The organism is Sphingomonas pituitosa NBRC 102491, from assembly GCF_001598435.1.
In the GTDB taxonomy this organism is placed as follows: Bacteria; Pseudomonadota; Alphaproteobacteria; order Sphingomonadales; family Sphingomonadaceae; genus Sphingomonas; species Sphingomonas pituitosa.
Genome location: NZ_BCYY01000026.1, coordinates 1 through 54758, shown reverse-complemented (window position 1 = coordinate 54758; position 54758 = coordinate 1). Strand labels below are relative to the sequence as shown.

Annotated in this window: 56 protein-coding genes (1 of these 56 running past the window's edge); 21 read left to right on the top strand and 35 right to left on the bottom strand. The window is 67.6% G+C overall.

Annotated features, from left to right (window positions below):
- Window positions 1-574, top strand: partial view of an N-formylglutamate amidohydrolase gene (locus SPI01S_RS18290; RefSeq protein ID WP_066726033.1) — the 3' portion only. It extends 272 nt beyond the left edge of the window; the window shows 574 of its 846 coding nt (coding positions 273-846); its start codon lies off the left edge, out of view; it ends in the stop codon at window positions 572-574.
- A 337-nt stretch (window positions 575-911) separates the two neighbouring features.
- On the opposite strand, the gene SPI01S_RS18285 is transcribed toward SPI01S_RS18290, so the two are convergent.
- Window positions 912-1685: a SapC family protein gene (locus SPI01S_RS18285; RefSeq protein ID WP_066726031.1), complete on the bottom strand. Its 774-nt coding sequence runs from the start codon at window positions 1683-1685 to the stop codon at window positions 912-914.
- 53 nt (window positions 1686-1738) lie between these two features.
- The gene (locus SPI01S_RS18280) at window positions 1739-3187 is read right to left on the bottom strand and encodes an FAD-binding oxidoreductase (protein ID WP_066726028.1); all 1449 of its coding nucleotides are present in this window, start codon (window positions 3185-3187) and stop codon (window positions 1739-1741) included.
- A 74-nt stretch (window positions 3188-3261) separates the two neighbouring features.
- Here SPI01S_RS18280 and SPI01S_RS18275 point away from each other — a divergent pair, with 74 nt between their 5' ends.
- From SPI01S_RS18275 to SPI01S_RS18265, 3 genes are all read left to right on the top strand, one after another.
- Complete coding sequence (locus SPI01S_RS18275; RefSeq protein ID WP_066726025.1) at window positions 3262-3711, top strand: hypothetical protein; 450 nt, start codon at window positions 3262-3264, stop codon at window positions 3709-3711.
- 83 nt (window positions 3712-3794) lie between these two features.
- On the top strand, window positions 3795-5285 hold the full coding sequence (locus SPI01S_RS18270) for a DEAD/DEAH box helicase (protein ID WP_066726023.1): 1491 nt from the start codon (window positions 3795-3797) through the stop codon (window positions 5283-5285).
- Between the two features lie 206 nt (window positions 5286-5491).
- Window positions 5492-6499 carry an alpha/beta hydrolase gene (locus tag SPI01S_RS18265; RefSeq protein ID WP_245653662.1) on the top strand — a complete coding sequence of 336 codons (1008 nt, stop codon included), beginning with the start codon at window positions 5492-5494 and terminating at the stop codon, window positions 6497-6499.
- A gap of 129 nt (window positions 6500-6628) precedes the next feature.
- On the opposite strand, the gene SPI01S_RS18260 is transcribed toward SPI01S_RS18265, so the two are convergent.
- The 7 genes from SPI01S_RS18260 to SPI01S_RS18230 form a co-directional block, all read right to left on the bottom strand.
- The gene (locus tag SPI01S_RS18260) at window positions 6629-7264 is read right to left on the bottom strand and encodes a glutathione S-transferase family protein (protein ID WP_066726020.1); all 636 of its coding nucleotides are present in this window, start codon (window positions 7262-7264) and stop codon (window positions 6629-6631) included.
- Between the two features lie 78 nt (window positions 7265-7342).
- Window positions 7343-8206 (bottom strand): dienelactone hydrolase family protein, encoded by an 864-nt coding sequence (locus tag SPI01S_RS18255; RefSeq protein WP_066726016.1) that lies wholly within the window; start codon window positions 8204-8206, stop codon window positions 7343-7345.
- Between the two features lie 468 nt (window positions 8207-8674).
- Window positions 8675-9328 (bottom strand): DUF1013 domain-containing protein, encoded by a 654-nt coding sequence (locus SPI01S_RS18250; protein ID WP_084253575.1) that lies wholly within the window; start codon window positions 9326-9328, stop codon window positions 8675-8677.
- A 119-nt stretch (window positions 9329-9447) separates the two neighbouring features.
- Entirely contained in the window at window positions 9448-10470 is a 1023-nt protein-coding gene (locus tag SPI01S_RS18245; protein ID WP_066726093.1) for a glycosyltransferase family 4 protein, read from the bottom strand.
- 23 nt (window positions 10471-10493) lie between these two features.
- A complete protein-coding gene (locus SPI01S_RS18240) occupies window positions 10494-11372 on the bottom strand; it encodes a UDP-2,3-diacylglucosamine diphosphatase (protein ID WP_066726096.1) in 879 nt (292 codons plus the stop codon).
- Window positions 11373-11532: 160 nt separating this feature from the next.
- Window positions 11533-13221, bottom strand: coding sequence for a flotillin family protein (locus SPI01S_RS18235; RefSeq protein WP_066726010.1), 1689 nt, complete (start codon window positions 13219-13221; stop codon window positions 11533-11535).
- A 5-nt stretch (window positions 13222-13226) separates the two neighbouring features.
- Window positions 13227-13847, bottom strand: coding sequence for a YqiJ family protein (locus SPI01S_RS18230; protein ID WP_245653660.1), 621 nt, complete (start codon window positions 13845-13847; stop codon window positions 13227-13229).
- A gap of 111 nt (window positions 13848-13958) precedes the next feature.
- Here SPI01S_RS18230 and SPI01S_RS23120 point away from each other — a divergent pair, with 111 nt between their 5' ends.
- Both SPI01S_RS23120 and SPI01S_RS18220 read left to right on the top strand, forming a co-directional pair.
- Complete coding sequence (locus SPI01S_RS23120) at window positions 13959-14168, top strand: hypothetical protein (protein WP_066726008.1); 210 nt, start codon at window positions 13959-13961, stop codon at window positions 14166-14168.
- 33 nt (window positions 14169-14201) lie between these two features.
- A complete protein-coding gene (locus SPI01S_RS18220; RefSeq protein WP_066726005.1) occupies window positions 14202-14624 on the top strand; it encodes a hypothetical protein in 423 nt (140 codons plus the stop codon).
- On the opposite strand, the gene SPI01S_RS18215 is transcribed toward SPI01S_RS18220, so the two are convergent.
- Window positions 14625-15635, bottom strand: a complete 1011-nt coding sequence (locus tag SPI01S_RS18215) for an NAD(P)H-quinone oxidoreductase (protein WP_174539129.1) — start codon at window positions 15633-15635, stop codon at window positions 14625-14627. It lies immediately after the preceding gene.
- A 79-nt stretch (window positions 15636-15714) separates the two neighbouring features.
- Between SPI01S_RS18215 and SPI01S_RS21965 the strand changes: the two genes are divergently transcribed.
- The 4 genes from SPI01S_RS21965 (at window position 15715) to SPI01S_RS18200 (ending at window position 19595) form a co-directional block, all read left to right on the top strand.
- Window positions 15715-15912, top strand: a complete 198-nt coding sequence (locus SPI01S_RS21965; protein ID WP_084253569.1) for a DUF1192 domain-containing protein — start codon at window positions 15715-15717, stop codon at window positions 15910-15912.
- A 138-nt stretch (window positions 15913-16050) separates the two neighbouring features.
- Window positions 16051-18369, top strand: coding sequence for an ATP-dependent Clp protease ATP-binding subunit ClpA (clpA, locus tag SPI01S_RS18210; RefSeq protein WP_066726002.1), 2319 nt, complete (start codon window positions 16051-16053; stop codon window positions 18367-18369).
- A 133-nt stretch (window positions 18370-18502) separates the two neighbouring features.
- Window positions 18503-18982 carry a nuclear transport factor 2 family protein gene (locus SPI01S_RS18205; RefSeq protein ID WP_174539128.1) on the top strand — a complete coding sequence of 160 codons (480 nt, stop codon included), beginning with the start codon at window positions 18503-18505 and terminating at the stop codon, window positions 18980-18982.
- A 37-nt stretch (window positions 18983-19019) separates the two neighbouring features.
- Entirely contained in the window at window positions 19020-19595 is a 576-nt protein-coding gene (locus SPI01S_RS18200) for a cysteine hydrolase family protein (protein ID WP_218017625.1), read from the top strand.
- Between the two features lie 26 nt (window positions 19596-19621).
- On the opposite strand, the gene SPI01S_RS18195 is transcribed toward SPI01S_RS18200, so the two are convergent.
- Window positions 19622-19891: a hypothetical protein gene (locus SPI01S_RS18195; RefSeq protein ID WP_066725999.1), complete on the bottom strand. Its 270-nt coding sequence runs from the start codon at window positions 19889-19891 to the stop codon at window positions 19622-19624.
- A 68-nt stretch (window positions 19892-19959) separates the two neighbouring features.
- Window positions 19960-20958, bottom strand: a complete 999-nt coding sequence (galE, locus tag SPI01S_RS18190; RefSeq protein ID WP_066725996.1) for a UDP-glucose 4-epimerase GalE — start codon at window positions 20956-20958, stop codon at window positions 19960-19962.
- Window positions 20959-21026: 68 nt separating this feature from the next.
- On the opposite strand from galE, the gene msrA reads away from it, so the two are divergent.
- Window positions 21027-21572: a peptide-methionine (S)-S-oxide reductase MsrA gene (gene msrA / locus SPI01S_RS18185; RefSeq protein WP_066725993.1), complete on the top strand. Its 546-nt coding sequence runs from the start codon at window positions 21027-21029 to the stop codon at window positions 21570-21572.
- A gap of 480 nt (window positions 21573-22052) precedes the next feature.
- Here msrA and SPI01S_RS18180 read toward each other — a convergent pair whose 3' ends face one another.
- On the bottom strand, window positions 22053-22991 hold the full coding sequence (locus SPI01S_RS18180) for an L-threonylcarbamoyladenylate synthase (RefSeq protein WP_084253559.1): 939 nt from the start codon (window positions 22989-22991) through the stop codon (window positions 22053-22055).
- Between the two features lie 42 nt (window positions 22992-23033).
- Here SPI01S_RS18180 and SPI01S_RS18175 point away from each other — a divergent pair, with 42 nt between their 5' ends.
- The gene (locus tag SPI01S_RS18175; RefSeq protein WP_066725987.1) at window positions 23034-24728 is read left to right on the top strand and encodes an acyl-CoA dehydrogenase family protein; all 1695 of its coding nucleotides are present in this window, start codon (window positions 23034-23036) and stop codon (window positions 24726-24728) included.
- Window positions 24729-24786: 58 nt separating this feature from the next.
- On the opposite strand, the gene SPI01S_RS18170 is transcribed toward SPI01S_RS18175, so the two are convergent.
- Window positions 24787-25647, bottom strand: a complete 861-nt coding sequence (locus SPI01S_RS18170; protein ID WP_245653658.1) for a hypothetical protein — start codon at window positions 25645-25647, stop codon at window positions 24787-24789.
- A 119-nt stretch (window positions 25648-25766) separates the two neighbouring features.
- Between SPI01S_RS18170 and SPI01S_RS18165 the strand changes: the two genes are divergently transcribed.
- Window positions 25767-26438, top strand: coding sequence for a hypothetical protein (locus SPI01S_RS18165; RefSeq protein ID WP_066725982.1), 672 nt, complete (start codon window positions 25767-25769; stop codon window positions 26436-26438).
- An 18-nt stretch (window positions 26439-26456) separates the two neighbouring features.
- Here the strand turns inward: SPI01S_RS18165 and SPI01S_RS18160 are convergent, their stop codons facing one another.
- Genes SPI01S_RS18160 through SPI01S_RS18125 form a run of 8 tightly spaced genes read right to left on the bottom strand, consistent with a single transcriptional unit; the run spans window position 26457 to window position 33086 of the window.
- Complete coding sequence (locus SPI01S_RS18160; protein WP_066725979.1) at window positions 26457-27680, bottom strand: threonine synthase; 1224 nt, start codon at window positions 27678-27680, stop codon at window positions 26457-26459.
- Between the two features lie 43 nt (window positions 27681-27723).
- A complete protein-coding gene (gene adhP / locus SPI01S_RS18155) occupies window positions 27724-28749 on the bottom strand; it encodes an alcohol dehydrogenase AdhP (protein WP_066725976.1) in 1026 nt (341 codons plus the stop codon).
- A gap of 17 nt (window positions 28750-28766) precedes the next feature.
- A complete protein-coding gene (locus tag SPI01S_RS18150; protein ID WP_066725973.1) occupies window positions 28767-30287 on the bottom strand; it encodes an aldehyde dehydrogenase family protein in 1521 nt (506 codons plus the stop codon).
- Window positions 30288-30345: 58 nt separating this feature from the next.
- Complete coding sequence (locus tag SPI01S_RS18145; protein WP_066725970.1) at window positions 30346-30606, bottom strand: hypothetical protein; 261 nt, start codon at window positions 30604-30606, stop codon at window positions 30346-30348.
- Between the two features lie 4 nt (window positions 30607-30610).
- The gene (locus tag SPI01S_RS18140) at window positions 30611-31258 is read right to left on the bottom strand and encodes a hypothetical protein (protein WP_066725967.1); all 648 of its coding nucleotides are present in this window, start codon (window positions 31256-31258) and stop codon (window positions 30611-30613) included.
- A complete protein-coding gene (gene lepB, locus SPI01S_RS18135) occupies window positions 31258-32100 on the bottom strand; it encodes a signal peptidase I (RefSeq protein WP_066725964.1) in 843 nt (280 codons plus the stop codon). Before lepB ends, SPI01S_RS18140 begins: the two co-directional genes overlap by 1 nt.
- Window positions 32101-32104: 4 nt before the next feature.
- Window positions 32105-32467 (bottom strand): GntR family transcriptional regulator, encoded by a 363-nt coding sequence (locus SPI01S_RS18130; RefSeq protein ID WP_066726078.1) that lies wholly within the window; start codon window positions 32465-32467, stop codon window positions 32105-32107.
- Window positions 32468-32504: 37 nt separating this feature from the next.
- Window positions 32505-33086: a nitroreductase family protein gene (locus tag SPI01S_RS18125; RefSeq protein WP_066726075.1), complete on the bottom strand. Its 582-nt coding sequence runs from the start codon at window positions 33084-33086 to the stop codon at window positions 32505-32507.
- Window positions 33087-33213: 127 nt separating this feature from the next.
- Here SPI01S_RS18125 and SPI01S_RS18120 point away from each other — a divergent pair, with 127 nt between their 5' ends.
- Window positions 33214-35007: a peptide MFS transporter gene (locus SPI01S_RS18120; RefSeq protein WP_066726072.1), complete on the top strand. Its 1794-nt coding sequence runs from the start codon at window positions 33214-33216 to the stop codon at window positions 35005-35007.
- Between the two features lie 96 nt (window positions 35008-35103).
- Here SPI01S_RS18120 and SPI01S_RS23290 read toward each other — a convergent pair whose 3' ends face one another.
- From SPI01S_RS23290 to acs, 3 genes are all read right to left on the bottom strand, one after another.
- Entirely contained in the window at window positions 35104-35238 is a 135-nt protein-coding gene (locus SPI01S_RS23290) for a hypothetical protein (RefSeq protein WP_281179451.1), read from the bottom strand.
- 193 nt (window positions 35239-35431) lie between these two features.
- Window positions 35432-37462 carry a M13 family metallopeptidase gene (locus tag SPI01S_RS18115; protein ID WP_066725961.1) on the bottom strand — a complete coding sequence of 677 codons (2031 nt, stop codon included), beginning with the start codon at window positions 37460-37462 and terminating at the stop codon, window positions 35432-35434.
- 135 nt (window positions 37463-37597) lie between these two features.
- On the bottom strand, window positions 37598-39535 hold the full coding sequence (gene acs, locus SPI01S_RS18110; protein ID WP_066725958.1) for an acetate--CoA ligase: 1938 nt from the start codon (window positions 39533-39535) through the stop codon (window positions 37598-37600).
- Window positions 39536-39670: 135 nt separating this feature from the next.
- Here acs and SPI01S_RS18105 point away from each other — a divergent pair, with 135 nt between their 5' ends.
- From SPI01S_RS18105 to SPI01S_RS18090, 4 genes are read left to right on the top strand one after another with little or no spacing between them, the layout of a single operon-like run.
- Window positions 39671-41152 carry an efflux transporter outer membrane subunit gene (locus tag SPI01S_RS18105; protein ID WP_066725955.1) on the top strand — a complete coding sequence of 494 codons (1482 nt, stop codon included), beginning with the start codon at window positions 39671-39673 and terminating at the stop codon, window positions 41150-41152.
- Window positions 41142-42467 carry an efflux RND transporter periplasmic adaptor subunit gene (locus tag SPI01S_RS18100; RefSeq protein ID WP_066725953.1) on the top strand — a complete coding sequence of 442 codons (1326 nt, stop codon included), beginning with the start codon at window positions 41142-41144 and terminating at the stop codon, window positions 42465-42467. Before SPI01S_RS18105 ends, SPI01S_RS18100 begins: the two co-directional genes overlap by 11 nt.
- 1 nt (window position 42468) lies before the next feature.
- Window positions 42469-43179 carry an ABC transporter ATP-binding protein gene (locus SPI01S_RS18095; protein ID WP_066725950.1) on the top strand — a complete coding sequence of 237 codons (711 nt, stop codon included), beginning with the start codon at window positions 42469-42471 and terminating at the stop codon, window positions 43177-43179.
- Window positions 43180-43183: 4 nt separating this feature from the next.
- Complete coding sequence (locus SPI01S_RS18090; protein ID WP_066725948.1) at window positions 43184-44383, top strand: ABC transporter permease; 1200 nt, start codon at window positions 43184-43186, stop codon at window positions 44381-44383.
- Here the strand turns inward: SPI01S_RS18090 and SPI01S_RS18085 are convergent.
- Entirely contained in the window at window positions 44352-44966 is a 615-nt protein-coding gene (locus SPI01S_RS18085) for a nucleotidyltransferase family protein (protein ID WP_066725946.1), read from the bottom strand. The genes SPI01S_RS18090 and SPI01S_RS18085 overlap by 32 nt on opposite strands.
- Window positions 44953-45864, bottom strand: a complete 912-nt coding sequence (locus SPI01S_RS18080) for an XdhC family protein (protein ID WP_066725944.1) — start codon at window positions 45862-45864, stop codon at window positions 44953-44955. The genes SPI01S_RS18085 and SPI01S_RS18080 overlap by 14 nt, the downstream gene beginning before the upstream one ends.
- A 123-nt stretch (window positions 45865-45987) precedes the next feature.
- Here SPI01S_RS18080 and SPI01S_RS18075 point away from each other — a divergent pair, with 123 nt between their 5' ends.
- Together SPI01S_RS18075 and SPI01S_RS18070 are read left to right on the top strand one after the other, a co-directional pair.
- Window positions 45988-46989, top strand: coding sequence for a glycerophosphodiester phosphodiesterase (locus SPI01S_RS18075; RefSeq protein ID WP_066726069.1), 1002 nt, complete (start codon window positions 45988-45990; stop codon window positions 46987-46989).
- A 10-nt stretch (window positions 46990-46999) separates the two neighbouring features.
- Window positions 47000-47224, top strand: a complete 225-nt coding sequence (locus SPI01S_RS18070; RefSeq protein ID WP_066725941.1) for a hypothetical protein — start codon at window positions 47000-47002, stop codon at window positions 47222-47224.
- Between the two features lie 9 nt (window positions 47225-47233).
- On the opposite strand, the gene SPI01S_RS18065 is transcribed toward SPI01S_RS18070, so the two are convergent.
- The 4 genes from SPI01S_RS18065 to SPI01S_RS18050 all read right to left on the bottom strand — a co-directional run bounded on the left by SPI01S_RS18065 (window position 47234) and on the right by SPI01S_RS18050 (window position 50438).
- A complete protein-coding gene (locus SPI01S_RS18065; RefSeq protein WP_245653656.1) occupies window positions 47234-48175 on the bottom strand; it encodes an alpha/beta fold hydrolase in 942 nt (313 codons plus the stop codon).
- Window positions 48172-48381: a helix-turn-helix transcriptional regulator gene (locus SPI01S_RS18060; protein ID WP_064311647.1), complete on the bottom strand. Its 210-nt coding sequence runs from the start codon at window positions 48379-48381 to the stop codon at window positions 48172-48174. Before SPI01S_RS18060 ends, SPI01S_RS18065 begins: the two co-directional genes overlap by 4 nt.
- Entirely contained in the window at window positions 48378-48797 is a 420-nt protein-coding gene (locus tag SPI01S_RS18055; RefSeq protein WP_157084774.1) for a hypothetical protein, read from the bottom strand. Before SPI01S_RS18055 ends, SPI01S_RS18060 begins: the two co-directional genes overlap by 4 nt.
- A 246-nt stretch (window positions 48798-49043) precedes the next feature.
- Window positions 49044-50438 carry a UDP-N-acetylmuramate--L-alanine ligase gene (locus SPI01S_RS18050; RefSeq protein ID WP_066725936.1) on the bottom strand — a complete coding sequence of 465 codons (1395 nt, stop codon included), beginning with the start codon at window positions 50436-50438 and terminating at the stop codon, window positions 49044-49046.
- A 39-nt stretch (window positions 50439-50477) separates the two neighbouring features.
- Between SPI01S_RS18050 and SPI01S_RS18045 the strand changes: the two genes are divergently transcribed.
- Window positions 50478-51296: an LD-carboxypeptidase gene (locus SPI01S_RS18045; RefSeq protein WP_066725933.1), complete on the top strand. Its 819-nt coding sequence runs from the start codon at window positions 50478-50480 to the stop codon at window positions 51294-51296.
- A 10-nt stretch (window positions 51297-51306) separates the two neighbouring features.
- On the opposite strand, the gene SPI01S_RS18040 is transcribed toward SPI01S_RS18045, so the two are convergent.
- From SPI01S_RS18040 to SPI01S_RS18025, 4 genes are all read right to left on the bottom strand, one after another.
- Window positions 51307-52227, bottom strand: coding sequence for a LysR family transcriptional regulator (locus SPI01S_RS18040; protein WP_066725930.1), 921 nt, complete (start codon window positions 52225-52227; stop codon window positions 51307-51309).
- A 195-nt stretch (window positions 52228-52422) separates the two neighbouring features.
- Window positions 52423-53028: an outer membrane protein gene (locus tag SPI01S_RS18035; RefSeq protein ID WP_066725927.1), complete on the bottom strand. Its 606-nt coding sequence runs from the start codon at window positions 53026-53028 to the stop codon at window positions 52423-52425.
- Window positions 53029-53283: 255 nt separating this feature from the next.
- Window positions 53284-54225 (bottom strand): hypothetical protein, encoded by a 942-nt coding sequence (locus tag SPI01S_RS23115; protein ID WP_245653654.1) that lies wholly within the window; start codon window positions 54223-54225, stop codon window positions 53284-53286.
- Window positions 54226-54260: 35 nt separating this feature from the next.
- Window positions 54261-54617, bottom strand: coding sequence for a VOC family protein (locus tag SPI01S_RS18025; protein WP_066725925.1), 357 nt, complete (start codon window positions 54615-54617; stop codon window positions 54261-54263).
- Between the last annotated feature and the right edge of the window lie 141 nt (window positions 54618-54758).

The following is a 54758-nucleotide window of genomic DNA, read 5'->3' as shown; positions in this document are numbered from 1 at the left end:
AGGCGCAAACCTGCTTGGCCGGCCGCTCTCCACCAAGGTGCGCAGCGGCCTGGGGCTGGTGCCACGGCGGGTCGGCACGCTGGGCCAGCTGTGGCGGGGTCGCTTCGCCGGCGAGGATGTGACGGCGCGCATCCTTGCCGATCATCGCCCCTATCATCTGGCGCTGGGCGAAGCGCTGGCAGCGGCACGGGCCCGGTTCGGCATCGCGGTGCTGCTCGACGTGCATTCGATGCCCCCGCTGGGGGCGCCGGAAAGCGCGCCACGGCTGGTAATCGGCGATCGCTTCGGCCGCTCGGCCGCCGCACGGTTCGGTGCGCGGGTAGAGGGCGTGGCCCGGCGCCACGGCGTCGCCATCGCATCGAACGCGCCCTATGCCGGTGGGCACATCCTCGAACGGCACGGCGATCCCCGCCGCGGCGTGCATGCCCTGCAGCTGGAATTCGATCGATCGCTCTATCTGGATGCGGCGCTGGACGAACTCGGTGCGGGCGCGGCGACCATGACGGCGCTGCTCCGCGCGACCATCGACGCCCTGGCCGACGAGGCCCTGCCCGACGCGCTGGCGGCGGAATGAACCGCACATAAAAAACCACCTCGTGGTTACCCACGAGGTGGCCAAGGTTCAGGGAGGAGACACGCCCGAAGGCGCGTCGCACGGCATCGCGAAAGGGGGGACACGAGCCGTACCTAAAAGATATAGAGGGCGGGCGACCGAGTTCAAGGCAACTCATCGCAGAAGTTCATCGATTGAACGGCGAGGCGCTATTTTTCGGGGAAAGCGCGGTCGTGGCGGCGCGGAAGGCGGCTTCGCCAGACAGAGGGGCCAGACAGAGGGGCCAGACAGAGGGGCCAGACAGAAGGGGCCAGACAGAAGGGGGAGCAGCACCGCCGCTCCCCCGGGTCGTGTTCGATCAGCCGACCAGCTGGACTTCGGGCTGCCAGCCCGAACGCATCTGGCGGGCGAACAGCTCGCGCATCTGCGCCAGCGAGAAAAGGTGGGCGTAGATCAGCGGCAGCATGCCGTTCTGGACGATCTTGCGCAGCTGGTCGCCGCGCATCTCGTTCAGCTTGTTCTCGTCGACCATCATGAAGCCGCGATAGACGAAGGGCTGTGCCGCGCCGTCCGGCTGGATCGAGACTTCGCCGTCGATCAGCAGGTTCATGTCCTTCAGCTCGCGCATGAACTGGCTGGTGCGGGCACCGGCGGTCTCGAACTGCTCGTTGAACTGCAGGATGTTCTTGGTGACTTCGCTCGGCTCGCCATTCTCGAACAGGGCCTCGCCCTCCTCGAACTTGCCGATCACGTCCGAGGTCGGATCGAAGCAGAGCGACAGCTCGTCACTCTCCGGGCGCAGGCGGGCGAGCAGGAACGGATAGCGGCGGATATAGGCCGGCACGTAGAAGTTCGGATCGACCAGCTTGCCTTCGGCGTCGAAGAAGGTGTTCACGCCCTCGTTCAGGCCCATCAGCGCCAGCGGCACGGGATCGTCACCGACCGAAAAGACGATCGGCATGAAGCGCTGCACCAGCGGGAATTCCTCGACGGTGACCGGCACGGCGTGCTGGTTGGCAAGGAAAGCCGCGCGATCGGTCGAACGCGTACGGAAATCGGCATGGACCTGGCTCGAAAGCGGCTCGAGCTGATTGTAGAACAAGGGAAGCGACTGCTGCGGCGCGCTGGCCATGAGGATCTCCTGAGAACTTTTTTCGTCGAAAGGCGTTTCAACCGGCCCGCGGTCTATTTGCTGAACGTTTCAGGCGCAAGCGCGACCAGCTTTCCCGGATTGAGAATCAGCTTCGGATCGAGCGCCTTCTTGATCGCGCGCAGCGCGGCCATGCGCGCCGGCGAGGAAAGTCGCGCAAGTTCGTCGCGCTTCATCTGGCCGATGCCGTGCTCGGCGGAGATCGATCCGCCCGCCGCCACCACCATGTCGTGCACCATGCGGGTGATATGCGGCGCGTCCTCCGCATACCAGCGCTCGCGATCGACGCCCCTTGGCGCGCGAACGTGGAAATGGACGTTCCCGTCGCCGAGATGGCCATAGGCGATCGCGTGCGTGCCGGGGAAGCGCGCCTCGGCCGCAGCGCCGCCTTCCACCATGAAGCGCGGCATGTCTTCCACCGGCACCGAAATGTCGTGCTGCACCGCAGGCCCGGCCGAACGCTCGGCCTCCGAAATCGAATGGCGGATGCGCCAGAAGGCTTCCGCCTGCGCCTCGCTGGCGGCGATCACCGCATCCCCGGCGAGCCCCGCCTCGAAAGCGCCGGCCAGCATCCGCTCGAGCACCGTTATGGGCGCCTCCGCGGCCGCGTCGCTCGTCACCGCCTCGATCAGCACGTGCCAGCGATGGCTGCCGGCCAGCGGCAGGCGCGTGCCCGGCACATGCTCCAGCACCAGCGCCACCGTGTCGTCCGGCATGATCTCGAAGCTCTCGACCATGTCGGTCGCCGCCTGCAATCGGCGCAGCAGCGAGAGCGCCTGGGCCGGGCTCTCGACGCCGACCCAGGCCACCGCCCGCGCCGCTGCCGCCGGCACCAGCCGCAGCGTGGCCGCGGTGACGATGCCCAGCGTGCCCTCCGCGCCGATCAGCAGCTGGTTGAGGTCATAGCCGCGATTGTCCTTTTTCAGCGCCGACAGCCCGTCATGCACCGATCCGTCGGGCAGCACCGCCTCGACGCCCGCGATCAGCGCGCGCATCGTACCGAAGCGGAGCACCTGCACGCCCCCCGCATTGGTGGAGACCAGCCCGCCGATCGTGGCACTGCCCCGCGCGCCCAGGTCGAGCGGGAAGCGCCGTCCCGCCGCCTCGGCGGCATCGCGGAAGGTGCCGAGGATCACTCCGGCCTCCGCCACCGCGAGGTTGGCCGCCGCATCCATCGCCCGTATCCGCTGCAGCCGGCGGGTGGAGAGAAGCAAGGCCGACCCGTCCGCGGGCGGGATGGCGCCCCCGACCATGCCGGTATTCCCGCCCTGCGGCACCAGCGCGACGCCCAGATCATTGGCGAGCGCGACCAGCGCGCTGACTTCCTCCGTCGATCCCGGCGACAGCATCGCCGGCGCCGTGCCGTGGTAGCGGCGGCGCCAGTCGGTCAGCCAGGGCGCGATGTCCTGCGGATCGGTCGTGACTGCCTTGGGGCCGAAGCGCTCGGCGGCAAAGGCGGTGATACGCTGCTGCTCGGGTGTCATGATGCTTGCGCACTAGCATGGCGTGCGGCAGTTCATCCACCGTTCAAGCGATGTTCCTACGATCCGATCCCACCATGCCGAATCTGCCGATCGCCGCCGCCGGCCTGGCGCTGATGTTCGTCGCCCCCGCGGCGCGACCGGCGCTGCCCGCGGAAATCGCGCTTGGTTCGGCCGTCCAGCAACATGTGACCATCCATGTGCCGCGCATGACCGTGACGACGACCACCATCGTCGTGCGCGAGGCGCCCTCGGTGGTGGAACGGCGTGCGAAGAACTGCGTCGCGGTCGATCGCATCCAGGGCTTCACCGTCAACGCCGCGGACAGCGTCGACCTGATCCTGGAGGACGGATCGCTGCTCCGCGCCAAGCTGGGCGCCGAATGCCCGGCGCTCGGCTTCTATTCGGGCGCCTATCTGAAGCCGACCAAGGACAGCAAGTTCTGCGCCGGCCGCGATGCCCTCCGATCGCGTTCGGGCCGAACTTGTCCCGTTCAGGCGTTCAAGAACCTGGTTCGCGCACGGTGAAGCTTGACTTTTGCGGCTGAATCCGCAAGCGCGATGCCTTCTGTTAAGGTGCAAATCAACGCGCCCATTATCCGGACAATTGCATGAGCTTTGCCGATCTCGGCCTTTCTGACGAACTCCTCCGCGCGGTGACCGACGCCGGCTATACCGAGCCGACTCCGATCCAGCGCCAGGCGATCCCATCGGTTCTGATGGGGAAGGACCTCATCGGCATCGCCCAGACGGGCACCGGCAAGACCGCCGCCTTCGTGCTGCCGATGATCGACGTGCTCGGCGAAGGGCGCACCCGCGCGCTGATGCCGCGCTCGCTGATCCTCGAGCCCACGCGCGAGCTGGCGGCGCAGGTCGCGGAGAATTTCGAGAAATACGGCCTCAACCACAAGCTCTCGATGGCGCTGCTGATCGGCGGCGTGCAGATGGGCGACCAGGTCAAGGCACTGGAAAAGGGCGTCGACGTCCTGATCGCCACGCCGGGCCGGCTGATGGACCTCTATGGCCGCGGCAAGATCCTGCTCACCGGCTGCAGCCTGCTGGTGATCGACGAGGCGGACCGGATGCTCGACATGGGGTTCATCCCCGACATCGAGGAAATCTGCACCAAGCTGCCCAAGGTGCGCCAGACGCTGCTCTTCTCGGCGACGATGCCGCCGCCGATCAAGAAGCTGGCGGACCGCTTCCTCACCGATCCCAAGACGATCGAAGTGGCGCGCCCCGCCACCGCGAACATCAACATCACCCAGCGCATCGTCCAGGTGCCGGCCACCGCGCATGTGAAGCGCGACGTGCTGCGCCGCCTGCTGCAGCAGGACGAGGTCTCCAACGCGATCATCTTCTGCAACCGCAAGACGACGGTGCGCGACCTCAACAAGAGCCTGAAGAAGCACGGCTTCCGCTCGGCCGAGATTCACGGCGACATGGACCAGTCCGCCCGCATCGCCGAGCTGGACCGGTTCAAGAACGGCGACGTGAACATCCTCGTCGCCTCGGACGTCGCGGCGCGCGGCATCGACGTGAAGGGCGTGAGCCACGTCTTCAACTTCGACGCGCCCTGGCATCCGGACGATTATGTCCACCGCATCGGCCGCACCGGCCGCGGCGGCGCCACCGGCATCGCTTATACGCTGGTGACGCCCGAGGATGCCGAGAACATCGTCGAGATCGAGAAGCTGACCGGTCACAAGATCGAGCGCGTGCCGAGCCCGGTCGCGTCGTCGGACGATGCAGATGCCCCGGCGCCCAAGCGCGAGCGTGGCAAGAAGCGCGAACCCAAGAAGGCGGAGCCGCGCCGCGAGGACGTCGCCGCCGAGGCACCGGCCAAGCCCCGGTCCCGCCGCGCCGCAGCACCGCGCGAGGAGGCCCCTGCAGCGCCCGCACCTCGCGAGGAGAGCCGCGCTCGTCCCCCGCGCGACGACCGCCCCACCCGCAACGAGCGTCCGGTGCGCGACGAGCGCCCCGTGCGCGACGAACGTCCGCTCCGCGACGACCGCCGCCGCCGCCGCGACCAGGACGACGGCCCGGACGAAGGCTGGAACGGTCCGATCCCCGACTTCCTCAACTACACGATCGACGCCTGAGCCGGCGGCGCGGAGACGCGCCGTCGCGTCGGCCTGCCAGCGTCCGCAGCCTTCAGCGCAACATCGGCTGCGCGCGCCCGTAGGTGCCTTAGCTTCCCCGATCGCCCAGCCACTGGTTGCGCGAACGGGGCCGGCAGCTAGTTTTTTGCGTCTGCAGCCCAGCGCACCATGAAGGAAGGCTGGTCTCTCGCAGCGGGAGATAAGGTTTGTCGCGCTTCCGGTTTCTCGTGCCCTTTCTCCTTGCGGTCGGCATGGCAAGCGTGGCCCATGGACAGCGCAGCGGGCCCGATGCCGCCCTGGCGCAATCGGCCCTTCCCAGGAACGAGCGAGCGGGCATCTGGCAACCCGGCACGGATGGAGAGCAGATTCCGCTCTGGCCGGCAGGCACGCCGCTCGCCAAGCCCGATACCGGCGATCGCCCCGAAGGCACCGGGAACGGCACAGGCCTGGTCGGCGGCCGCACATGGCATTGGGCAAGCTATGTCACCCGCCCGACCATGACCCTATATCGGCCGAAGGGGCGCAACCCGGGCACTGCCATGCTGGTCCTGCCGGGCGGCGGGTTCGAAGTCCTTGCGATGGATCTGGAAGGCACCGAAATCTGCGACTGGGCGGTGCAGCAGGGCATGACCTGCGCCGTTCTGAAATACCGGGTGCCGCAGAAGTGGCCGATCAGGCATGGCAAGCAACAGCGACCGAAGATGCTTCTGGCCTTGGAAGACGCCCAGCGTGCCATGGGCCTGTTGCGGGAACAGGCTGCGTCCTACGGGGTCGACCCGCACAAGATCGGCGTGATCGGCTTTTCGGCGGGGGCTTATCTCGCAGCGAACATGAGCAACACCGAAGCGCGCACCTACCCGCTTGCGGATGCGGCGGACCGCCAATCGCCCCTGCCCGATTTCGCGATCGTCGCCTATACTGCGCGCATGCTGGACGACAGCAAGGGCAGGAACAGTCTCGAGCTCAAGCCATGGGTTACCATCAGCCCCAAGGCACCGCCGACGATGATCCTGCATGCCATGAACGACCCGATGGACCCGATCCGCCAGCCAATTGCTTATGCCCTGGCGCTCAGCGACGCCGGCGTACCGGTCGACATGCGGCTTTATGCCAAGGGAGGCCATGCGTTCGGGATGCGGCCGACGGCCGATCCGATCTCCCGCGAATGGCCCGGTGCGGTTGCGCAGTGGCTGCGCAACATCGGCATGCTCTGACTCGGGCGAGATGGTGGGGGGCACCGGCGGAGTTCAAGCTGCGGATAGCCCAGCGAGGACCTGGTCCCCGCCCAGCCCGCACCAGTGCGCCGCTGCACCCGCGCACCGGACAGTGCTCGCCCTGCCCGATCAAGCCGGCTCGGCCGCCTTTTGCGCTTCCGCAACCAGCGCGTCATCCATCGCCCAGGCGCGCTGATAGGCCGCGCGGCTCTGTACCCGTTCGATATAGGCCGCGAACGAGTCGCGCTTCGGCAGCATGCCGAACATCGTCGTCCATCCGATCTGCGAACCCAGATAGACGTCGGCGGCGGTGAAGCGGTCGCCGGTCGCATAGGGACGCGACGACAGCAGTCCGTCGAGCACGTCCACCACGAGGTCGAAATTGCCATAGCCGAACATGCGCGACTGATCGCCCGAATCGAACTTGGCGTAATTGTTGGTCGTCGCCTGCTCCACCGGCCCGGCCGCGTAGAACAGCCAGCGATAATAGTCTGCGCGCTCCTCCGGCAGCGGCGCGAGGCCTGCCTCCGGAAACGCCTCCGCCAGATAGGCGCAGATCGCGGCACATTCGGTGACGACCTTGCCGCCATGGACGATGGCCGGCACCTTCCCCATCGGGTTGATCGCGCGATATGCCTCCCCCTTCATCGTCGAGGCATAGTCGAGCACTTCGACGCTGTACGTCGCGCCCACCTCCTCGAGCATCCACCGCGCGATGCGGCCGCGCGATTGCGGGTTGGTGTAGAGAATCAGTTGGTCCGTCATGGCCCCGTACCCCTGTTGCCCCCGACTCGAACGGCCGAGAACAAGAGGGGAACACGGATCATGCGCCGGGTCAACCGGTCAAAGACCGGCGAAGGTCTTGAGCAATCGATCCCATGCGCGATCGGCCTGTGCCGCATTGTAGACGCGGCTGTCCGGCGGGCACCAGCCGTGCATCGCACCGGCATAGACTTCGATCTCGGCGGGGACCTTGGCGGCCCCGAAGGCCGAGCGCAGCGCGTTCTTGTCGTCCGGTGCACGCGCGTCGTCATTCTCGGCGATGGCGACCAGGTAGCGGCCCTGCAACTGCGGCACCAGCTTGTGCGGGCTGTCCGCCGCATCAGTCACCAGCCCCGCACCATGGAAGCTGCCGCCGGCGCGTACCCGCCCCGGGAGCGCGGCGGCGGTGCGGAAGACGAAGGGGCCGCCCATGCAATAGCCGGTGCTGCCCATGCCGCGCTTGCGATCCACCTCGGGCTGGGCATCGAGGAAGGCGGCGAAGCTCCCGGCGTCGGCGGTGATCGCCGCCGGGGTCAGCGGATCGCGCCAGGGCATGATCATCGCGCGAACCTCGGGCTGGTCGAACGACTGGCCCGGTTTCAGGAACGGCGCCTTGGTCGATCGGTAGAACTGGTTCACCGTCAGCACCGCATAGCCCGATTGCGCCAGCCGATCGGCCATCTGCCGGAAGGCCGGGCGCAGGCCCATGATGTCCGGCCATACCAGCACCGCCGGGTGCTTGCCGCTGGCCGGTGCGACGAAATAGGCATCGGCCGTGCCGTCGGCAGTTTTGATGGTGACGTCGCGGCCCTGCACCGTCGCGGCGTTGGCAGGGCTCGGCAGGATCGCCATGAAGCCGGACGCGGCGGCGGCGGCGGTAAAGCCGCGGCGGGTGAGACCGCCCATCGCCCGGTTGTTCTCGGCTGCGGTATGTTCGTCACACATGGCTATGCTCCTCGTCGGGGTTGTCGCCCTCGACAGGTTCTATTGCAGCACGCTGCTCGGGCAAGGTGCCCTGAGTGCCACCGCCCCGATCGCACATTTCTAAAACGCTTGCTGCAATCCCGTGAGCTACATCGAATTTTAGGTGCTTCTTCATCTCCACGAATATGCGTAGATGTCTACACATCGCTACCAGGGCTGATGAGCGCCGGCGGGAGTTTCGTGGACCGGGGGAAAGCGAAAACTCTATCTGCTCTGACATGTACGCGAAAACGCAACATGTCAGCCTGGCCCGGAGCGATCATTGGGTCGCACGCCGCTTGATCCAGGGGGGGCCTCACACTTTGCAATTGCAAGGGGGAGGGCAATTATATGGATTGAGCGGCGCCCTTTGCTGCAGATCGGATTAGCAGAACGGGCCCCGGCGCTGGTTGCGCCGAGGCCCGCTCGTTTACGCCCGGGAAGGCGATCTCAATGCTTGAACAGGCTTTCCGCCGTGTGCTCGACCGGCGCGGCTTCCTGCGGCTCGGGCACATGGCTTGCGGCATAGCGCTCGGCGCGAAGCTGCTCGATCAGCGCTTCGCGGTCGCCCTCGAGACGGGTATCGGTCGGCGCCTCGATGCCGGCGGCCTTGGCGGCCTTCGCCACCAGCGCGTCCAGCTCGCGCTGCGAGCACAGGCCCAGCGTCACCGGATCCTTCGGCACGATGTTGCCGATGTTCCAGTGGGTACGGTCGCGGATCGCGGCGATGGTGGTGCGGGTGGTGCCGATCAGCTTGCCGATCGCGCCGTCGGACACTTCCGGATGGTGGCGCAGGATCCAGGCAATGCCGTCCGGCTTGTCCTGCCGCTTCGAGACCGGCGTGTAGCGCGGCCCCTTGGTGCGGCGGACCTGCTCGGGGCCCTTCTGCATCTTGAGGACGTAGTTGGGGTTCGCCTGCCCCTTCTCGATCTCGTCCATCGTCAGTTCGTGCGCGCGCACCGGATCGCGGCCGGTGAGCTTGGTCGCGGCGGTATCGTCGGCGATCGCCTGGACTTCCAGGATGTGGAGCCCGCAGAACTCGGCAATCTGCTCGAACGACAGCGACGTATTGTCGACCAGCCAGGAAGCGGTCGCGTGCGGCATCAGCGGCTGGGCCACGGTGGATCTCCGGAACTTGAAACAATAAGGGCCGCCCATCACGGGCGGCCACACATGGTCTTGATGTAGGGGAGCTTGCCCGTGGGAGCAAGCGTTTCCGCGATTCAGGCGGCCGCCTTCTCGCATCCGATCGGCACCAGCGCGGTCAGGAACTGTCGCGCGCTCGCTTCCCAGGTGAAGCTGCGGCCATAGGCGGCGCAGGCGGCGCGATCGAGCGCCAGGGCCTTGTCGATCGCGGCGCCCAGATCCTCGTCCATCGCGCCGCTCTCCGGCGTCAGCACGTCGATCGGCCCGGTGACCGGATAGGCGGCAACCGGGGTCCCGCAGGCCAGCGCCTCGATCATCACCAGCCCGAACGTATCGGTACGGCTGGGAAAGACGAACACGTCCGCGCTTGCATAGGCGCTGGCGAGATCGGCCCCGAACTGCGCGCCGAGGAATACCGTGTCCGGATATTTGGCCTCCAGCATCGCCCGCGCCGGACCGTCGCCCACCACCACCTTGGTGCCCGGCCGGTCGACGCGGAGGAACGCCTCGAGATTCTTCTCCACCGCCACCCGGCCGACATAGAGCATCACCGGCCCGGCCAGCCCCAGCATCTGCGGGTGCGGCGGCAGGCCGGGGTGGAAATGCGCGAGATCGACGCCGCGGCCCCAGTGGCGCACCTGCGGCAGGCCGTGATCGACCAGCGACTGGCGGATCGACGCGGTCGAGGCGAGGATCGTCGCGCTCGGCGTGTGGAACCAGCGGATATAGCGCCAGATCCATTCCGCCGGCACGCCGGAACGGGCCGAGACATAGTCCGGGAACTGGGTGTGATAGGCGGTGGTGAACGGCCGCTTCTGGCGCAGGCACCAGCGCCGCGCCGCCACGCACAGCGGGCCTTCGGTGGCGAGGTGGATCGCATTGGGGGCGAATTCCTCGAGCATGGCGCCGACTGCCGCCACGCTGGTGATCGCCAGCCGGATCTCCGGATAGGTCGGGCAGGGCAGCGAATAGAATTTGTCGGGCGAGACGACCAGCACCTGGTGGCCCTGGCTCTCCAGCACCCGCCGCACCGACTGGAGCGTGCGGACGACGCCGTTGACCTGGGGCTCCCAGGCATCGGTCACGATCGCGATACGCACGGCCTCGGTCCCCCCTGCCGCCGTCACGCCGCCGCCAGTCTGACCTCGGACTCCGGCGGCGACTCGCGCGCTGCCATCTCGTCGGCCCAGTGGAGAATTTCCATGGACCCGTCGTAATGCTCCACCAGCGCGGTGCAACCCTCTACCCAATCGCCGTCGTTATAATATGCGACACCGTCGATCGCGCGGATCTCCGCCTTGTGAATATGTCCGGCGATCACGCCGTCGACACCACGGGCGCCGGCTTCGCGCGCGACGATTTCCTCGAACTTGGAGATGAAGGACACCGCGTTCTTGACCTTCTGCTTGGCGTATTTGCTCAGCGACCAATAGGGCAGCCCCATCCAGCGGCGCACCCGGTTCAGCCAGCGGTTGAGCGTCATCATCATCTCGTAGGCGGCGTCGCCGAGATGGGCGAGCCAGCGGTGGGACATGGTGATCGCGTCGAACTCGTCGCCGTGCAGCACCAGCAGGCGGCGCCCGTCGGCGGTGGTGTGGATGGCCTGCCGCTTGATCTTCACGCCGCCGAAATCGAGCCCGGTGAACTGGCGGAACATCTCGTCATGATTACCGGGAATATAGACGATCTCGGTACCGCGCTTCGCCCGCTTGAGCACGCGCCAGACGATGTCGTTGTGCGTCGCCGGCCAGTAAAGGCGCTTCTTCATCGCCCAGCCGTCGATGATGTCGCCCACAAGATACATGGTGTCGCTGTCGACATGGTCGAGAAAGTCGATCAGCATCTCGGCATTGCAGCCGCGAGTACCGAGATGGACGTCGGAGATCCAGATTGCGCGGTACTGGCGCCGTTCGCCGATCGGTCGCTCCGGAATGGTGGGGGTGGTCGCGTGAAAGTCCGCGAGACCCGCGACATCAAACGAAAGCCTGGTGATCGTGGCCATGCCCAAGTTCCCGTGCAGCTTGCCCATGCAGAGACTCGCCTATGGCGCCACTTTGTTACAAATCGAATCCCTCGGATTTCACGGGACTGTCATAGTGGACGCGCGCTCACCCGCGCGCCGGAACAGACCGGCGGCGATCCCGCCGCCGGTCTGCCATGCCTCACTCCGCTGCTTCGGAGGTGGCGGGCGTCGCAGGCACGCCCGTCGCGGCCCCGGCGACGAGCGAATCCAGCGTACCGCCTTCAAATCCCAGTTCGCGCATCAGCCCATCGATCACCGGCGCCTGCGCGCGATAGCGCAGGGCCGCGGACACGGCCGCATTGGCAAGGTTGCGGTCGCCGCCGCCATCATTGGCGACCACCCCGGCCCCGGCCCCGCCGCCGCCCAGACCATCGACCTGGACGATCCGGATCGAATCGATCGCCTCCATCGGCTTGGCCGCCTCGCGGATCAGCTCGGGCAACACCTTGAGCAGCGCGAGCTTCGCCTGGAGCGAGACCTGGTCCGAGGATAGCAGGTTCGCCGCCTCGTTCACCGCGCGCTGGCCCGCGGCTTCAACCTCGAAGCGGACGCGGTCGGCGTCGGCGCGCAGCTTCGCCGCCTCCGCCTCGCCTTCGGCCGCGAGCCGGGCCGCCTCGGCGCGGTCGGCGGCTGCCGCCTTCTCGGCCTCGGCCTGCGTCTTGATGGCGATGGCCGCCCGCTCCGCCTCCCGCGCGGCGTCGATCAGTTCGATCCGCTTCTGGCGCTCGGCTACCTCCGCATCGCGAGCGGTGCGCACCGATTCCTCCGCGACCACCGCCTCCGCACGTGCCTTGTCGGCGATCGCCTTGGCCTGGCTTTCCTCGCGGCTCTTGTTCTGCACCGCGATCTGCTGTTCCTGCCGGGCAAGCTCCAGCGCCTGCGCTTGGGCGATCTTGGCTTGCTGGATCGCGCGGTCCGCCTCGATCTGCTGCGCATCGACCAGCTTCTTCGCCTCGATCCGCGCCTGATCGGCCTCCTGCTGGCGCACCGATTGTTCGCGCGCCACTTCGGCGGCTTGCGCGGCGCGGCGCATCTCCACCTCCCGCTCCTGCTCCAGCCGGGCGAATTCGGTATCGCGCCCGATCAGGAACGACTGGCGCTGCGCCTCGAGATTCTTGGTCTCGATCTGCACCCGCGTATCCTGCTCGATGTCGTTGCGCGCTTTCTTGCGCAGCTCGATCTGCTCGGTCAGCTTGGTCAGGCCTTCGGCGTCGAACGCGTTGTTGGCGTTGAAATGCTCGATCGACGTCTGGTCCAGCCCGGTGAGCGAAACGCTTTCCAGCTCCAGCCCGTTCATCGCCAGATCGGCGGAGCTGACCTGCTGCACCTTCTGCACGAAGTCGCTGCGCTGCTCGTGCAGCTGCGCCATCGTCATGCCCGCGGCGACCGAACGCAGCGCATCGACGAACTTGCCTTCCACCAGCTCCTTCAGCGCCTCGGGATTCATCGTGCGCAGGCCCAGCGTCTGCGCCGCGGTCGCGATCGACTGGGCGTCCGGCTTCACCCGCACGTAGAACTCGGCCTTCACGTCGATCCGCAGGCGGTCCAGCGTGATCAGCGCATCGGAATTCTTGCGCTCCACGGCGAGGCGCACCGTGTTGAGATTGACCGGCATGGTCTCGTGGAACACCGGCAGCACCAGCGCGCCGCCGTTGATCACCACCTTTTCGCCGCCCGCGCCGGTGCGCACGAAGCCGACCTCCTTCGAGGCGCGCTTGTACAGCTTGGCAAAGGTGATGCCGATCACCAGCAGCGCGACGAGCACCACGCCCGCATAGAGGAGATAGGGCAGCACGGCGGTGCCGCCCTGGGGAACGATGGCTTGCATGGGTTTCACCCCTCCAATCGGGGCAGACGATGGTCGCCCCAGGAAATGGCGCGAAAGCCGTCGCCCTCGCGCCGGATCAGGAGGACGCGTTCGCCCTCCTCGAATTGCTGGCCGGAGCCGTCGGGCTCGACCATGACGTAATGGACCTGGCCGTGCGCATCCTGCGTCCGTGCCCGGGCCGGGGAGCCGGCCGTCGCGCGCCCGATGACGATCTGCGCGGTGGCGCCGACCAGTGTCTCCAGCGACACCGCCGTGCTGTGGTCCCGCGGCAGCACGCGCGCCACGCCACGCGCCGCCAGGGCGGAGACCGGAATCGCCAGCAGTGCCGCCACGGGCACGGCGATCCAGCCGCTCAACATGCCGCCGGCGATATCATGCGCCGATTGCTGCAGCAGCAGGCCGAGCACGCCGAACCCCGCGAGATACAGGATCAGCGAGACCAGGATCGGCACCCGGCCGATGCCCAGCCAGTCCAGCGCGTCGAAGGATATGTCGGCGTCGATGTCGGGCGCCAGCTCGGCCCAATCTCCCCCGATCCCCAGCACCTGCACGACACCGATCAGCAGCATCAGCACGATCGCCGAGACGAACGCCACGCTGCCCGGCGCAGTAATGACTTCGAGCACTTCCCCCTCCCGAACCAGTCGTGAAGCTAGCCCCCTCGCGCGGCGGAATGAAGCGAAATCGGATGCCCGGTGGGGCGGTGCGTCTACAAAGGAGGTGGAGGAAGGATCGTCATGCCGCTCAAGCAGTTGCGCACCATCACGTGCGACATCCTGCAAACGGCCGAGCAGATCCTGCGCGCCGCCGAACCGCCGATCGACCGGCAGCAGCTGGCCGAGCTGCGCAAGAAGGTTGCGCTGGCCCATACCGTCTTCTTCGCCGAGCAGATCGCCTACCCCGCATTTGCCCGACTCATTTCATCGGCAAAACGATCGCCTTGCTGAAACGCCGCTAGAATGGCCTCAGGAAGGACCCTGATGCCATTCACCACGCTGTTCGCCACGACCCAAGACCTTACCGACGCTGCCAAGGCGCTGTACCAGCTCGACACCCGACCGACCGCCGCTGCGCTGGAAAGCGCGCGCACCCGCCTTCTGGACGCCATGCGGCGCCACTGCCTCGCCAAGGATCGCGTGCTGATCGAGATGCTGCGCGAAAGCGAGGATTGCGCGCATCAGGCGATGGCGCGCCGCACGACCGAACAGGATCTGGAATGGCGCCAGCGCATGCTCGACCACTTCGTCGCCTGGCCGCTGCGCAAGATCCACGCCGACCCGCACGGACACCGCGCCGCGGCGCACCGCCTGCTGCGTCTGTGCGAACGCCGCGCCGCGCACCAGGAGCAGCTGTTGCTGCCGATGGCCGAGGAAGCGCTGCAGCAGCGCCCCCTCGCCGCCTGATCAGGCGGGCTGGTCGCCGATCGTCAGCACGATCTTGCCGACATGCTCGCCCGCTTCCATTCGCCGGTGCGCCTCCGGCGCTTCGGCCAGCGGGTAGGTGCGATCGAGGACCGGCTTGAGCTTGCCCTCCGCGACCAGCGGCCACACGTTCCGGCGCAATTCGTCCGCGAGCAGCGACTTGAACTCGACCGAGCGCGGCCGCAGCGTCGATCCGGTCAGCGTCAGCCGGCGGCGCATCACGTCCCAGACGGGAATCGTCGCGGTCGCACCGCCCTGCACCGCGATCGAGACGTGGCGGCCGTCCTCGGCGAGGCACTGGAGGTTGCGCGCGACATAGTCGCCGCCGACCATGTCGATGACGATCTCCACGCCCCTGCCGCCGGTGAACGCCTTCACTTCCTCGACAAAATCCTGCGTCTTGTAGTTGATCGCCAGATCCGCGCCGAGCGCGCGTGCCGCCGCGCATTTCGCATCCGATCCGGCGGTGACTAGGATCGTCAGCCCGAACAGCTTCGCAAGCGCGATCGCCATGGTGCCGATGCCGCTGGTGCCGCCATGAACGAGCACGGTCTCGCCCGGCTGCGCCCAGCCGCGGTCGAACAGGTTCGACCAGACGGTGAATAGCGTCTCGGGCATCGCCGCCGCCTCTACCAGGCTCAGGCCTTCCGGCACGTCGAGGCACTGCCCGGCCGGCGCCACCGCATATTCCGCATAGGCGCCGCCCGCGATCAGCGCACACACCTGCTTGCCGAGCAGCGACTCGTCGGCCCCCTCGCCCAACGCCACCACGGTGCCGGCGATTTCCATGCCCAGGATCGAGGGCGCGCCCGGCGGCGGCGGGTATTTCCCCTGCCGCTGCAGCACTTCCGGCCGGTTCACGCCGGCAGCCGCGACTCGCACCAGCACCTCGCCCGGACCGGGCTGGGGAACGGGGCGCTCGACGGGAACAAGGACTTCTGGGCCGCCCGGCGCATCGGGGTCGATGGCCAGCATCATTTCGGCTGCGATCATTCGGTTCGTCGCTTTTTGGCCTAAGGGGAACTTCGGGGCCTTATTGACATCGCCCCCCTCAGGGTCAACGTTTCCTCGCATGGACGCCGACGAAAATCTTCCGCGTCGATCCGACGATCTCGCGGTGCAGCTGGCAAAGCAGGACCTCGACCCCTTTTCGGTGGCCGAACTGGAAACGCGAATCCAGCTGCTCGAAACCGAGATCGCCAGATGCCGCGAAAAGATTCAACGCGCCGTTCATCATCGTGCAAGCGCTGACGCTCTATTTAAGAGATGAGCGTCAAGGCACCGGAATTCGGGCGATATGCCACGATCCTCCGGTGCGGGGCCGCAGCGCTTGATGCGGGGCCTGCCACTCCCGACATAGGGGAAGACGGGCTCAGCACCCTTTCGGCCCGACTGGAGTTGTATCCGAATGCCTAGTTTCGCCTCCGCTCTCGAAGCCACCCTCCACAAGGCGCTCGAGGCTGCGTCCTCGCGCCGGCACGAATATGCAACGCTCGAGCATCTGCTGCTCGCGCTGATCGACGACGAACATGCGTCGAAGGTAATGGGCGCGTGCGGCGTGGAACTGGGCGAACTGAAAACCACCGTGGCGCACTATCTCGATACCGAGCTGGAAGCGCTGAAGGTGGACAACGCCACCGATCCCTCCCCCACCAGCGGGTTCCAGCGCGTCGTCCAGCGCGCGATCCTGCACGTGCAGTCCTCGGGCCGCGACGAAGTGACCGGCGGCAACGTCCTGGTCGCACTGTTCAGCGAGCGCGAGAGCTACGCCGTCTACTTCCTGCAGCAGCAGGACATGAGCCGCCTCGATGCCGTCAGCTTCATCAGCCACGGCGTCGGCAAGGGCGGTACGACCCCCACCGAGGCGAGCACCCCCAAGGGCGCCGAGGAAGACAAGTCGAACAAGCAGGAGGCGAAGACGGGCAAGGGTGAGAGCGCGCTCAAGCAATTCACCGTCGACCTCAACGAAAAGGCGAAGATCGGCAAGGTCGATCCGCTGATCGGCCGTTCGGCCGAGGTCGATCGCACCGTCCAGATCCTGTGCCGGCGCAGCAAGAACAACCCGCTCTACGTGGGCGATCCCGGCGTGGGCAAGACCGCCATCGCGGAAGGTCTCGCCCGCAAGATCGTCGAGGGCGAAGTGCCCGACGTGCTGAAGGAAGCGGTGATCTACTCGCTCGACATGGGCGCGCTGCTCGCCGGCACCCGCTATCGCGGCGATTTCGAGGAGCGGCTGAAGCAGGTCGTCTCGGAGCTCGAGAAGCTGCCGCACGCGGTGCTGTTCATCGACGAGATCCACACCGTGATCGGCGCAGGCGCGACCAGCGGCGGCGCGATGGATGCGTCGAACTTGCTCAAGCCGGCGCTGTCGGGCGGCTCGATCCGCTGCATCGGCTCGACCACCTACAAGGAATTCCGCAACCACTTCGAGAAGGACCGCGCGCTGCTCCGCCGCTTCCAGAAGATCGACGTCAACGAGCCGTCGGTCGAGGATACGGTGAAGATCCTCGCGGGCCTGCGCTCGGCGTTCGAGCAGCACCATTCGGTGAAGTATACGCCGGACGCGATCAAGTCGGCGGTCGAGCTGTCGGCGCGCTACATCAACGACCGCAAGCTGCCGGACAAGGCGATCGACGTGATCGACGAAGTCGGCGCGATGCAGATGCTGGTGGCGCCGTCCAAGCGCAAGAAGGTCATCACGCCGAAGGAGATCGAGCAGGTCATCGCGACCATGGCGCGGATCCCGGCCAAGACCGTCTCGTCGGACGACACCCGCGTGCTCGCCAATATCGAGCAGGACCTGAAGCGCGTCGTGTTCGGCCAGGACAAGGCGATCGAAGTGCTCTCGTCGGCGATCAAGCTCAGCCGCGCGGGCCTGCGCGATCCGGACAAGCCGATCGGCAACTATCTGTTCTCGGGCCCCACGGGCGTCGGCAAGACCGAGGTGGCGAAGCAGCTTGCGACGCTGCTCGGCATCCCGCTCCAGCGCTTCGACATGTCCGAATATATGGAACGCCACTCGGTCAGCCGGCTGATCGGTGCCCCTCCGGGCTATGTCGGCTATGACCAGGGCGGCCTGCTGACCGACGCGGTCGATCAGAACCCGCATTCGGTGCTGCTGCTCGACGAGATCGAGAAGGCGCATCCGGACCTGTTCAACATCCTTCTGCAGGTGATGGACAACGGCAAGCTGACCGATCACCACGGCAAGACCGTCGACTTCCGCAACACCATCCTCATCATGACCACCAATGCCGGTGCGTCGGACATGGCGAAGGAAAGCGTGGGCTTCGGCGAGCTGAGCCGCGAGGACGTGCAGGAGGAAGCGGTGAAGAACCTCTTCACCCCCGAATTCCGCAACCGCCTCGATGCGATCGTGCCGTTCGGCTATCTGCCGCCGGAAGTCGTCGCCCGCGTGGTCGACAAGTTCGTGCTCCAGCTCGAACTGCAGCTCACCGATCGCGGCGTGCACATCCAGCTCGACGACGAGGCCAAGGCCTGGCTCACCAAGCGCGGCTATGACAAGCTGTACGGCGCCCGCCCGATGGGCCGCCTGATGCAGGAGAAGATCAAGCAGCCGCTCGCCGAGGAGCTGTTGTTCGGCAAGCTCGTCCATGGCGGCGAAGTGAACGTGAAGCTGAAGGACAATGCGCTGGCGTTCGAGATCACGCCGGCCGCACCGAAGAAGCCCAAGAAGGGCAAGAAGGCCGAGCCCGCCGGGGCCTGAGCCTTCCCCCACTCCGGGAAACACCATCGGCCCGGGGGAGCGATCCCCCGGGCCGATCGCGTTGTTGGTGCGCGGAACGACAGGCGCTATGATCCCCGCCGGGCGCGTGTCGGACGTGCAAACGGGGAAGTTCATGACCGCTATCGCGCTGATCGCCACGCTGCTCGCCGCATCGGATCCGTCCGCGGCCGATCCGTTGACGGCGGACATCAGCGCGCTCGATACGAAGGTGTTCGACGCCTATAATCGCTGCGACCTGCCGGCCTTTTCCGGCTATTTCGATCCCAAGGTCGCCTTCTACCACGACAATGGCGGCGTGACCTTCGACCGGGACGTGATGATCGACGGCGTCCGCAAATACATCTGCGGCAAGGTGCGCCGCGAGCGGATTTCGGCGTCGTTCCGCGTCTATCCGATCAAGGATTATGGCGCGATCGAGGAAGGCGAGCACCGCTTCTGCGAACTGGCGACGGGCCGCTGCGAAGGCATCGCCAAGTTCGTGATGGTGTGGGCCAAGCAGGCTGGGCAGTGGCGGATCACCACCGTGCTCAGCTATGGCCACCGCGCAGCGACGCCGGCGGAGCAGCGAGACGCAGGCGGCAAGACGGAATAGCGGTTGCGGCGAAGGGCCGCACGCGTACACTTCGTCCGTGAGCCATGCCATCGACGAAGCGCTGGTCCTGATCGACCTTCAGCGCGCCATGTCCGATCCTGCCCTTCCGCCACGGAACAACGCATCGGCGGAAGCGAACGCCGCGAAGCTGCTCGCCGCGTGGCGGCGCGGCGGCGGACCGATCGTCCATGTACGCCACCTGTCGCTCGATCCGGCCTCCGGTTTCCGGCCGGGGCAGCCGGGCGCCGAATTTCAACCGGCCTTCCTGCCGATGGGCAGGGAGCATGTGGTCGACAAGCACGTCACCGATGCCTTTGCCGGCTCCGGCCTGGAGCGCTATCTCCACCTCCGCTCGATCACCGGCCTCGTCTTCGCCGGGGTCGCGACCAACTATTCGGTGGAGGCTACGGTGCGTTCGGCCGCGTGCCTCGGCTTCGCCGCGACCGTCGTTTCAGATGCCTGCTTCACCTTCGCCCGGCACGATCTGGGCGGTGCGCTGCGATCCGCGGAGGACATCCACCTTGCCTCGCTGAGCAACCTCAACGGCGAATATGCCGCCATCCGGACGACGGAGGCGGTAGTTTCCAGCATCGCGCGGGCAATGCCCGCCTGAGCGGCGCAGCACCTGGCTGCGCCCGATCAGCGCTGCTGCCGACCGATCCGCTTTGCGATCACGACCGGCTGATCGCAATGCGCATAGCGCACCACCGGCCGATAGGCATTCGCCAGCGGCTCCTCGTTGAGCGAGCGAAGCGTCGGCACAGCCGCCTCGCCTTCCCGCACCAGCTGTTCGCGGGGGTTCTCGCAGCGGGCCCGCGGGGGCGGCGTCACAAGGGTGGAGTCGGGCAGGACGGACGCCTTGGGCGCCTCGTCACCGGCAACCGAAAGCAGGAACAGCACCATCAACATAGCCGGCCTCCCTCTCGCGCCTTCTCGAATGCGCGTACGGCAAGCATAGCAACCGCGGCCGCCCCTGCCTATCGCCCGCGTTCGGCGAGCTTGCGCTCCCAGGCGAGCGCGTCGCGCACGATGCCGTTCAGATCGGCATGCTGGGGCCGCCATGGCAGCGCCGCGAGGATCGCGCTGTTGTCGGCCACCAGCGCGTCGGGATCGCCGGCGCGGCGGCCTTCCAGCTTGCGCTCGATATGCAGGTTGGTCACCCGGTCCACCGCGTCGAGTACCTCCAGCACCGAGAAGCCGCGGCCATAGCCGCAGTTCATCGTGTGGCTTTCCTCCGGCCGCGCGATCAGCAGGTCGAGCGCGTCGACATGCGCCGCAGCGAGATCGCTGACATGGATGTAATCGCGCACCCCCGTCCCGTCCGGCGTCGCGAAGTCGGTGCCGAATACCGAGACATGGTCGCGCCTGCCTGTCGCCGCTTCCACCGCGACCTTGATGAGGTGCGTCGCACCCGCGGTCGACTGGCCGCTGCGTCCCCGCGGATCGGCGCCCGCGACGTTGAAGTACCGCAGCGCGCAATAGTTGAGCGGATGCGCGGCGGCGACGTCCTTCAGCATGATCTCGGTCATCAGCTTGGACATGCCGTACGGGTTGATCGGCTGCTTGGGCGCATCCTCGCGGATCGGCACCTGTTCGGGAATGCCATAGGTCGCCGCGGTCGAGGAGAAGATGAAGTGGCGGACGCCCTCCGCCACCACGCTCTCGATCAGCGCGCGGCTCGCGACCGTGTTGTTGCGGTAGTATTTGAGCGGGTCGGTCACCGACTCCGGCACCACCACCGATCCGGCGAAGTGCATCACGGCGGTCACACCATGGTCGCGGATCGCGCCGCGTACCGCTTCGGCATCGTCGATATCGGCCACCACCAGCTTCGCCCGCGGGTCCACCGCCCAGTCGAACCCGGTGACCAGATTGTCGACCACCACCACGCGCCAGCCGGCATCGAGCAGCGCCAACACCGCATGGCTGCCGATATAGCCTGCCCCACCCGTCACCAGCACCGCACCATCGCGCATCACGCCATCCTCTTTGTTCTGCCTGCGCTCCACCCTATCTTGGGCGTTCAAGCAAGGAGTTCCTCGACATGACAATCGAAACGGCGACGCTCGCCGGTGGTTGCTTCTGGTGCACGGAAGCGGTGTTCAACGACGTGATCGGCGTGCAGGGCGTGGAGAGCGGCTATATCGGCGGCACCAAGGAAAACCCGACCTACAAGGAAGTCTGCAGCGGCGACACCGGCCATGCCGAGGCGATCCGGGTGAGCTTCGACACCGACGTGGTCAGCTATGGCGAGATCCTCGACATCTTCCTCGCCACGCACGACCCCACCCAGCTCAACCGCCAGGGCAACGACATCGGCACCCAGTATCGCTCGGCGATCTTCCCGCATTCGGCGGAGCAGGAGCGCGAAGCGCTGGACGCGATCGAGCGGGCCCGCCCCGACTGGCCGCAGCCGATCGTCACGTCGATCGAGCCGCTGGGCACGTGGTGGCCCGCCGAGGACTATCACCAGGAATATTGGCAGGGCGACGGCCAGCGGAACCCCTATTGCCTGGCAGTGATCCCGCCCAAGCTCCGCAAGCTGCGCAAGAGCTTCGCCAACCGTACGAAAGAGGGCGCAGCCGCTTAAGGCCGCGCCCTCCCACGGGGGTGTTCGAGACCGCGGACGGCTTGCGAGGCTGGCCGCGGATACGAAGGCGCGCGACGCTGCGGGGGCAGCTCGGCGCCACTCGGGTTCCGCACTCGTCTGATGGTACGATCGAAAGGCACAGTGCCCGAAACTCGAGCTCCCGCGCCGGTAACGTCCGCCCAGCAGTTGCCGCACTGCCCGTCTTTGTTTCGCAAGCTTTACGGCTTTTCGGAACCTAGGAGCTGATCGGCAGCTGTAAAGGCAAGATTGTATACGCGATACCCGATTTGGGACACTATAATAGAATCATCCACTTTGGAGCAACACTGCACAAGACAAACGTTTGAGCCATTTGTCTGGCCAATCGCTTTCGTTCGATGGAACACGGAGCCTATTGCCGCAACGACATGCGTGTCCTCTGCGGCGCCGCTGCCGCATAAACGACGATATTGCGTCGCTGCGGACTGCGCTTGGACGGGATTATCCCCGCGGAAAGGCCGCGCGCGCAAGTCGATCCTGAATTGCAATGCCCAGGCCGTGCAAGGGCACCGGCGCCACCGCGATACGGGGCGGACCGGCGGCGTCCGCCCGGTGCAGGGCGTCGAACAGGCGGGCCGCGGCCTCCTGCAGATCGCCCGTTGCGGAGAGCGTGTCGTCGCCTTCGATCGCGCCAAAGCCGATCATCCATTCACCGGCGGCCGCTTCCGTGGCTTGCAGGCGCACCGGCTTGGAGGGCGCATAATGGCTGGCGAGCTGCCCCGGCGCGGTGATCGCGCCCGGCGTGGCGCCGCTGCCATAGCCGGGCAGTTGCTCGGCGGTGATCGGCCCGGGCCGCAGGATGCGCCGCACGGCCGGTTCGACGATGGTGGATTCGATGCCCGCCGTCGTCGCACCGTCGTCGAGCACCAGCGGAATCCGCCCGGCGAGGCTCGCCGCGACATGCGCGGCCCGGGTAGGGCTGATGCCGCCGCTGGCATTGGCGGAGGGGGCGGCCAGCGGCCGTCCACTGGTGCGGATCAGCCCCTGCATCGCGCGGTGGTCCGGCATGCGCAGCGCCACGGTCGGCAGGCCGGCGGTGACCAGGCTGGCGACCGGCGAGCCTTCGGCCAGCGGCAGCACCATGGTGAGCGGCCCCGGCCAGAACCGCGCCGCCAGCGCGCGCGCCTCGTCGTCGAACCGTGCGATTGTCTCCGCCATGGCCATGTCGGCGACATGCACGATCAGCGGGTTGAACGAAGGGCGCCCCTTGGCCGCGTAAATCCCCGCCACGGCGGCCGAATCGGTCGCGTCGGCGGCGAGCCCGTAGACGGTTTCGGTAGGCACCGCGACGCATTGGCCGGCGCGAATCAGCGCCGCCGCTTCGCCGAGCGCGGCCTCGCCGTAGGGTAAGATGCGCGGATTTGCTGGGGTCACCCGCAAGGCGCTATATTGCTGCCAACAAGATCACAAGAGAGAGGCCTGATGTTCACCCCCGCCACCGCCGAGCAGCGTTTCGTGCTCGATCATATCGTCCGCCTGTCCGAGATCAGCGAAGAGGCCACGCCCGACCTGCTCGATGCCGTGCTCGACGGCGCCGGCCAGTTCGCCGCGGGCGAATGGGCGCCGCTGGAACGGCTGGGCGATACCGAAGGCGCCCGCTGGACCGAGGAGGGCGTGACGATGCCCGCAGGCTTCGCCGCCGCGTACCGCGCCTATGTCGACGGCGGCTGGGGCACGATCGGCTCCCCCGCGGACCATGGCGGCCAGGGGCTGCCGGTCAGCCTGTCGGTCGCGGTGCTCGAGACGCTGGGCACCGCCAACATGGGCTTCTGCCTGTGCCCGGTGCTGACCGTGGGCGCGGTCGAGGCGCTGCACCATCACGGCTCGCCCGAACAGCAGGCGCTGTATCTGCCGAAGCTTGCCACCGGCGAATGGACCGGCACGATGAACCTCACCGAGCCGCAGGCCGGCTCCGACGTCGGCGCGGTGAAGGCCAAGGCCGAACCCGCCGGCGACGGCAAATGGAAGATCAAGGGCACCAAGATCTACATTTCGTTCGGCGATCATGACATGGCCGACAACATCGTCCACCTCGTCCTTGCCCGCACGCCGGGCGCGCCGGCGGGGACCAAGGGCCTGTCGCTATTCCTGGTGCCGAAATACCGGCTGAACGACGACGGCACGCCGGGCGCGTTCAACGACGTGAAGGTGGTCTCGATCGAGCACAAGATGGGCCTCCACGCCTCCCCCACCTGCGTGCTGAGCTTCGGCGACACCGATGACTGCATCGGCGAGCTGATCGGCCCCGAACTGGGCGGCATCCGCGCGATGTTCACGATGATGAACAATGCCCGCCTCAACGTGGGCCTGCAGGGCGTGCAGGTCGCCGAGCGCGCCACCCAGCGCGCCGTCGCCTATGCGCGGGACAGGGTGCAGGGCGTGCGCGGGGGGGCGCCGACGGCGATCATCGAGCATCCGGACGTGCGCCGCATGCTGCTGCGGATGAAGGCGCAGACCCAGGCCGCCCGCGCGCTGGTCTATTACGCCTTCGGCCAGCTCGATCGCGGCCGCGCCGGCGATGCCGAGGCGGACAAGCGCGTCGAGCTGCTCACCCCGCTCGCCAAGGCGCATGCGACCGATATCGGCAACGAAGTCGCCAGCCTCGGCCTGCAGGTGCATGGCGGCATGGGCTATATCGAGGAGACGGGTGCCGCCCAGCATTTCCGCGACGCGCGCATCACCCCGATCTACGAAGGCACCAACGGCATCCAGGCCGCCGATCTGGTCGGCCGCAAGCTGAGCATGGACAATGGCGCGACCTTGCTCGGCCTCCTGGCGGACATGCGCGCCGAGGCAGAGGATGCGGGGCTTCGCCAGCTGATCGACGCCTGCGAGGACGTGGGCCGCAACCTGCTGGGCTCGGACATGGACGACCGGCTGGCGGCGAGCTACCCGTTCCTCACGATGCTGTCGGTCGCGGTGTGCGGCTGGCTGATGGAGAAGAGCGGGCGGCTGGCGGCACAGGGCGACGGCGAGCCGGGCTTCCTGAAGATGAAGGAGGCAGCAGCGCGCTTCTACGTGGAGCAGATCGTACCCGAAGCGCTCGGCCTGCGCGCCGCGGCGATGGCGAAGGCGGCCGTGCTGTACGCGGTGGAAGCCGAGGCGTTCGCGGCATGACCGCGATGGGTGACCGGCCGCTCCGATGCGAGCGGCCGGTCATCCATCGCACGCAACCTCAGAATTTCCGCCGCTGGTGGCCGATCGTGTCGCACGATCCGCGGAAGCCATAGTCGGACAGCCCCTGCACGGTAACCCGCCCCGAACGCCGGTCGATCGTCACCTTGGGCTTGTTGAAGCCATTCAGCCGATAGGTCGCGCGGATGGTGTCCGGGCTCACGAACAGGTCATAGAGATCCCACCACCCATCCTGCCCGCCCGAATGGATCGGCGGAACAAGCGAGCGCGGCAGCCGGATGCGCCCGCCGCCGTTCCACGTCTGGATCATCAGCGATGCATCGAACACCTCGGTCTTGGAGGTGGTGTAGGTCCCATATTCGTAGCGCTTGCGGTCCCTGTTCCACGTCCAGGTGGAGCCGCTGGCGATACCGTCCTTGGAGCCGTCGCCGAAGCAGACCAGCCCCAGTTCCACATTGCGGCCATCGACCGTCGGGCCGTCATCATACCCCGGCCGGTCCTGGCCCCCGCCATATGGCGGCCGCCCATAGCCGGGATCGACCGGATAGCCCGAACCCGGGCGACCCGGCGGACGCTGCGCATAGCTGGGATTTGGGCGCAGATTGCCGGGCTTGCGGCAATCCGGCGGCAAGGTCGGCTGGATCGAGTCATAGCGGCCGTTCATCGTTGCGATGGTCACGCACTGGCGCCGATCGTCGTTCCACCAATAGGTGTAGGAACGATCATCCCCCTTTTCGCCGCGGATGTTCACATAGCCGCGCCGCTGCAACTCCATCTCCGCCTGACCGGCGCGCGCACCGACCAGGTCGTCCAGTCCCGTCGTCTGCGCTCGGGCGTCGATCGAAAGGACGGATACGAAGATCATTGCAGCCGAAAGTGCTGTTGCCCGGATACGCATCATGACAGCCTCCCTGTTAGGCCGATTTTCATCAGCTCCAGGATCCTACTCGGCGCGCAAGTGGCTGTCCACGCACGCGGGCTGCCATTGCGCAACTGGCAACGATCGCACATGCTGCCGCCATGGACTTCATGCGGTGGCTCAATTCGCTCGATGAACTGCTCTACGAGGTGATGAGCTGGCTGCTATTCTTCCCGCTCACCCTGGTCCGCTCGATCTTTCGCCCCATCGGCACCATGGCGGAGATTCGCCAGGAGGCCGCGCTCCCGGACGACCAGCGATACAAGGCGGTGCTCAGCCCGCCGCTGTTCCTCGCGCTGGCCCTGCTGCTCGCACATGCGGTTGCCACCGCGCTGGGCCAGGTCGACGCGATCATCCTCAACCATCACGGGCTCGCCAACCTCGTCAACGACAATACCAGCGCGCTCATCCTCCGGATGATCGTGTTCGCGGCCTTCCCGCTGTTTCTCGCCGCGCGGATCGTGCGGCACAGCGGCCAGGCGCTCGACCGGGATTCGCTGCAGCAGCCCTTCTACGAGCAGTGCTACCCCGCCGCGGTGTTCGCGCTCGGCCTGGGCGTCGGCAGCAGCCTGACCCTCGACCACCACAGCCTCGCGCATGAGGCCGGACGCTGCGTCGTGGTCGCGACCATCGGCTATTACTGGGTGGTCGAAACCCTGTGGTTCGCGCGCGTGCTCGGCATCGGCCGCCTGCGCGCAGCCGGCAGCGTGCTGCTCGGCCTTCTAGAGGGAACCGCCTTCCTGATCGTCGTCGGTATCCTCTTCACGCGCTGAGCGCGCACGCGGCGGGCCTCACAGGCTGCCGAGATCGATCTCGGCATTCCGATCGAGCCACGTCCCCGCCTCCGGCAACGGATACTTGAGCCCGGTCGCGCAGTTGAACAGCACCGTCCGCTCCTCGGGATCGACCAGCCCGTCGCGGATCGCCTGCCGGTACGCCGCCAGCGTCGCGCCGCCCTCCGGACACAGCAGCAGCCCGTCCTTGCGGGCACAATCGTCCACCGCCTGCAGGATCGCCGGATCGCCCACCGCCAGCGCCCCCCCGCCGGACTCGCGCACCGCGCGCAGGATCAGGAAATCGCCCACCGCGCGCGGCACGCGGATGCCCGCCGCCACCGTCGCCGCATTCTCCCAGCGCTCGGCATGTTCCTCGCCTGCCTCGAACGCGCGGACGATCGGCGCGCAGCCCGAGGCCTGCACCGCGTACATGCGCGGCCGCTTGGGTCCGATCCAGCCGAGCCGCTCGAGCTCGTCGAACGCCTTCCACATGCCGATCAGCCCGGTGCCGCCGCCGGTGGGGTAGAAGATCGTATCGGGCAGTTCCCAGCCGAACTGCGCGGCGAGTTCCAGCCCCATCGTCTTCTTGCCCTCGATCCGGTAGGGCTCCTTGAGCGTCGAGAAGTCGAACCAGCGCCCCTCGGCAGCACCGCGCCCGACGATCGCGCCGCATTCGTCGATCTGGCCGTTGACCCGGTAAACCCGCGCGCCCTGCGCGGCGATCTCGCGGACGTTCACTTCGGGCGTCTCCTCGGGGCAGAGGATCACCGTCTCGATGCCGCAGCGCGCGGCATAGGCGGCCAGCGCCGCACCGGCATTGCCGTTGGTCGGCATCGCGATGCGGGTGACGCCCAGCTCGCGTGCCATGCTCACCGCCATCACCAGCCCGCGCGCCTTGAACGAGCCGGTCGGCAGCCGGCCCTCGTCCTTGACGATCGCGCCCGGCCCGCCGGACTTCGGGATATCGATCAGCGGGGTCTCGATCTCGCCCAGCGAGACGATGTTCTCCGCCCGCCGCACCGGCAGCAGCTCGCGCCAGCGCCAGAGGTCGGTCGGCCGTGCCGCCAGCGCATCGCGGGTCAGCGCGCGTCCCACGCCGTCCAGATCGTAGCGGACCAGCAGCGGCCGCCCGACGCGCGACAGCTGGTGCAGCTGATCCGCCGCATAGGTCTCGCTCGTCATCGAGCATTCGAGATGGGTGACGAAGCTCGGCCGATCGGCCCGAAGATTGTCCTGCATGGGCGGCAGCTTAGGAACCGCCGCCGCCCCTGTCGATGGCGCTTCAGGCCATGTCGAGCACGACCCGGCCCTCGATCTCGCCCCTGCGCATCCGATCGAACACGCTGTTGACGTTCTCAAGGCGTTCGGTCGCCACCGTCGCATACACCTTGCCCTGGCCAGCAAAGTCGAGGGCCTCCTGCAAATCCAGCCGGGTGCCGACGATGGAGCCGCGCACGGTGATGCCGTTGAGCACCGTGTCGAAGATCGAAAGCGGGAAGTCCCCCGGCGGCAGACCGTTCAAGGAGACGGTGCCCCCGCGCCCCACCATGCCCAGCGCCTGCTGGAATGCCTTGGTGGAAACCGCCGTCACCAGCACGCCGCGCGCGCCGCCGACGCTCTTCTTCACGAACGCCGCCGGATCCTCGTGCAGCGCATTCACCGTCAGCGCGGCACCCAGCTTCTTCGCAAGCGCCAGCTTCTCGTCGTCGATGTCGACGGCGATGACGTTCAGCCCCATCGCCTTGGCATATTGCACCGCCATGTGCCCCAGCCCGCCGATGCCGGAAATCGCCACCCAGTCGCCTGGCTTGGTATCGGTGACCTTCAGCCCCTTGTAGACGGTCACCCCCGCGCACAGCACCGGCGCGATGTCCACGAAGCCGACATTGTCCGGCAGGATGCCCACGTAATTGGGGTCCGCCAGCACATAGTCGGCAAAGCCGCCGTTCACCGAATATCCGGTGTTCTGCTGGCTCTCGCACAGTGTTTCCCAGCCGCCCAGGCAGTGCATGCAATGGCCGCAGGCCGTGTAGAGCCAGGGCACGCCCACCCGGTCGCCCTCCTTCACATGGGTGACGCCCGCGCCCACCGCGGCGACATGGCCGACGCCTTCATGGCCGGGGATGAACGGGGGCTTCGGCTTGACCGGCCAGTCGCCCTCGGCGGCGTGGAGATCGGTGTGGCACACGCCGCTGGCGGCGATCTTCACCAGGATCTGGCCGGGCCCCACCTGCGGCACCGCCACCTCCTCGATCACGAGCGGCTTGCCGAATTCGCGGACGACGGCGGCTTTCATGGTCTTGAGCATGGAAAATCCTCTCCGGTTCAGAACAGGCCGCGCGCGGCGGTGTCGTAGCTGACCAGCAGGTTCTTGGTCTGCTGATAGTGATCGAGCATCATCTTGTGCGTCTCGCGCCCGAAGCCCGATTCCTTGTACCCGCCGAACGCCGCATGCGCGGGATAGACATGGTAGCAATTGGTCCAGACGCGCCCCGCCTCGATCGCGCGGCCGATCTGATAGGCATGGGTGCCGTTCCGGCTCCACACGCCGCCGCCCAGGCCGTACGGCGTGTCGTTGGCGATCTCGATCGCTTCCTCCACCGTCTTGAACGTCGTGACGGAGAGAACGGGCCCGAAGATCTCCTCCTGGAAGATCCGCATCTTGTTGTGGCCGACGAACACCGTCGGCTCGACGAAATAGCCCTGGTCGAGCGCGCCGCCGGGCAGTGCGCGCCTGCCGCCGGTCACGCACTCGGCCAGTTCGCTACGGCCGATGTCGATATAGCCCAGGATCTTGTGGAGCTGGTCCTCGGACGCCTGTGGCCCCATCTGCGTCGTGGGGTCGAGCGGATCGCCGACGCGGATCGCGCCGACGCGCTTCACCGCCCGCTCCATGAACTTCTCGAAGATCGATTCCTGCACCAGCGCCCGGCTGGGGCAGGTGCACACCTCGCCCTTGTTGAAGGCGAACAGCGCGAAGCCTTCCAGCGCCTTGTCGAGGAAGGCATCGTCCTCCTGCATCACGTCCGCCAGGAAGATGTTGGCGGACTTTCCGCCCAGTTCCATCGTCTGCGGGATCAGATGCTCGGCGGCGTACTGCATGATCTGGCGGCCGGTGGTGGTCTCGCCGGTGAAGCTCACCTTGCCGACGCGCGGATTGGCGGCGATTGCCCGGCCCACCGTGGCCCCGGGCCCGGTGACGATGTTGACCACGCCCGGCGGCAGGATATCCGCCGTCAGCTCGGCGAAGAGCAGCAGGCTGAGCGGCGTCTGCGAGGCGGGCTTGATCACGGTGCAATTGCCCGCCGCCAGCGCCGGCGCGATCTTCCAGGCGGCCATCAGCAGCGGGAAGTTCCACGGGATGATCTGGCCGACCACGCCGATCGGTTCCTTGAAGTGATAGGCGATGGTCTTCTCGTCGATCGTCGAGATCGTGCCCTCGGACGCGCGGACGCAGCCGGCGAAATAGCGGAAATGGTCGATCGCCAGCGGCACGTCGGCGCCGCGCGTTTCCCGGATCGGCTTGCCGTTGTCCATCGTCTCGGCGAGCGCGAGCAGCTCCAGATTCGCCTCGAGCCGATCGGCAACGCGGTTGAGGATCAGCGCCCGCTCCTGCGGCGATACCGCGGCCCAGCGCCGGCGCGCGGCATGCGCGGCATCGAGCGCCGCCTCGACGTCCGCCGGGGTGGACTGGGCGATCTCCGCCAGCGGCCTGGTGTTAATCGGGCTGTGGTCGGTGAACCAGCGGCCCTCGACGGGATCGACCCAGCGGCCGCCGATGAAATTGCCGTAGCGGGCGGGCTGGTGCCCTTCCGTCCGCACGGTCTGGATCGCCTGTTCGAACATCGCTTCCTCCCTCCGATACCCTGTCGGCGGGAGGGATGCGCCCGGCGGCGCGAAAGCCCTATTCGGAGAGGTGCTTAGGGGAGGTTCCGGATGGCGCCGCGCCCGCTTCTTCGCCGGCCGCCTCGCCCTGCTCGCGCCGCTTCTGGATCGACTCGGTCGCCTGCGCCTTGGCGGGATCGAACAGATGGCCGAAGGCGAGGCCGAGCAGCAGCGCCGCCCCGCCCATGCGCCCCTTCGCATGGCGGCGCCCGAGCCGGACCAGGAACGGAATCGACCCGAGTACCAGCAGCACCACGCCGATCGTGACCAGCTGGTGCATTGCCTCAGCCGAGCCTGAAATTGACCGGCTGCGCCGCGTCCGCGCGCCCGTCGAAAGCATGTGCCGCGTGCGGGCCGTCGCGCCGCACCCAATGGCAGAACAGATGCGCCGACCAGCCATTGGGATTCGGCGTGATCCGTCCGTGCCGGCGCTCGACGCCCTGGTAGAGCACGCCGTCGCCCGGCTGCATCTCCACCGCCCCATAGGGCAGGGTACCGAAATCATCCTCGACGAGCCCGCTCGGCGGCACCGCCACCCTGGCCATCTCCAACGGCCAGGGCACGCCGTCGCTATAGTCGAGCGTCAACGACAGACTCACTTCGCACGCATAGCGGTCGCAATGCACGCGGCACACATCGCCCTCGCGGTAGATGCGGAAATAGCTGTAGCTCGGCAACAGATCGAGCCCCAGCAAGCCCGAAACCGTGGGCGTCAGTCCCCACAGCAAGCCCAGCAGCGGCGGGTAGTGAAAGCCGTACAGCTCCACCGCCTCGCGCTTAAGCAGGTTCGGCTGCCGCATCAGCTGGCCGGCCGGCACCTTCGACACGACATCCCCGTCGATCTGCCGGAGCAGCGCATTACACACCGCCGGCGGCACGATGCCGCGCACGAGCGCATAGCCGTCTGCGCCATAATCCCCTTCCAGCTGCATCAGTCGTGTTGGGGCCGAAGGCTGGTGAAGCTGCGATCCCGGCGGATCGCGGTGACATAGGCCAGCGGGTTGAACCACGAACCCTCGCCATCGAAACTGTGCGTCACGAACTCCGCGCGCCCGGCAATCGTCTCAAGCGGCACCGGGCCGCCCAGCCCCAGCTCGTCCGAGCCGAAGCGGCTGTCGGCGGACTGGTCGCGATTGTCGCCCATCAGGAACACATGGCCCGCCGGCACGGTGATCGGCCCGTACGTATCGCCCGGGCTCAGATAGCCATTGGGCAGCACCGTATCGCCAAGATCGACCACGTCGTAGCTGGCGCCGTTCGGCAGCGTCTCGCGGAAGAGCGGCAGCTGGCAATAGGGCTTGCCGTCCGGCCCCGCCTTTCGGAACGCCGCAAGCGGGCCCTCGTCGCACGGCACCGCCGCGTCGACCGGGATCATCGCATGGCCGTTCGGCACGCGCGGCACCGGCTTGCCGTTCAGCACCAGCTGGCCGTGGCGCACTTCCACCGTGTCGCCCGGCAGGCCGATCACGCGCTTGATCAGGTCCTCGCCGTCGCCGCGGCGCACGACGATCACGATGTCGCCCCGATCGGGCGTGCGGCCGAACAGCCGGGTCTTCGCGATGTCCTTGCCGTGGATCATCAGCGAGGCCTGGGAAAAGCCATAGGGGAATTTGCTCGCCACCAGCCGGTCGCCGGTGCGCAGCGCGGGCATCATCGAACCCGAAGGGATGTAATAGGGCCGTGCCACCGCGCTCTGGAACAGGAAGAAGATGCCGAGCGCGACCAACCAGCCCCCCAGCGTGCGCAGCCAGCCGGGCTTGGGATCCCCCGCCATGGCGTCAGGCGATCTCGTGGCTGCCGTCGAGCAGCGCGCGCGCATCCAGCCCGAGCAGGGCGATATGGTCGCGCACGCGCGGCCAGAGGCCGGTCAGGAACCGCTCGCGCTCCGCCGTCCGCAACCGCTCGACCGCGCCCGAGACAACGAACATGCCGACACCGCGCCTAACCTCGACATAGCCGTCGTCCTGGAAGCTCTGATAGGCCTTGGCCACCGTCAGCGGGTTCGCGCCATGCTCGGCGGCGAGCGCACGGACCGAGGGAAGCTGGTCCCCGGCGCGATACTGCCCACGCAGGATCGCGGCGGCGATGATCGCGCGCAGCTTGAGGTAGACCGGGCTGTCTTCGTGCTCCAGGGCTGTCATGGTGCCATAATACAGCACAGGGGCGCTGAGTCCATACTCAGGGATTCCACCGATGGACGATCCGGCTCAGCTCGCCGCGCGGCCGCTCCTCCAGCGGGCGGGCGGGCGTGCCGAGGAACACGAAGCCGGCGATACGCTGCCCTTCGCTGCCGAACAGATCGCGCACCGCATCGGAATAGGCAGGCCAGCCGGTCAGCCAGCCGCCGGCAAAGCCCATTGCATGCGCGGCGTGGAGCAGGTTCATGCAGGCCGCCCCGGCCGACAGCTCCTGCTCCCACAGCGGCACCTTGTGCGGCTGGACCGGGGCGGAGAGCACCACCACCAGCGACGGCGCCTGGGTGGCGAACTGCGCCGCGGCTTCCTCGTCGCGCGCGGTCGCATCGGGTTTCTCGGCGCGCAGGATCTCGACCAGCTTCAGCGCGAGTGCGGGGCGGGCCTCGTCCGGCACGATGACGAACCGCCAGGGCGCCAGCTTGCCGTGATCGGGCGTGCGTGCGGCGATCGCCACTATCTGGTCGAGCTGCGCGGGGCTCGGCCCCGGGCCCGTCAGGTCGCGCGGCTTGCCCGAGCGGCGGGTCTGGAGAAGGCTGAGCGGCGTGGTGCGGTCGTTGAAGGTCATGGCGGCCATCTAGGGCGCCGCCCCGCCGCCGCCAAGCCGCACGGCTTTACACCGGCGATGCAGGCTCTAGTCTGCACGCCCATGCATCGGGCCCATGCGCCCGGCACCCAACTCCAAGGACACCTGCATGGTCGAAACACCCACTGCCGATTCCCCGGCAGAACCGGATATCTCCCACGTAAACCCTGCCGACGAAAAGACCTGGTTCGGCCATCCGCGCCAGCTGGCGCGCCTCTTCTCCACCGAGATGTGGGAGCGCTTCGGCTTCTACGGCATGCGGGCGCTGCTGACGCTCTACCTCACCCAGCATTTCCTGTTCGGCGATCGCGAGGCGACCGGCCTGTATGGCGGCTATACGGCGCTGGTGTATCTGACGCCCCTGATCGGCGGCTATCTGGCGGACCAGTTCCTCGGCTCCAAGCGCGCGGTGAAGTTCGGCGCGATCCTGATGTCGATCGGCTATTTCGTGCTGTGCTTCGGCGGCCAGACCGCCACGCCCTATGCGAAGATCGACGGCCAGCGCTACGAGGTCTCGGTCGAGAAGACCGAAGCGGGCGAGCAGCGCTATGTGATCGACCAGGGCCACAAGCAGCGCATCAAGGGCAATGACGACGGCTCGATCACGCTCAGCGAGAACGGCCAGACGGTGCGCACCATCGCCAAGGGCGGGTTCGTCTCCGAAGCCGATCGCAGCCCCTTCTACGTGATGGTGATGCTGATCGCGCTGTCGATGGTCTCGGTCGGCAACGGCTTCTTCAAGCCGAACATCTCGACCATGGTGGGCGAGCTCTACCCCAATGGCGACACCCGCCGCGATGCCGGCTTCACCATCTTCTACATGGGCATCAATCTCGGCTCCACGCTGTCCCAGGCGCTGTGCCCGTGGCTGGCGGTGACGGTCGGCTGGTGGGCAGGCTTTGGCCTCGCCGCGATCGGCATGCTGTTCTCCTGGGCGCTGATCCAGATGGACGGCGGCAAGCTGAACGGCATCGGCGAACCGCCGGTGAAGGCCGCCACCGGGCGCCAGCAGATCCTGATCTATATCGGCGCGCTGTGCGTCATCCCGCTCTTCTACCTGCTCTACATCAACCTGATGGCGGCCGAGCCCGCGCCGGCCGGATCGGGCCTGCTCGGCTATGTCGCGTCGCTGTCGCTGATGGGCAAGCTGCTGTTCGGCACCTTCCTGATCGGCGTGCCGGCGATCCTGCTCTGGTCGTTCTTCGCGGGCGATCGCCGCGAGTTCCAGATGATGATGGCGGCGATGGTGCTGATCGTCTTCAACGTCGTGTTCTGGACGCTGTTCGAACAGGCGGGCTCGTCGCTCACCCTGTTCGCCGATCGCAATACCAACCTGTCGATCTTCGGCTGGTTCAGCATGACCGCAGGCCAGACGCAGAGCTTCAACGCGCTGTTCATCGTGCTGCTCGCACCGCTGATGTCGATGCTGTGGAGCGGACTCGCCCGGCGCGGGCTGGAGCCGAGCATTCCGGTGAAGTTCGGCATCGCGCTGATCGCCGTCGGCGGCGGCTTCCTGTTCCTGGTGTGGGGTGCCAACTGGGCCGATACCAGCTTCAAGGTATCGGTGTGGTGGATCGCCGGGCTCTACTTCATCCACAGCTTCGCCGAGCTGTGCATCTCGCCGGTGGGCCTCAGCATGATCACCAAGCTGTCGATCGCGCGGATCGTCGGAATGATGATGGGCGTGTGGTTCCTGTCGATCTCGGTCGCGCAATATGTCGCGGGGGTGATCGCGCAGTTCGCCAGCGTCGAGACGGTGGGCGGCCAGGTGACCAATCTGAAGGTCAGCCTGGAGACCTATCTCAGCGTGTTCACGCTGATTTCGGAATGGGCGATCGGGCTCGGGCTGCTGTTGCTGCTGCTCAGCTGGCCGCTCAAGCGCTGGATGCACGGCGTCAAGTAAGCGCCGTCAGGAAAGAGGGACGGGGCGCCGCGGAAATGGGGGGACTGCGGCGCCCCTGTCGTTCGCCCGAGGGGGGGGTGGGCGAACGAGTCTCGTTCAGGCCGCGAGCGGCAGGATCAGCGCGTCCTGCTCGTTGGCGGCCACGCGGTCGCCGGCGGTCGCCGCGATCGGCTGGGCAGCCTCGGCTGCCAGGCGACGATGGGCGAAATATAGCGCGATCAGCGAAAACATGAAAAATCCTCGGGGGTACAGCGTTGCTGCAATGCAGCGCGGGCGCCGCATCTGGTTCCGCGCTCCCGAGTCTGCAACTGCAAAGCCCCGGCCCGGCACTTGCAGTCGCTGCAACTGACAAGGTTTTCCCTCGTGAAACGCAAAAGGGCCCGGCGTCGCCGCCGGGCCCTTTCCGTAAAAATACGCGTGGCGCTTACCAGATATGCACGCGCTGCTCGGGCGCGAGGTACAGCTTGTCGCCCGGCTTGATGTCGAACGCCTTGTACCAGGCATCGACGTTGCGGACGATGCCGTTGACGCGCGCGGTCGCCGGCGAGTGCGGATCGGTGAGCAGCGCCTGCCGCTGCGCATCCTCGCGCACCTTCACCCGCCAGGCCTGGGCATAGGCGAGGAAGAAGCGCTGGTCGCCGGTCAGCCCGCCGACCGCCTTCGCCTTGCCGTGCTTGGCCTGGTACTTCTGATAGGCGCCATACGCCGCCTCGACGCCGCCGAGATCGCCGATATTCTCGCCCAGGGTCAGCTTGCCGTTGATCTTGGTGCCCGGCACCGGCTCGTAGGTGTCGTACTGGCCGGCCAGCGCGGTGGTGCGCGCCGCGAAATCGGCCTTGGCCTTGGGCGTCCACCAGTTCTCGAACTTGCCGGTCGGGCCGAACATGCTGCCCTGGTCGTCGAAGCCATGGCCCATCTCATGGCCGATCACCGCGCCGATCGCGCCGTAATTGACCGCCGGATCGGCATAGGGATCGAAGAAGGGCGGCTGCAGGATCGCCGCCGGGAAGGTGATCTGGTTCGACAGCGGGTTGTAATAGGCGTTCACCGTCTGCGGGGTCATCGCCCACAGGCTGCGATCGACCGGCTTGGGGAAGCGCGACAGGGCCAGCTGGTGCTGGAATTCACCCGAACGCATCACGTTGCCGAGCAGGTCGCCCCGCTCCACGGCGAGCGACGAATAGTCGATATACTTCTCGGGATGGCCGATGCGCGGCTCGAACGCGGCGAGCTTGGTGAGCGCGGCCTTGCGGGTCGCTTCGTCCATCCAGGTCGAGGCTGCGATCCGCTCGCGATAGGAATCGCGGAGATTCTCGATCAGCTCGGCCATCTGCTTTTCAGCTTCGGGCGGATAATATTTGGCGACATAGGCCTTGCCCACCGCCTCGCCGAGCGCGCCGTTGACCATCTGCACGCCGCGCTTCCAGCGCTCGCGCTGCACCGGCACGCCGGACAGCGTCTTCGAATAGAAGTCGAAGCGCGCCTGGTCGAACGCCTTGGGCAGATAGGTCGCGTGATCGCTGACGAAACGATAGGCGACATAATCCTTCCAGGTCTGCAGCGGCGTCTCGGCGAAGATCTTGCCCAGCGCGATCAGCGCAGTGTTCTGGGTCATCAGGATCTGCGGCGAGCTGTCGACGCCCGCGGTCTTCAGCATCAGCGCCCAGTCGAACTCGGGCGCCTTGGCCTTGAGGCCCGCGATGGTCTGCGGATCGTTGAGCTTGGCGATGTCGCGGCTCTGCTCGGGCGACCACTGCACCTTCGCCATCGCGGTTTCCAGCGCGATGATCGCGTCCGCCTTCGCGCTGGCATCGGCGATGCCGGCCAGTTCCTGGATCTGCTGCACATAGGCGCGATACGCCTTGCGGGCCGCATCGAACTTCGCGCCCTGGTTCAGGAAATAGTCGCGCGGCATGCCCAGGCCGCCCTGGCCGACAGCGGCGGTGTACTTGGTCGGATCGGCAAGGCTGGGCGAGATGTCCACGTCGACCGGGGAGGCGTAGCCGACACTCGCGAACAGCACCTGCAGCGCGGTCTTGTCCTGCACGCCGGCAATGCGGGCGAGATAGGGCGTCAGCGGCGCGGCGCCGCGGGCTTCGATGCCCGCCTCGTCCATCCAGCTGGCATAGAAATCGCCGATCTGCTTGCCGGTCGCGCCATAGGCGGCGGGATTCTTCGCCATGTCGTCGAGCAGCGCGCGCACGTTGTTCTCGGCTGCCAGCGCGAGATCGACGAACGGGCCCGCCGAGGTGCGGTCGGCCGCAATCTCGGTGCGCGACGCCCAGCCGCCATTCGCAAAGGTCCAGAAGTCGTCGCCGGGCTTCACGCCGGTCTGCTGCGCAGTCAGGTCGACGCCGAAGCTGCCATATTTAGGCTGGCCGGTCTGGGCGAGCGCAGGCGCGGAAACGAGCAGCGCGGCAACGCTGGTCAACAACAAGGAACGACGCATTTTCATGGTGTTAGAAACCCCCACCCAGTGTGTATTAGGGGAGTGTAACGGCCACTGAATAGCGCTGCAATGGAATTTTGTTACAACAGATACGGCTGAAGGGGCAGCCCTCCCCCCTCGTCGAGGGAGGAGGGGAAAGGATCAACCCACCCGGTTCGCCACCAGGTCATCCACGACCGCCGGATCGGCCAGCGTCGAGGTATCGCCCAGGCTGCTTACATCGCCCTCGGCGATCTTGCGCAGGATGCGGCGCATGATCTTGCCCGAGCGCGTCTTGGGCAGCCCCGGCGCGAACTGGAGCGCGTCGGGCGTCGCGATCGGGCCGATCTCGGTCCGCACCCAGTCGCGCAGTTCCTTGCGCAGCGCCTCGCTCGATTCCACCCCGGCGTTCAGGGTGACATACGCATAAATGCCCTGCCCCTTGATGTCGTGCGGCATGCCGACCACCGCGGCTTCCGCCACCTTGTCGTGCAGCACCAGCGCACTCTCCACCTCGGCGGTGCCCATGCGGTGGCCCGAGACGTTGATCACGTCGTCCACCCGGCCGGTGATCCAGTAATAGCCGTCGGCGTCGCGGCGGCAGCCGTCGCCGGTGAAATATTTGCCGCGATAGGTGGTGAAATAGGTCTGGAAGAAGCGTTCGTGATCGCCCCAGACGGTGCGCATCTGCCCCGGCCAGCTGCGCGCGATGACGAGGTTGCCCTCGGTCGCACCCTCCAGCAACGCGCCGTCGCCGTCGACCAGCTGCGGCTCGATCCCGAAGAACGGCATCGACGCCGACCCCGGCTTGAGCGCGGTGGCGCCCGGCAGCGGGGTGATCATGTGGCCGCCGGTTTCGGTCTGCCACCAGGTGTCGACGATCGGGCAGCGCCCCTCGCCCACCACGTCATGATACCAGCGCCATGCCTCCGGGTTGATCGGCTCGCCTACCGACCCGAGCAGCTTGAGCGATTTCCGGCTGGTCGACGTAACGTAGCTATCACCCTCCTTCATCAGCGCGCGCAGCGCGGTCGGCGCGGTGTAGAGGATCTCGACCTGGTGCCGATCGACAACCTGCCACATCCGGCCGGCGTCGGGCCAGGTCGGCACGCCTTCGAACATCAGCGTCGTGCCACCGTTCGCCAGCGGGCCGTAGACGATGTAGCTGTGGCCGGTGACCCAGCCGATATCGGCCGCGCACCAATAGACCTGGCCCGGCCGGTAATCGAACACCACCTCATGGCTGTAGGCGGCCCAGAGCAGATAGCCGCCGCTCGAATGCAGCACGCCCTTGGGCTTGCCGGTCGACCCCGAGGTGTAGAGGATGAACAGCGGATCCTCGGCGTCCATCGGCTCGGCCGGACAGTCGGCCGCAACCTTGGCGGCTTCCTCGTGATACCAGAGGTCGCGACCGGGCTGCATCGCCACGTCGCCGCCGGTGGCCTGCACCACGATGATCTTCTCGAGCACCGGGGCGTGCTTCCGGGCGGCATCGACATTGGCCTTCAAGGGCACGCGCTTGCCGCCACGCCGGCCTTCGTCGGCGGTGATGACGATGCGGCTGTCGCAATCGACGATGCGGCCGGCCAGCGCCTCGGGCGAGAAGCCACCGAACACCACCGAATGCACCGCGCCGATCCGCGCGCAGGCGAGCAGCGCCACCGCCGCCTCGGGAATCATCGGCATGTAGACGGTGACGCGGTCGCCCTTCTGCACGCCTTGCGCCTTCAGCACATTGGCGAAGCGGCAGACCTGCTCGTAGAGCTCCAGATAGGTGATCCGGCGCGCCTCTTCCTTGGGATCGTCCGGCTCCCACAGGATCGCGGTCTCGCCCCCGCGGGTCGCCAGATGGCGGTCGAGGCAGTTGGCGGCGACGTTGAGCTTGCCGTCGGCGAACCAGCGGATGCGGAAATCGGCCTCGTCGAACGACCAGTCCCCGGCGGTGGCAGGCGGCACGATCCAGTCGAGCCGCTTGGCCTGTTCGAGCCAGAAGCCGTCCGGATCGGACAGCGACTGGGCGTGGAGACGTTCATACGCTGCGGCGTCGACGCGGGCATGGCGCGCCCAGGCTTCCGGCACCGGATACAGATTCTCGCTCATCAAGACCCCTCCTGGTCGCCGGGCATCTAGGAGCGCAAGGGGTGGCTAGGCAAGGCACCCGGTGCCGCAAGATCGTTTCGGATCGACATGTTTTTTTGGTGGATCAGCGCAGGCGTATCAGTCATATAAGACGGCATGGCACGACCCGCGATTGCTCTATTGCTCTGTGCGGCGCTGCCGCTGACGGCCTGCTCCACCGGTTCCGCCCACCCGCAGCAGAGCGCGGCGCCGATCGATCTGCCCGATCGGTTCTCGGTCGATCCGCAGCAACAGGCGCGCGAGGATCTGTCGCGCTGGTGGGACAAGTTCGACGATCCGATGCTCGGCCAGCTGATCGGCCAGGCGCAGGCCGCGAACCTGGACATCGCCCAGGCCGTGATCCGGCTCCGCCAGGCGCGCGAGTCGCTGGTCCAGTCCCGCGCAGCGCTGCTGCCGACCGTCAGCGGATCGGCCGGCTATTCGCGCAACGAGCCGCTGCGCGGCGGCAGCATCACCACCCAGCTGCCCGACGGCACCATCGGTTCCTTCTCGCAAGGCGGCAGCAGCAACTTCTCGCTGGGACTGGACGCGAGCTACCAGGTCGACCTGTTCGGCGGCGTGCGCAGCAGCGTGCGCAGCGCCCGGGCCAATTACGAGGCGGCGGGGTTCAATCGTGCCGCGGTCCTGCTCTCGGTCGAATCCGAGACCGCACGCAACTATGTGCTGGCCAGGCTCGCCCAGGCGCAGCTCGCCAATGCCCGCGAGAGCCTCGCCATCCAGACCGAGAATCTGCAGATCGCGCAGTGGCGCGTCCAGGCGGGCCTCGTCTCCTCGCTCGATGCCGAGCAGGCCCGCGCCCAGCGCGCGCAGACCGCCGCCACCATCCCGCAGCTGGAAAGCAGCTACGCCGGCAACGTCGCGCGGCTGGGCGTGCTGACCGGCCAGACCCCCGGCGCGTTGCGTGGCGCGCTGGAAGCGCAGAAGCCGATCCCCCGCGGCCCCGCGAGCGTTGCCGCCGGCATCCCCGCCGATGCGCTGCGCCAGCGGCCGGACGTGCGCGCCGCCGAACGCAATCTCGCCGTCGCCACTGCGCAGATCGGCATTTCCCGCGCGCAGCTCTATCCAAGCCTCAGCCTCGGCGGCAGCATCAGCTCCGGCAGCGGCTCGCTGAGTTCGCTGCTCGACCTGATCACCGGCCGCGCCTTTGCCAATGTCGCCCAGACGATCTTCGATTCCGGCCGGCTGCGCAGCCAGCTCCGCTCCGCCCGCGCCGGCGCGGACGGCGCCTTCTATGCGTACAAGGCGAGCGTGCTGCAGGCGATGGAGGAGATCGAGAACGCGATCGTCGCGCTCCAGGCCGCCCGCACCCGCGAGGCCGAATTCCGCACCGCGCTGGAAGCGGCGACCAACCAGGCATTGCTCGCCCGCTTCCGCTATCGCTCGGGCCTCACCGATTTCACCACGCTCAACCAGTCCGAAAGCACGCTGCTTTCGGCCAAGAACGGCCTGTCCCAGGCCGAATCCGAACAGGCGACCGCGCTGATCCAGCTCTACGTTGCCCTGGGCGGCGGCTGGGACGAAGCCGCGCCGATCCCGCCCCTCCCTCCAAAGACAGGCAGCGCCACCGATGGCCAGTGAACCTCAGGACCTCAACGCCTTTCTGGGCACGAAGCGTCGCCCATGGTGGCGGCGGAACCTGCGCTGGATCATCGTCGCGCTGGTCGTGGTGGTGCTGGGGCTGCTGGTCTCGCGCTGCTTCGCGCCGAAGCCGCCGCCCAGCTACATCACCGTGCCGGCCGAAAAGGGCGCGCTGTCCGTAACCGTTTCCGCCACCGGCCGCCTCGCGCCGACCCGGCAGGTGACGGTGGGCTCGGAAATTTCGGGCCTGGTCCTCAAGGTGCTGGTCGACGTCAACGACCGGGTGACCGAGGGCCAGCCGATCGCGATCATCGACCCCTCGCGGCTCGACGACGCGATCACCCAGAGCCGCGCGGCGCTCGCCGCCAACCAGGCGGCGGTGGCCCAGGCCAGGGCGACCGTCGACGAATCGACCGCGCAGCTCCGCCGCATGGAAGAGGTCAACCGCCTGTCGGGCGGCAAGGTGCCTGCGAAGACCGAGCTGGACACCGCCCGCGCGGCGGTCGCGCGCGCCATCGCCAATCTGCGTTCGGCCGAAGCGAACGTCGTCTCCGCGCAGGCCTCGCTGTCGTCCAACCAAACGCAGCGCACCCGATCGGTGATCCACTCGCCGGTAGACGGCGTGGTGCTCGCCCGCCAGGTCGATGCCGGCCAGACGGTCGCCGCCTCGTTCAGCACGCCCACCATGTTCGTGATAGCGCGCGACCTCACCCAGATGAAGCTCGAAGTGGCGATCGACGAAGCCGATGTCGGATCGGTGAAGGTCGGCCAGCCCGCCAGCTTCACCGTGGACGCGTTCCCCGGCCGCACCTTCCCGGCGCAGATCACCCGCGTCGATCTCGGCTCGAACCTTACCGCCTCCACCGCCTCCACGACCGCGGCGACGAGCACCAGCACCGCCAACCAGGTCGTCTCCTACGCAGCCGTCCTCTCGGTCGCCAATCCGGACCTGACGCTGCGCCCGGGCATGACGGCCACCGCGACGATCGGCGTCGAGAAGCTCGAGAACACGCTGCTGATCCCCAATGGGGCGCTGCGCTTCACGCCCGAAGACAGCGGCGCCAAGCAGGGCGGCGGCGGCATCCAGTTCGGGCCGCGACGGCAGGACCAGCAAAAGGCGATCGGCCGCGGCAGCAAGCAGACTGTGTATGTCGTCGGCAAGGACGGCAAGCCGGAGAAGGTGGAGGTCGTCACCGGCCCCAGCGACGGCAGCCGCACCGCCGTCACCAGCACCAAGCTGACGCCCGGCATGAAGGTGATCGTCGGCATCCAGGCCAACGGCCCGGCCAAGCCGGCCAAGGACGACCAGAACTGACATGGCCGAGCCGCTGATCCAGCTCCGGGGCATCACCAAGACGTTCGGCGAGGGGCCGACCGCGTTCCAGGCGCTGAAGGGCGTCGATCTCACGATCGAGCCCGGCGCGTTCCTGGCGGTGATGGGGGCATCGGGTTCGGGCAAGTCGACGACGATGAACATCCTCGGCTGCCTCGATGTGCCGACCGGCGGCAGCTACCTGTTTCGCGGCGTGCATGTCGAGCAGCTGGACCGCGACCAGCGCGCCTATCTGCGCCGCCGCTATCTCGGCTTCGTGTTCCAGGGCTTCAACCTGCTCGCGCGCACCACCGCGCTGGAGAATGTGGAACTCCCGCTCCTGTACCGCGGCGAGCATCGCAAGGCGCGGCGCGATGCGGCGATGGCGGCGCTGGAACAGGTCGGGCTCGATCGCTGGGCCGATCACACGCCGTCCGAACTCTCCGGCGGCCAGCAACAGCGCGTCGCCATCGCCCGCGCGATCGTGACGCAGCCCGACGTGCTGCTGGCGGACGAACCGACCGGCAACCTGGACAGCGAACGCTCGGTGGAGATCATGAAGCTGCTCCAGCGGCTCAACGCCGACATGGGCATCACCGTGCTGATGGTGACGCACGAGCCCGAAATGGCCAGCTTCGCCAAGACGATCGTGCATTTCAAGGACGGGCTGGTGGAGCGGACCGAGGTCCCCGCCGGCGCCGTCAGCGGGGCCTGAGGCGATGCTGTTCACCACCCTGCTCCTCTCGCTGCGCGAAATCCGCCGGCACATCCTGCGCTCCTTCCTGACGACGCTGGGCATCATCATCGGCGTCGCGGCGGTGATCACGATGGTGACGCTGGGCAACGGCGTCTCCGCCTCGGTGCAGGCGTCGATCAGCTCGCTCGGCAGCAACACGCTCACCGTCTTCCCCAGCGGCGGCCGGCGCGGCGGCGGCAACGCCCCGCCCAGCTTCGAGAATGCCGATGTGCAGGCGATCCGCCAGCAGGTGAGCGGCGTTCGCGCCGTGGCGCCGCAAGCCTCGTCCTCGGCGCTGGCGGTCCGCAACGCGCAGAACTGGACGGCCTCCGTCACCGGCACCAGCAACGACTATTTCGACGCCCAGAACCTGGAATTCGCCGGCGGCCGCCGCTTCACCGATGCCGAGCAGAGCGCCGGCAAGTCGGTGTGCGTGATCGGCGACACGATCCGCACCAACCTGTTCGCCGACGAGGATCCGGTGGGCGAACGCTTCCGGCTCGGCACCGTCAGCTGCGAAGTGATCGGCGTGCTGAAGAAGCGCGACAATGCCGGCTTCAGCGATCCCAACTCCACGGTGGTGCTGCCGCTGAAGACCGTGCAGCGGCGCTTCGTCGGCAACCAGAACGTGCTGGCGATCCAGATCGCCGTCGCATCCGGCTACGACACCGCGTCGGTCAAGCAGTCGCTGGTCGGCCTGCTGCGCGAACGCCGCCATCTCGCACCCGGCCAGCCGGACAATTTCGACATTTTCGACAGCGCCGAATTCGCGTCGACGGTGCAGAACCAGATGTCCCAGATGACCCTGTTCGTCGCCGCCATCGCCGCGGTGAGCCTGCTCGTCGGCGGCATCGGCATCATGAACATCATGCTGGTCTCGGTCACCGAGCGCACCCGTGAAATCGGCATCCGCCTGGCGATCGGCGCGCTGGGCAAGGAAGTGCTGCTGCAGTTCCTGGTCGAGGCGGTGGCGCTGTCGTGCCTGGGCGGCCTGATCGGCGTCATGCTCGCCTTCTTCGCCTCCTGGGGGCTGGCGACGCTGGCCACGCTGCCCTTCCAGTTCGATCTCTCGATCAACCTGCTCAGCTTCGCCATCTCGGCACTCATCGGGATCGTGTTCGGCTTCTTCCCGGCCCGGCGGGCCGCCGCGCTCAATCCGATCGACGCCTTGCGGCACGAATAGCCGCGGCAGCCTCGCGCCCGCGCAGCGCCTCCAGATCCTCGCGCGTGTCGATGTCGACCAGCTCCTCGGGCCGGGTGATGACATGGTGGCCGCGCAGGATCAGCGTGCGGGCGCCGGCATCCCCTTCCAGGCTGCACAATTCGGCGAAATGGTCGCGGCCGATCAGCGCCGGCGGCATCGGCTGCACCCCGTCGCTCGAAGCGACCAGCGTCGCGCCATTGTCCGACGCATCGAACAGCCGGTAACAGTGGGTGACGGTAACCCGCGGCATGTCCGCCAGCGCGATCAGCACCGCCTGTGCCCCCGCCTTCTCCGCCGCCTCGACACCGTAGCGCAGCGAGCGCGCCTGTCCCTGCGCCGGATCGGGGTTCTCGATCACCTGAAAGCCGCGCGCCGCGAAATCGAGCGACGTGCACGACACCACCGCAATCCGCGCGAGGAACGGCATTCGCTCCAGCGCCGTCACGACATGGAAGGCGAGCGGGTGGCCGAGATAATCCTCGGTCAGCTTGTCGCCATCGCCGAACCGATCGGAACGGCCCGCGGCGAGCAGAACGAGGGCGGTCTTCTCAGGAGTCAGCATGGAAGGTCTTCACCATGGCGGCGGCGATGGACAGGGCGATCTCGGACGGACCGATCGCGCCGATCGAAAGCCCCGCCGGCCCCTCGATCCGCGCAAGGTTATCGGCAGAGACGCCCGCGGCGGCAAGTCGTTCCAGCCGCGCCGCATGGCTGCGCCGCGATCCCAGCGCGGCGACATAGCCGGTCGGGTGCGCCAGCGCCGCGAGCAGCGCGGCGTCGTCGATCTTGGGATCGTGGCTGAGCGTCACCACCGCCGTCGCCGGATCGGGCCGAAGCGCGGCCACCGCCTCGTCGGGCCAGCGGTCGTCAAGCGTGACCCCGGGGAACCGCGCCTCGGTGAGGAAGCGCCCGCGCGGATCGATCACCGTCGTCGCGATGCCCAGCTCGCGCGCGAGCCCCGCCAGCGCCTGCGCGATCTGCACCGCGCCGACGATCAGCAGCCGGCGCGGTGGATCATAGCGGTTGACGAAGCCGCCCCCGCCGATCGCGCTTTGCCCGCTGGCAAGGTCGGTCCCCACCTCCAGCGGCCGCCCCTCGGCGCGGGCGGCGCGGATCGCGTCGAACAATTCGGGCGGGAAGCCGTTCGCGGCCACCGGCTGCACCAGCACCGCGATCTGCCCCCCGCAGGGCAGGCCCACTTCCCAGGCGGCGGCATCGGCGACGCCATATTCCTTCACCACCGCCGGCGCCCCGGCGATCACCTCGGCGGCGGTCTGCAGGATGTCGGTCTCGACGCACCCGCCCGAGACCGAGCCTTCGAACCGGCCGTCCTCGTGCACCAGCAAATGGCTGCCGCGCGGGCGCGGCGCGGAGCCCCAGGTGGTCACCACCGTCGCCAGCGCCATGCGCGCGCCGCGCCACGCCTCGGCGGCTGCCAATACGCTGTCGTTGTCGGCCACTTGTCTCGCTCCCGTCACATCCGCTGCCTAACCGCCTAACCGAAGGAGAGTTTCGTGACGAGATGGATGCTTTTGGCAGTTGCCCTGCTGGCGCCCGCCGCCGCTTTCGGACAGGATCACGCGATGCAGAAGCCCATGCCCCGCATCGTCGTGATCGCCCATCGCGGCGCCAGCGGCGAGCGCCCCGAGCATACTTTGCTCTCCTATCAGCGCGCGATCGACCTCGGTGCCGATTTCATCGAGCCCGATCTCGTCCCCACCAAGGATGGCGAGCTGGTCGCCCGGCACGAGAACGCGATCACCGACACGACCGACGTCGCGTCGCATCCCGAGTTCGCCGCCCGCAAGACCACCAAGACGATCGACGGAGAGACCATCACCGGCTGGTTTACCGAGGATTTCACGCTCGCCGAGCTCAAGACGCTGCGCGCCAGGGAGCGGCTGCCCAAGCTCCGTCCCGGCAACACCGCCTATGACGGCCAGGCGACGATCCCGACGCTCGACGAGATCATCGCATTGGCAAAGAAAGAGTCCGCCCGGCTGCACCGCACGATCGGCATTTATCCCGAGACCAAGCACCCGAGCTATTTCGCCTCGATCGGCCTGCCGCTGGAAGGGCGGCTGGTGGCGAAGCTGAAGGCGGCTGGCTGGGACCGTGCCGATGCGCCGGTGTTCATCCAGTCGTTCGAGGTCAACAACCTCAAGCAGCTCAAGACGATGACCAGGGTGCCGCTGATCCAGCTGATGGCCGGCAGCCAGGGCCCGGCCGATCACGCCTTCGCCAGCTACAAGGAGATGGCGACGCCGGAGGGTCTGAAGGCAATCGCGCAATATGCCACTGGCATCGGCCCCGAGCTGACCCAGATCCTCGCCAAGGACGGCACGCCCTCGACGCTGGTCGCCGATGCGCATGCGGCGGGGCTGAAGCTCCACCCCTGGACCTTCCGCGCCGAGAATTTCTTCCTGATGCCCGCCTATCGCACCGGCACCGATCCGGCGACGCACGGCCGGCTGGAGGCGGAGATCACCGCGTTCCTCGAGGCGGGGATCGACGGCTTCTTCACCGATTTCCCTTCCATCGGCGTGCCGGCTCGGGATAGCTTCCTCAAAGCCAACCCGAAGTAAGGAAAGTCCCATGCGTATCCTGCCCGCCCTGCTGGTGCTGCCGCTGCTGGCGGGAGGATGCGTGGTGAAGACTGCCGCGAACGTGGTGACCCTGCCGGTCAAGGCCGGCGCCAAGGCGGTCGACTGGACCACCACCAGCCAGGACGAGGCCGATCGCAACCGCGGCCGCGAGATGCGCAAGCGCGAAAAGGAATGTCGCAAGCACCCGGAGCGCTGCCAGAACGACCCGCGCTGAAGTACCGTCTTATCCCAGGAAGGCCATCACCGCCCGCGCAAATACATCCGGCTGGTCGAGCATGATGAAGTGGCCACTGTCGCCCACGCCGCGGATCGTCGCCTTTGACGCCCCGGCATATTGCGCGCGGTAGAGGCCCAGCACCCGCTCCTCGCCGCCGCGCGCATCGGTCCACGGCACCAGCACGGTAATCGGCGCGGCGATCTTCGGCAGTTCCGGGCGCAGATCGGTGATCATGTCCTCGTAGATCGCCTGGCCGCTCACCCGCATGTCGGCCCGGGCCGACCAGCCCGCGACCTTGGCCTGCGATGCGGGCTTCAGCGCGTTCTGCCGGGCGATCATCTGGCCGACCTGCTCGGGAAAGGGCTTGCCGTAGAGGCTCGCCATCTGCGCGCGCATCATCTCGGCCTGCGGCTTGAGCGTATCGGCGGTTGCCGCCGGTGCGAAGAGCGTACCGATAAAGGGCAGCGCGTCGACGACCAGCACCTTCTGGACGTCCCCGGGGTGCGACCGCGCCAGCATCAGCGAAACCAGCCCGCCCATCGAATGGCCGACCAGCGGCACCGCGCCCAGCTTGCGATCGACGATCAGCGTGTGGAGATCGGCGACGATCCCGTCGAGGATGCCGGGCTGCAGGTTGCCGCGCGGATCGTCGCCGCCGAAGCCGTTGACCTGCACCAGATAGACGCGGTGGTTCTTGATCAGCTCGGGCACCACCCCGTCCCAGGTCGCGCGCGGGCTCGACAGGCCGGGGATGAGGATCACCGGGCTGCCACGCCCGACGACCTGTACCGAGATATGGTCCATCTGGACCAGCGTCTCGGCGACGGCGACCGGCGCAGGCGCGGCATGGCTCTGCCCGGAGGCAGACGCGATCGAGATCGCCAGCGCCATGGCCAGCCAGCGGCCGGTCGAAACGCGGGAAGCGGCAAAGCAAAGGGCGTGCATCATTGATCCTGCTCCTTGGCGGGATTGAGGAAGATGTCTTCGATCGCAAGGCCGAACAGGTCGGCAATCTTGAAGGCGAGCGGCAGCGAGGGATCGTAGCGCCCGGTCTCGATGGCGTTGACGCTCTGGCGCGAGACCTCGAGCCGTTCGGCCAGGTCCTGCTGGCTCCACGCGCGTTCGGCGCGGAGCACGCGGAGGCGGTTGTTCATGCCTCGCCTCCCGAGCCATCGCGCAGATGGACCAGCCCCTGGCAGACGCCGAGCCCGGCGGCCCAGAGCGGGAACGCCCCCCATAGCGGGAAGCGCCCGACCACGCCGCCTTCTTCGAGAAAACCCCAGACCGTCGTGAAGGCCAGCAGGATGCCGAGCCCGCCGATCGCGGCGATGGCGTTGCGGCTGCGCAGATATTCGTCCTTCTCCTCGACCAGATACAGGCCGATCGCAGCAATGGCGGCCAGCAGCGGCAGTGCGGGCGCCAGCGCCAGCGCGAACAGGCCGAAGCCCTCGGGATGCCACCAGCGCGATGCCAGCCCAGACCCGACGATGACCACCGAATAGACGCCCATCGCCGGCAGGAACCGCCACATGTACCGGCGCTGGGCGGCGTTCATCGTACCACAAGCCATGTAAAGCCTCCTTGCGAATCAGACAAGCAAGCTTTACGTCAATCACGCTTTACATGTCAAGCGTGGTTGACATATCAAATTCCTCCCCGGCACGGGGAGGGGGACCATGTGCGCCAGCACATGGTGGAGGGGCCGCCGCGCGAGCGGCGGTGTGTCCAGCGCTACCGACGAGCACCGCGCCTCCGGCGCGGCCCCTCCACCACGCGGCTGCGCCGCGCGGTCCCCCTCCCCGTGCCGGGGAGGAATTTACTTGGCGAGCCGCGCCACCATGTCCTCGGCCAGCTGGCTGAGCGTATCATCCCGCGCGCCCATCACCACGATGCGGTCGCCCGGGCGCGCCTGCGCCACCAGATGCGCCGCTGCCGCCTCGCGCCCCGGAATGTGCAGCGCCTGCGCGCCGGTCGCCGCGACATCGGTGACGATGTCCGCGCTGGTCACCTCGCGCGCGACGGTGCCGCCCTGATAGACCGGGTCGGGCAGCACGAGCAGATCCTCCGCGCCTAATTTGGTGGCGAACATCGCGACCAGCTCGCGCCGCATCACCTTGAGCGGGCCATAGCCGTGCGGCTGGAACAGCAGCAGCAACCGCCCCGGAAAGGCGTGGAGCGTATCCAGCGTCGCGGCGATCTTGTCCGGGTTGTGCCCGAAATCGTCGATCACGGACACGCCGCCGCCCGTGCCGACCAGCTCGAACCGCCGCCGCAGCCCGGTAAAGCCCTCGACGGCCGCGCAGGCATCCTCCAGCGACACCCCCGCCGCCATCGCCGCGCCGATCGCCGCCAGCGCATTGGCGACATTGTGCCGCCCCGGCACCTGCAGCCGCACCCGCCGCACCGTCTCGCCCCGAACGAAATCGAACGAGATCGCGAAGGCTTCCGGCGCCAGGTTCCGCGCCATCAGGTCCGCGTCCGCCTCCACCGCGAAGGTGACCGTCCGCCCGCGATCCAGCCCCATCGCCAGCGCCGCGCTCTCGGCATCGCCGACATTGACCACCGTCGTCGCCGCCTTGCCCGCGAAGGCGCCGAACAGCAGCCGCAATTCCTCCAGCGACTTGTGGTCGAGGCTGACATTGTTGAGCACCGCGATGCGCGGCCAGTAATTGGCGATCGAGCCGTCGCTCTCGTCCACCTCGCTGACGAACGCGTCCCCCGCCCCCACCAGCGCGCTGGCGAACGGCGCGTCCGGCCCTGCGAAATTCTTCATCACCGCGCCGTTCATCACGGTGGGATCGCGCCCGCAGGCGTGGAGGATCCAGCCGATCATCCCCGTCACGGTCGACTTGCCGCTGGTCCCCGCCACGCCGATCGGCAGCGCCGAGGCGTTGAACAGGCTCGCCAGCAGCTCGGCCCGCGACATCCGCGCACAGCCCAGCTCGGCCGCGCGCACCATGTCCGGCACGCCGGCCTCGATCGCGGCGGAAGCGACCACCACCTGCTCGGCCGACTGCACCCCGCTGCCGTCCTGCGGGAACAGCCCCACGCCGCGCGACCGCAGCCAGTCGAACTTGGCCGCCAGCCGCCCGCCGTCGAGACTGCGGTCCGAACCCGAGACCCGGGCGCCCCGGCCGGCGAGGATCATCGCCAGCGGCATCATCCCCGATCCGCCGATCCCTACGAAGAAGGTTGCTTTGCCATGCTGCATGGGCACGCTATCGGCGAAGCGAGGAGACCATACAAGCATATGCGGATCGGAGTCGTAGCACCTGCGCGTCCAGTCACCCGGGAATCGTCTGCCCGCATGGCGGCGTTCATGGCGCTCACCTATCCCGAGCACGAGGTGGTGTTCCACCCGCAATGCTATCGCTCGGCGGGCCATTTCGCCGGCACCGATGCCGAGCGCGCGGCGGCGTTCCTGGAGTTCGCCAACGACCCCACGATCGACGCGATCTGGTTCGCGCGCGGCGGCTATGGGTCGAACCGCATCCTCGACGCGGTGATGCCGCATCTGGGCGAGGCGGCGCGGCGCAAGACCTATATGGGCTTTTCGGACATGGGCTTCCTGCTGGGCGCGCTCTACGCCCGCGGCATCGGCCATCCGGTCCATGCCTCGATGGCGAGCAGCATCGGCAGGAACGACGCGGGCACGGATACCGGCTGGGCGCTCGGCTGGCTGATCGACCGCGACCGCCGCGGGCTGGACCCCAGCCTTGCCGACGGCCGCCCTGCCGCCGCGTTCAACCTCGCGATCCTGACATCGCTGATCGGCAGCAAGTACCTGCCCGACCTTACCGACCATGTGCTGATGATCGAGGAAGTGGACGAGCCGCTCTACCGGATCGACCGGATGCTCTTCAACATGGCCCATGCCGAGCAATTGAAGGGCATCGCCGGCATCCGCCTCGGCGCGGTGACCGCGATCGCCGAGAACGACCCACCCTTCGGCGAGACGATCGACGAGATGATTCTGCGCTGGTGCAGGGAAATGGCCGTCCCCTATCTCGGCCGCTGCGCGATCGGGCACATTTCGACCAATCGCGTCGTGCCGTTCGGCGTCGCCTGAGCCGCGGCGCTCAGCCGCCGGTCTCCAGCATCAGTTCGGCGAGCTGCCGGTCGACCCCCGGCACGACATGGTCGATGAACGCCCGCAGCATCGGCGTCATGCTCTTCTTGGACGGGTAGCAGAGCGCGATGCCGAACTCCTCGATCCGCCAGTCGGGCCAGAGCTGCACCAGTTCGCCCCCGGCAAGGGCGTCGCGGCAGATCACCAGCGGAATCAGCGCGATGCCGAGGCCGGCACGCGCCGCCTCCAGGATCACCGTGCCGTCGTCGCTCGCCAGCCTGGGGAGGAGTGCAAGTTCGTGGCGTCTGCCATCGGGGTGAAACAGGCCCCAGTGCGTCTCGCGCCCCGGCGGGCCGAAGGTGAGCGTGGGCAGTGCGGGCAGGTCGAGCGGCGTCCTGCCGGCATGGGCCTCGGCCACGGCCGGGGTCGCCACCAGCACCCGGTGCAGGCGCGAGAACTGGCGAACCACCAGGCTGCTGCTGGCGGGCAGGTCGCTGGCGCCGCGCAGCATCACGTCGAACGAATCGCGCACCATGTCGACGTCTTCGCTGGTGACGTGCAGTTCCAGTCGCACCCCCGGATGGCGGGCGAGAAAGCCGGGCAGCAGATCCTGCTCCAGCGCCCGCGCAAAGCCCGGCGGGCAGCACACGCGCAGCAGCCCGACAATCTCGGTGCGGGTACGCTGGGCGATCAGGCGGGTCGCCTCGATTCGATCCGCGATCACGTCGCAATGTTCGAAGATCTCGCGGCCCGCCTCGGTCAGCCGCAGGCTGCGCGTCGAGCGTTCGAGCAGGCGCATCTGCAGGTCGTTCTCCAGCCGCGCCACCTGGCGGCTGAGCTTGACCTTCTGCGATCCGGTCGCACGGGCCGCGGCGGTGAATCCGCCATGGCGCACAACCTGCGCGAAGGCGGCAAGGTCATCGAGATGCATGCACGGCGGATACAGGCCGGCGCGCGCGGCGCAAGTCCCATGGGTATCCGCCTGGATCTCCAAAAGTGTCGCGCCCGGCCGGCCTGTCGCAGGGCCGGCCGGGCACGCCGCAGCGCGAGGGGTACGCGCGCGGAGTGCGGGCGGTGCGCCGGTACGGGTGGGGGGGAACCCGCCCGGGCACCTTCCCGCGCTGGCTCAGAAGCGATAGGCGACGCCGAGCAGCACCTGGTGCCGATCGAACTTGCCGTCGCCGTTGCTGAAGTCGCTGTAGCGATATTCGAGCCGCGTCGAGACCTTGTCGGTGAGCATGCGCTCGACGCCGCCGCCGACCAGCCAGCCGTCGCGGTCTTCGGAACGGGACAGCGTCACGCCATTGGCCGCGATGCTGGTGCCGACGCGCTCATTGGCATAGCCGCCGCGCACATAGACCAGGGTCGCCGGGGTGACGAGATAGCCGGCGCGGACGCTGAGGTCGATCGAACGCTTGGGATCGATCTGCACGCCATTGCGGTCAAACGCGGCATCGATCGGCAGGTTGAGTTCGGCCTGGCCGCCGATCACGATCTTGGGCGCGACCTGCTTGTCATAGCCGACAAAGCCGCCTGCCACGCCGGTGCTGTGATTCCGCTGAATCGGCGCGACGCCGAGATCGGTGGTGGGGTTGCGGACGTCGGTCTGCTCCCAGCCGCCCTGGACACCGACCGAGGGGCCGTCGAACGGGGTGGACGACGACTGTGCATGGGCGGCCCCGGCGATCGACAGCGCGGCGACGGCGGCAAACCCAGCGATGAACTTCTGCATTGGTACGCTCCTCTGAACTTCTGCGGTCGTGCGAGGTGCGGGAGGAGCCGGGGCGCCGGTCCGGGGACTATCCCGATCGGCCGTTCGTCCGTGGCAACTTCCTGCCCTTGCATCGTTGCCGCCATCTGGGATCGTTTCGCTTGCGCGATTAGGGGCCAAAATCGCGAAGGACTGTTGCCAAAACAGAACCAATCCGGGACTTGTCGTTTCGCGGTTCCGCCCCAAGCACACGCCCGGCGCGGCATCTACCTCCTCTTAGGGGGCGGGTTTGGCCGTTTCACCGGACTCGCCACGATACTCGCGCAACTGCTTCGCCTGATCGGACAGTGGCGGAACCCGCGACGCCTTTCGCAAGGCATCCGGCAGCAACGCCTTCTGGTAGGCCCCCTGCGACCAGCCGCTTTCCCCGTTCTGGAATTGCGTGCCATAGACCTGCGGCTGGCCGATCGCCTGCAGATAGCGATCGAGCGTCGCGGCGGCGATCCACGTGGCGGCAGGCTTTCCCCGCGCCACTGCGATCACCGCAAGTGCATGCGCCTTCAGATAGTCGGCCGGGCTGTCGCCGTGCTGAAAAATGAACGCGGCGTTCCGATAATCCTCACCGCTCTGCAGTTTCCCGGCATCGAGCAGCGCCTGGGTGCGGGCGCGTCGTTCGCGGTCCTCCGGGCCCACCTTGGCCCAGTCGATGGCCGTATCCGACGATCGGGCGGCCTGGTCGGCATTGAAGATCGCCGTCATCTCGGGGTTTGTCGGCCGATCGATGGGAAGGACATGGGTTCGCCCGGTGTCCCAGCCGCCGAAGGGCGCGGTGCAGGCGACCCGCCGGACCGTCCAGGGTTCCACGCTGATGGGGTTGTAGCTGAGCTGCCCCGTAACGCCCTGGGGCGTCAGGACGAACCTGTCCGGAACCGCACCGGGCGAGGGATCGTCGAACACGAGTTCCACGCCGCCCGGCACCTCATGAACCTGCGGGGTCACCTGCTCGACGACTGCCCCCGTCACCCGCCACATGGTATCGCTGTCCAGCGAGAAATGCTTCGGATGCTGCCACTTGCCCAACCAGCCGGCGCGGGTCCGGGTGAGCGCAAAGCGCATCAGGTCGGTCCCATCGGCGCGCAGGGCCCAGCAGCCGACCGCGTCGGTCGGCGGAATGGGTGTGGCGGCAAGGAAGAGGGCTGTAATGACACCGTACCCCATATCGGATGCTCCTGTCGTGGTGGCTGGTACCCCGCTTATCCCGCCAACACCCGCCCCACCCGCACCAGCGCCCCATCGGGATCCGACACCGCGAACTCGTACGTCCCCCAGGGCATCGCATGCGGCGTGCCGGGCTGGATGATCGCCTCGCGCACCCGCTCCGCCACCGCGTCGACATCCGTGACATAGAGGTACAGCCCGAAGGGATTGTCCGGCGCCTGGGGCGTGTTCGCCTCGTGCCGCAGGTGCAGGTGCCAGCCGCGGCCGTCTTCCAGGATGCGGTAGTGGCCGTAATCACTGGCTACCTCCAGCCCCAGCCGGCGGTAGAAGGCGGTGCTCGCGTCGAGGTCGCGGCAGGGCAGGATGGCGACGATGTGGTGGGTCGGGTCCATGGCCGCAGGCTATGCGCGCCGGGCGGTGTGCGCCACTCCAAATCACCCATGCTGGAGAAGACGTCCCCCTCACCCTTCCCACCGCCTCCGGCGGCGGGCCCCTTCCCTCTCCCACAGGGGGAGAGGGAGTTGTGCATCCCC

Bases quoted from the DNA above. Each gene is read 5' to 3' on its own strand.
- SPI01S_RS18285 (WP_066726031.1), bottom strand. From the start codon at position 1,685: ATGGCCAGCGCGCCGCAGCAGTCGCTTCCCTTGTTCTACAATCAGCTC.
- SPI01S_RS18280 (WP_066726028.1), bottom strand. From the start codon at position 3,187: ATGACACCCGAGCAGCAGCGTATCACCGCCTTTGCCGCCGAGCGCTTC.
- SPI01S_RS18275 (WP_066726025.1), top strand. From the start codon at position 3,262: ATGCCGAATCTGCCGATCGCCGCCGCCGGCCTGGCGCTGATGTTCGTC.
- SPI01S_RS18270 (WP_066726023.1), top strand. From the start codon at position 3,795: ATGAGCTTTGCCGATCTCGGCCTTTCTGACGAACTCCTCCGCGCGGTG.
- SPI01S_RS18260 (WP_066726020.1), bottom strand. From the start codon at position 7,264: ATGACGGACCAACTGATTCTCTACACCAACCCGCAATCGCGCGGCCGC.
- SPI01S_RS18255 (WP_066726016.1), bottom strand. From the start codon at position 8,206: ATGTGTGACGAACATACCGCAGCCGAGAACAACCGGGCGATGGGCGGT.
- SPI01S_RS18250 (WP_084253575.1), bottom strand. From the start codon at position 9,328: ATGCCGCACGCGACCGCTTCCTGGCTGGTCGACAATACGTCGCTGTCG.
- SPI01S_RS18240 (WP_066726096.1), bottom strand. From the start codon at position 11,372: ATGGCCACGATCACCAGGCTTTCGTTTGATGTCGCGGGTCTCGCGGAC.
- SPI01S_RS18235 (WP_066726010.1), bottom strand. From the start codon at position 13,221: ATGCAAGCCATCGTTCCCCAGGGCGGCACCGCCGTGCTGCCCTATCTC.
- SPI01S_RS23120 (WP_066726008.1), top strand. From the start codon at position 13,959: ATGCCGCTCAAGCAGTTGCGCACCATCACGTGCGACATCCTGCAAACG.
- SPI01S_RS18220 (WP_066726005.1), top strand. From the start codon at position 14,202: ATGCCATTCACCACGCTGTTCGCCACGACCCAAGACCTTACCGACGCT.
- SPI01S_RS18215 (WP_174539129.1), bottom strand. From the start codon at position 15,635: ATGATCGCAGCCGAAATGATGCTGGCCATCGACCCCGATGCGCCGGGC.
- SPI01S_RS21965 (WP_084253569.1), top strand. From the start codon at position 15,715: ATGGACGCCGACGAAAATCTTCCGCGTCGATCCGACGATCTCGCGGTG.
- clpA (WP_066726002.1), top strand. From the start codon at position 16,051: ATGCCTAGTTTCGCCTCCGCTCTCGAAGCCACCCTCCACAAGGCGCTC.
- SPI01S_RS18205 (WP_174539128.1), top strand. From the start codon at position 18,503: ATGACCGCTATCGCGCTGATCGCCACGCTGCTCGCCGCATCGGATCCG.
- SPI01S_RS18195 (WP_066725999.1), bottom strand. From the start codon at position 19,891: ATGTTGATGGTGCTGTTCCTGCTTTCGGTTGCCGGTGACGAGGCGCCC.
- galE (WP_066725996.1), bottom strand. From the start codon at position 20,958: ATGCGCGATGGTGCGGTGCTGGTGACGGGTGGGGCAGGCTATATCGGC.
- msrA (WP_066725993.1), top strand. From the start codon at position 21,027: ATGACAATCGAAACGGCGACGCTCGCCGGTGGTTGCTTCTGGTGCACG.
- SPI01S_RS18175 (WP_066725987.1), top strand. From the start codon at position 23,034: ATGTTCACCCCCGCCACCGCCGAGCAGCGTTTCGTGCTCGATCATATC.
- SPI01S_RS18170 (WP_245653658.1), bottom strand. From the start codon at position 25,647: ATGATGCGTATCCGGGCAACAGCACTTTCGGCTGCAATGATCTTCGTA.
- SPI01S_RS18165 (WP_066725982.1), top strand. From the start codon at position 25,767: ATGGACTTCATGCGGTGGCTCAATTCGCTCGATGAACTGCTCTACGAG.
- SPI01S_RS18160 (WP_066725979.1), bottom strand. From the start codon at position 27,680: ATGCAGGACAATCTTCGGGCCGATCGGCCGAGCTTCGTCACCCATCTC.
- adhP (WP_066725976.1), bottom strand. From the start codon at position 28,749: ATGCTCAAGACCATGAAAGCCGCCGTCGTCCGCGAATTCGGCAAGCCG.
- SPI01S_RS18150 (WP_066725973.1), bottom strand. From the start codon at position 30,287: ATGTTCGAACAGGCGATCCAGACCGTGCGGACGGAAGGGCACCAGCCC.
- SPI01S_RS18145 (WP_066725970.1), bottom strand. From the start codon at position 30,606: ATGCACCAGCTGGTCACGATCGGCGTGGTGCTGCTGGTACTCGGGTCG.
- SPI01S_RS18140 (WP_066725967.1), bottom strand. From the start codon at position 31,258: ATGCAGCTGGAAGGGGATTATGGCGCAGACGGCTATGCGCTCGTGCGC.
- lepB (WP_066725964.1), bottom strand. From the start codon at position 32,100: ATGGCGGGGGATCCCAAGCCCGGCTGGCTGCGCACGCTGGGGGGCTGG.
- SPI01S_RS18130 (WP_066726078.1), bottom strand. From the start codon at position 32,467: ATGACAGCCCTGGAGCACGAAGACAGCCCGGTCTACCTCAAGCTGCGC.
- SPI01S_RS18125 (WP_066726075.1), bottom strand. From the start codon at position 33,086: ATGACCTTCAACGACCGCACCACGCCGCTCAGCCTTCTCCAGACCCGC.
- SPI01S_RS18120 (WP_066726072.1), top strand. From the start codon at position 33,214: ATGGTCGAAACACCCACTGCCGATTCCCCGGCAGAACCGGATATCTCC.
- SPI01S_RS23290 (WP_281179451.1), bottom strand. From the start codon at position 35,238: ATGTTTTCGCTGATCGCGCTATATTTCGCCCATCGTCGCCTGGCAGCC.
- SPI01S_RS18115 (WP_066725961.1), bottom strand. From the start codon at position 37,462: ATGAAAATGCGTCGTTCCTTGTTGTTGACCAGCGTTGCCGCGCTGCTC.
- acs (WP_066725958.1), bottom strand. From the start codon at position 39,535: ATGAGCGAGAATCTGTATCCGGTGCCGGAAGCCTGGGCGCGCCATGCC.
- SPI01S_RS18105 (WP_066725955.1), top strand. From the start codon at position 39,671: ATGGCACGACCCGCGATTGCTCTATTGCTCTGTGCGGCGCTGCCGCTG.
- SPI01S_RS18100 (WP_066725953.1), top strand. From the start codon at position 41,142: ATGGCCAGTGAACCTCAGGACCTCAACGCCTTTCTGGGCACGAAGCGT.
- SPI01S_RS18095 (WP_066725950.1), top strand. From the start codon at position 42,469: ATGGCCGAGCCGCTGATCCAGCTCCGGGGCATCACCAAGACGTTCGGC.
- SPI01S_RS18090 (WP_066725948.1), top strand. From the start codon at position 43,184: ATGCTGTTCACCACCCTGCTCCTCTCGCTGCGCGAAATCCGCCGGCAC.
- SPI01S_RS18085 (WP_066725946.1), bottom strand. From the start codon at position 44,966: ATGCTGACTCCTGAGAAGACCGCCCTCGTTCTGCTCGCCGCGGGCCGT.
- SPI01S_RS18075 (WP_066726069.1), top strand. From the start codon at position 45,988: ATGCAGAAGCCCATGCCCCGCATCGTCGTGATCGCCCATCGCGGCGCC.
- SPI01S_RS18070 (WP_066725941.1), top strand. From the start codon at position 47,000: ATGCGTATCCTGCCCGCCCTGCTGGTGCTGCCGCTGCTGGCGGGAGGA.
- SPI01S_RS18065 (WP_245653656.1), bottom strand. From the start codon at position 48,175: ATGATGCACGCCCTTTGCTTTGCCGCTTCCCGCGTTTCGACCGGCCGC.
- SPI01S_RS18060 (WP_064311647.1), bottom strand. From the start codon at position 48,381: ATGAACAACCGCCTCCGCGTGCTCCGCGCCGAACGCGCGTGGAGCCAG.
- SPI01S_RS18055 (WP_157084774.1), bottom strand. From the start codon at position 48,797: ATGGCTTGTGGTACGATGAACGCCGCCCAGCGCCGGTACATGTGGCGG.
- SPI01S_RS18050 (WP_066725936.1), bottom strand. From the start codon at position 50,438: ATGCAGCATGGCAAAGCAACCTTCTTCGTAGGGATCGGCGGATCGGGG.
- SPI01S_RS18045 (WP_066725933.1), top strand. From the start codon at position 50,478: ATGCGGATCGGAGTCGTAGCACCTGCGCGTCCAGTCACCCGGGAATCG.
- SPI01S_RS18040 (WP_066725930.1), bottom strand. From the start codon at position 52,227: ATGCATCTCGATGACCTTGCCGCCTTCGCGCAGGTTGTGCGCCATGGC.
- SPI01S_RS18035 (WP_066725927.1), bottom strand. From the start codon at position 53,028: ATGCAGAAGTTCATCGCTGGGTTTGCCGCCGTCGCCGCGCTGTCGATC.
- SPI01S_RS23115 (WP_245653654.1), bottom strand. From the start codon at position 54,225: ATGGGGTACGGTGTCATTACAGCCCTCTTCCTTGCCGCCACACCCATT.
- SPI01S_RS18025 (WP_066725925.1), bottom strand. From the start codon at position 54,617: ATGGACCCGACCCACCACATCGTCGCCATCCTGCCCTGCCGCGACCTC.